At 65.6% G+C, this 56880-nt stretch carries 59 protein-coding genes and 1 pseudogene (2 of these 60 only partly in view); 34 read left to right on the top strand and 26 right to left on the bottom strand.

Annotated elements, in window-relative coordinates; genetic code table 11:
• A protein-coding gene (locus tag QSK35_RS15255; RefSeq protein WP_285746489.1) for a hypothetical protein crosses the window boundary here: on the bottom strand, positions 1 to 452 show its beginning. Its footprint begins 1192 nt before the window's first position; only the first 452 of its 1644 coding nucleotides appear in the window; it begins with the start codon at positions 450 to 452; the stop codon falls past the left edge of the window.
• A 217-nt stretch (positions 453 to 669) separates the two neighbouring features.
• The gene (locus tag QSK35_RS15250) at positions 670 to 3432 is read right to left on the bottom strand and encodes a DEAD/DEAH box helicase (protein WP_285746488.1); all 2763 of its coding nucleotides are present in this window, start codon (positions 3430 to 3432) and stop codon (positions 670 to 672) included.
• Between the two features lie 1138 nt (positions 3433 to 4570).
• Here QSK35_RS15250 and QSK35_RS15245 point away from each other — a divergent pair.
• Positions 4571 to 6313, top strand: a complete 1743-nt coding sequence (locus tag QSK35_RS15245) for a hypothetical protein (RefSeq protein WP_285746487.1) — start codon at positions 4571 to 4573, stop codon at positions 6311 to 6313.
• Positions 6314 to 6441: 128 nt separating this feature from the next.
• Here QSK35_RS15245 and QSK35_RS15240 read toward each other — a convergent pair whose 3' ends face one another.
• The 3 genes from QSK35_RS15240 to QSK35_RS15230 form a co-directional block, all read right to left on the bottom strand.
• Entirely contained in the window at positions 6442 to 6675 is a 234-nt protein-coding gene (locus QSK35_RS15240; protein ID WP_285746485.1) for a CHC2 zinc finger domain-containing protein, read from the bottom strand.
• 91 nt (positions 6676 to 6766) lie between these two features.
• Positions 6767 to 7009, bottom strand: a complete 243-nt coding sequence (locus tag QSK35_RS15235) for a hypothetical protein (protein WP_285746483.1) — start codon at positions 7007 to 7009, stop codon at positions 6767 to 6769.
• A complete protein-coding gene (locus tag QSK35_RS15230) occupies positions 7006 to 7434 on the bottom strand; it encodes a hypothetical protein (RefSeq protein WP_285746481.1) in 429 nt (142 codons plus the stop codon). Before QSK35_RS15230 ends, QSK35_RS15235 begins: the two co-directional genes overlap by 4 nt.
• 347 nt (positions 7435 to 7781) lie before the next feature.
• On the opposite strand from QSK35_RS15230, the gene QSK35_RS15225 reads away from it, so the two are divergent.
• The 3 genes from QSK35_RS15225 to QSK35_RS15215 all read left to right on the top strand — a co-directional run bounded on the left by QSK35_RS15225 (position 7782) and on the right by QSK35_RS15215 (position 11028).
• The gene (locus QSK35_RS15225; protein ID WP_285746480.1) at positions 7782 to 8087 is read left to right on the top strand and encodes a hypothetical protein; all 306 of its coding nucleotides are present in this window, start codon (positions 7782 to 7784) and stop codon (positions 8085 to 8087) included.
• Between the two features lie 129 nt (positions 8088 to 8216).
• Positions 8217 to 9458 (top strand): HEPN-associated N-terminal domain-containing protein, encoded by a 1242-nt coding sequence (locus QSK35_RS15220; protein ID WP_285746478.1) that lies wholly within the window; start codon positions 8217 to 8219, stop codon positions 9456 to 9458.
• A 307-nt stretch (positions 9459 to 9765) separates the two neighbouring features.
• Positions 9766 to 11028 (top strand): sigma-70 family RNA polymerase sigma factor, encoded by a 1263-nt coding sequence (locus QSK35_RS15215; RefSeq protein WP_285746476.1) that lies wholly within the window; start codon positions 9766 to 9768, stop codon positions 11026 to 11028.
• 117 nt (positions 11029 to 11145) lie between these two features.
• Here QSK35_RS15215 and QSK35_RS15210 read toward each other — a convergent pair whose 3' ends face one another.
• The 10 genes and pseudogenes from QSK35_RS15210 to QSK35_RS15165 form a co-directional block, all read right to left on the bottom strand.
• Complete coding sequence (locus tag QSK35_RS15210) at positions 11146 to 12207, bottom strand: hypothetical protein (RefSeq protein WP_285746475.1); 1062 nt, start codon at positions 12205 to 12207, stop codon at positions 11146 to 11148.
• Between the two features lie 84 nt (positions 12208 to 12291).
• Positions 12292 to 13299 carry a thiopeptide-type bacteriocin biosynthesis protein gene (locus QSK35_RS15205; RefSeq protein WP_285746473.1) on the bottom strand — a complete coding sequence of 336 codons (1008 nt, stop codon included), beginning with the start codon at positions 13297 to 13299 and terminating at the stop codon, positions 12292 to 12294.
• 59 nt (positions 13300 to 13358) lie between these two features.
• On the bottom strand, positions 13359 to 14600 hold the full coding sequence (locus QSK35_RS15200) for a lanthionine synthetase C family protein (protein ID WP_285746471.1): 1242 nt from the start codon (positions 14598 to 14600) through the stop codon (positions 13359 to 13361).
• A gap of 1 nt (position 14601) precedes the next feature.
• Positions 14602 to 17691, bottom strand: a complete 3090-nt coding sequence (locus tag QSK35_RS15195; protein WP_285746469.1) for a lantibiotic dehydratase — start codon at positions 17689 to 17691, stop codon at positions 14602 to 14604.
• A gap of 74 nt (positions 17692 to 17765) precedes the next feature.
• Complete coding sequence (locus QSK35_RS15190; RefSeq protein WP_285746467.1) at positions 17766 to 17966, bottom strand: FxLD family lanthipeptide; 201 nt, start codon at positions 17964 to 17966, stop codon at positions 17766 to 17768.
• 14 nt (positions 17967 to 17980) lie between these two features.
• On the bottom strand, positions 17981 to 19381 hold the full coding sequence (gene fxlM, locus QSK35_RS15185) for a methyltransferase, FxLD system (protein ID WP_285746465.1): 1401 nt from the start codon (positions 19379 to 19381) through the stop codon (positions 17981 to 17983).
• Between the two features lie 345 nt (positions 19382 to 19726).
• Positions 19727 to 20083, bottom strand: coding sequence for a hypothetical protein (locus tag QSK35_RS15180; protein WP_285746463.1), 357 nt, complete (start codon positions 20081 to 20083; stop codon positions 19727 to 19729).
• Positions 20084 to 20138: 55 nt separating this feature from the next.
• Positions 20139 to 20561: a hypothetical protein gene (locus QSK35_RS15175; protein WP_285746461.1), complete on the bottom strand. Its 423-nt coding sequence runs from the start codon at positions 20559 to 20561 to the stop codon at positions 20139 to 20141.
• Positions 20562 to 20598: 37 nt separating this feature from the next.
• Entirely contained in the window at positions 20599 to 21192 is a 594-nt protein-coding gene (locus QSK35_RS15170) for a hypothetical protein (RefSeq protein WP_285746459.1), read from the bottom strand.
• Between the two features lie 25 nt (positions 21193 to 21217).
• Positions 21218 to 22119, bottom strand: a pseudogene (locus QSK35_RS15165) (helix-turn-helix domain-containing protein).
• Between the two features lie 258 nt (positions 22120 to 22377).
• Between QSK35_RS15165 and QSK35_RS15160 the strand changes: the two are divergent.
• Positions 22378 to 23079: an HAD family hydrolase gene (locus tag QSK35_RS15160; protein ID WP_285746456.1), complete on the top strand. Its 702-nt coding sequence runs from the start codon at positions 22378 to 22380 to the stop codon at positions 23077 to 23079.
• 1 nt (position 23080) lies between these two features.
• Here the strand turns inward: QSK35_RS15160 and QSK35_RS15155 are convergent, their stop codons facing one another.
• The 4 genes from QSK35_RS15155 to QSK35_RS15140 form a co-directional block, all read right to left on the bottom strand.
• Positions 23081 to 24490, bottom strand: a complete 1410-nt coding sequence (locus QSK35_RS15155; protein WP_502881657.1) for a helix-turn-helix domain-containing protein — start codon at positions 24488 to 24490, stop codon at positions 23081 to 23083.
• 253 nt (positions 24491 to 24743) lie between these two features.
• Complete coding sequence (locus QSK35_RS15150) at positions 24744 to 24983, bottom strand: DUF397 domain-containing protein (RefSeq protein ID WP_285746453.1); 240 nt, start codon at positions 24981 to 24983, stop codon at positions 24744 to 24746.
• A gap of 40 nt (positions 24984 to 25023) precedes the next feature.
• Positions 25024 to 25908, bottom strand: coding sequence for a helix-turn-helix domain-containing protein (locus tag QSK35_RS15145; RefSeq protein WP_285746429.1), 885 nt, complete (start codon positions 25906 to 25908; stop codon positions 25024 to 25026).
• Positions 25909 to 26359: 451 nt separating this feature from the next.
• On the bottom strand, positions 26360 to 26692 hold the full coding sequence (locus QSK35_RS15140) for a hypothetical protein (protein WP_285746427.1): 333 nt from the start codon (positions 26690 to 26692) through the stop codon (positions 26360 to 26362).
• Between the two features lie 711 nt (positions 26693 to 27403).
• Between QSK35_RS15140 and QSK35_RS15135 the strand changes: the two genes are divergently transcribed.
• Positions 27404 to 27721, top strand: a complete 318-nt coding sequence (locus tag QSK35_RS15135) for a helix-turn-helix domain-containing protein (protein WP_352243901.1) — start codon at positions 27404 to 27406, stop codon at positions 27719 to 27721.
• On the opposite strand, the gene QSK35_RS15130 is transcribed toward QSK35_RS15135, so the two are convergent.
• Positions 27628 to 27882 (bottom strand): hypothetical protein, encoded by a 255-nt coding sequence (locus QSK35_RS15130; protein ID WP_285746974.1) that lies wholly within the window; start codon positions 27880 to 27882, stop codon positions 27628 to 27630. The two genes, QSK35_RS15135 and QSK35_RS15130, sit on opposite strands and share 94 nt — an antisense overlap.
• Between QSK35_RS15130 and QSK35_RS15125 the strand changes: the two genes are divergently transcribed.
• The 3 genes from QSK35_RS15125 (at position 27780) to QSK35_RS15115 (ending at position 30175) form a co-directional block, all read left to right on the top strand.
• A complete protein-coding gene (locus tag QSK35_RS15125) occupies positions 27780 to 28607 on the top strand; it encodes a helix-turn-helix domain-containing protein (protein ID WP_352243899.1) in 828 nt (275 codons plus the stop codon). The two genes, QSK35_RS15130 and QSK35_RS15125, sit on opposite strands and share 103 nt — an antisense overlap.
• A 50-nt stretch (positions 28608 to 28657) precedes the next feature.
• Positions 28658 to 29149, top strand: coding sequence for a hypothetical protein (locus QSK35_RS15120; RefSeq protein WP_285746425.1), 492 nt, complete (start codon positions 28658 to 28660; stop codon positions 29147 to 29149).
• 129 nt (positions 29150 to 29278) lie between these two features.
• Positions 29279 to 30175, top strand: coding sequence for a sigma-70 family RNA polymerase sigma factor (locus tag QSK35_RS15115; RefSeq protein WP_285746423.1), 897 nt, complete (start codon positions 29279 to 29281; stop codon positions 30173 to 30175).
• A gap of 209 nt (positions 30176 to 30384) precedes the next feature.
• Here the strand turns inward: QSK35_RS15115 and QSK35_RS15110 are convergent, their stop codons facing one another.
• The 3 genes from QSK35_RS15110 to QSK35_RS15100 all read right to left on the bottom strand — a co-directional run bounded on the left by QSK35_RS15110 (position 30385) and on the right by QSK35_RS15100 (position 32674).
• Positions 30385 to 31050: a hypothetical protein gene (locus tag QSK35_RS15110; RefSeq protein WP_285746421.1), complete on the bottom strand. Its 666-nt coding sequence runs from the start codon at positions 31048 to 31050 to the stop codon at positions 30385 to 30387.
• A gap of 440 nt (positions 31051 to 31490) precedes the next feature.
• Positions 31491 to 31931, bottom strand: coding sequence for a hypothetical protein (locus QSK35_RS15105; protein WP_285746419.1), 441 nt, complete (start codon positions 31929 to 31931; stop codon positions 31491 to 31493).
• Positions 31932 to 32083: 152 nt separating this feature from the next.
• Positions 32084 to 32674, bottom strand: coding sequence for a prepilin peptidase (locus tag QSK35_RS15100; protein WP_285746417.1), 591 nt, complete (start codon positions 32672 to 32674; stop codon positions 32084 to 32086).
• 559 nt (positions 32675 to 33233) lie between these two features.
• Here QSK35_RS15100 and QSK35_RS15095 point away from each other — a divergent pair.
• The 13 genes from QSK35_RS15095 to QSK35_RS15035 all read left to right on the top strand — a co-directional run bounded on the left by QSK35_RS15095 (position 33234) and on the right by QSK35_RS15035 (position 44789).
• Positions 33234 to 33590 carry a hypothetical protein gene (locus QSK35_RS15095; RefSeq protein WP_285746415.1) on the top strand — a complete coding sequence of 119 codons (357 nt, stop codon included), beginning with the start codon at positions 33234 to 33236 and terminating at the stop codon, positions 33588 to 33590.
• Complete coding sequence (locus QSK35_RS15090; protein ID WP_285746413.1) at positions 33584 to 34618, top strand: hypothetical protein; 1035 nt, start codon at positions 33584 to 33586, stop codon at positions 34616 to 34618. The genes QSK35_RS15095 and QSK35_RS15090 overlap by 7 nt, the downstream gene beginning before the upstream one ends.
• A gap of 309 nt (positions 34619 to 34927) precedes the next feature.
• On the top strand, positions 34928 to 35446 hold the full coding sequence (locus QSK35_RS15085) for an SAF domain-containing protein (RefSeq protein ID WP_285746411.1): 519 nt from the start codon (positions 34928 to 34930) through the stop codon (positions 35444 to 35446).
• Positions 35446 to 36288, top strand: a complete 843-nt coding sequence (locus QSK35_RS15080) for a CpaE/TadZ family protein (RefSeq protein WP_285746409.1) — start codon at positions 35446 to 35448, stop codon at positions 36286 to 36288. The genes QSK35_RS15085 and QSK35_RS15080 overlap by 1 nt, the downstream gene beginning before the upstream one ends.
• Positions 36285 to 37736: a TadA family conjugal transfer-associated ATPase gene (locus tag QSK35_RS15075; RefSeq protein WP_285746408.1), complete on the top strand. Its 1452-nt coding sequence runs from the start codon at positions 36285 to 36287 to the stop codon at positions 37734 to 37736. The genes QSK35_RS15080 and QSK35_RS15075 overlap by 4 nt, the downstream gene beginning before the upstream one ends.
• Positions 37733 to 38650 (top strand): type II secretion system F family protein, encoded by a 918-nt coding sequence (locus QSK35_RS15070; protein ID WP_285746406.1) that lies wholly within the window; start codon positions 37733 to 37735, stop codon positions 38648 to 38650. The genes QSK35_RS15075 and QSK35_RS15070 overlap by 4 nt, the downstream gene beginning before the upstream one ends.
• Positions 38647 to 39540: a type II secretion system F family protein gene (locus QSK35_RS15065; RefSeq protein WP_285746404.1), complete on the top strand. Its 894-nt coding sequence runs from the start codon at positions 38647 to 38649 to the stop codon at positions 39538 to 39540. Before QSK35_RS15070 ends, QSK35_RS15065 begins: the two co-directional genes overlap by 4 nt.
• A 50-nt stretch (positions 39541 to 39590) precedes the next feature.
• Positions 39591 to 39776: a hypothetical protein gene (locus tag QSK35_RS15060; RefSeq protein ID WP_285746402.1), complete on the top strand. Its 186-nt coding sequence runs from the start codon at positions 39591 to 39593 to the stop codon at positions 39774 to 39776.
• A gap of 75 nt (positions 39777 to 39851) precedes the next feature.
• Positions 39852 to 40271 carry a TadE/TadG family type IV pilus assembly protein gene (locus tag QSK35_RS15055; protein WP_285746400.1) on the top strand — a complete coding sequence of 140 codons (420 nt, stop codon included), beginning with the start codon at positions 39852 to 39854 and terminating at the stop codon, positions 40269 to 40271.
• Positions 40268 to 40765 carry a TadE/TadG family type IV pilus assembly protein gene (locus tag QSK35_RS15050; RefSeq protein WP_285746398.1) on the top strand — a complete coding sequence of 166 codons (498 nt, stop codon included), beginning with the start codon at positions 40268 to 40270 and terminating at the stop codon, positions 40763 to 40765. Before QSK35_RS15055 ends, QSK35_RS15050 begins: the two co-directional genes overlap by 4 nt.
• Positions 40762 to 41214, top strand: coding sequence for a pilus assembly protein TadG-related protein (locus QSK35_RS15045; RefSeq protein ID WP_285746396.1), 453 nt, complete (start codon positions 40762 to 40764; stop codon positions 41212 to 41214). The genes QSK35_RS15050 and QSK35_RS15045 overlap by 4 nt, the downstream gene beginning before the upstream one ends.
• Before the next feature lie 49 nt (positions 41215 to 41263).
• On the top strand, positions 41264 to 41695 hold the full coding sequence (locus QSK35_RS15040) for an SPX domain-containing protein (protein ID WP_285746394.1): 432 nt from the start codon (positions 41264 to 41266) through the stop codon (positions 41693 to 41695).
• Positions 41696 to 41864: 169 nt separating this feature from the next.
• Positions 41865 to 44789 (top strand): AfsR/SARP family transcriptional regulator, encoded by a 2925-nt coding sequence (locus QSK35_RS15035; protein WP_285746392.1) that lies wholly within the window; start codon positions 41865 to 41867, stop codon positions 44787 to 44789.
• 23 nt (positions 44790 to 44812) lie between these two features.
• Here the strand turns inward: QSK35_RS15035 and QSK35_RS15030 are convergent, their stop codons facing one another.
• Complete coding sequence (locus tag QSK35_RS15030) at positions 44813 to 45094, bottom strand: winged helix-turn-helix transcriptional regulator (RefSeq protein WP_285746952.1); 282 nt, start codon at positions 45092 to 45094, stop codon at positions 44813 to 44815.
• Between the two features lie 571 nt (positions 45095 to 45665).
• Positions 45666 to 45854: a helix-turn-helix domain-containing protein gene (locus QSK35_RS42730; RefSeq protein ID WP_352243984.1), complete on the bottom strand. Its 189-nt coding sequence runs from the start codon at positions 45852 to 45854 to the stop codon at positions 45666 to 45668.
• Positions 45855 to 46121: 267 nt separating this feature from the next.
• Here QSK35_RS42730 and QSK35_RS15025 point away from each other — a divergent pair, with 267 nt between their 5' ends.
• Both QSK35_RS15025 and QSK35_RS15020 read left to right on the top strand, forming a co-directional pair.
• The gene (locus tag QSK35_RS15025; RefSeq protein WP_285746390.1) at positions 46122 to 46997 is read left to right on the top strand and encodes a PIN domain-containing protein; all 876 of its coding nucleotides are present in this window, start codon (positions 46122 to 46124) and stop codon (positions 46995 to 46997) included.
• Between the two features lie 233 nt (positions 46998 to 47230).
• Positions 47231 to 47419, top strand: a complete 189-nt coding sequence (locus QSK35_RS15020) for a hypothetical protein (protein WP_285746388.1) — start codon at positions 47231 to 47233, stop codon at positions 47417 to 47419.
• 114 nt (positions 47420 to 47533) lie between these two features.
• Here the strand turns inward: QSK35_RS15020 and QSK35_RS15015 are convergent, their stop codons facing one another.
• Positions 47534 to 48355: a hypothetical protein gene (locus tag QSK35_RS15015; protein WP_285746386.1), complete on the bottom strand. Its 822-nt coding sequence runs from the start codon at positions 48353 to 48355 to the stop codon at positions 47534 to 47536.
• A 1806-nt stretch (positions 48356 to 50161) separates the two neighbouring features.
• On the opposite strand from QSK35_RS15015, the gene QSK35_RS15010 reads away from it, so the two are divergent.
• The 10 genes from QSK35_RS15010 to QSK35_RS14965 all read left to right on the top strand — a co-directional run.
• On the top strand, positions 50162 to 50551 hold the full coding sequence (locus QSK35_RS15010; RefSeq protein ID WP_285746384.1) for a hypothetical protein: 390 nt from the start codon (positions 50162 to 50164) through the stop codon (positions 50549 to 50551).
• A gap of 17 nt (positions 50552 to 50568) precedes the next feature.
• Positions 50569 to 50856: a hypothetical protein gene (locus tag QSK35_RS15005; protein WP_285746382.1), complete on the top strand. Its 288-nt coding sequence runs from the start codon at positions 50569 to 50571 to the stop codon at positions 50854 to 50856.
• Positions 50857 to 50911: 55 nt separating this feature from the next.
• Positions 50912 to 51685, top strand: coding sequence for a DUF7178 family protein (locus QSK35_RS15000; protein WP_285746380.1), 774 nt, complete (start codon positions 50912 to 50914; stop codon positions 51683 to 51685).
• Positions 51686 to 52375: 690 nt separating this feature from the next.
• Positions 52376 to 52690 carry a hypothetical protein gene (locus QSK35_RS14995; protein ID WP_285746378.1) on the top strand — a complete coding sequence of 105 codons (315 nt, stop codon included), beginning with the start codon at positions 52376 to 52378 and terminating at the stop codon, positions 52688 to 52690.
• A 194-nt stretch (positions 52691 to 52884) separates the two neighbouring features.
• Positions 52885 to 53445: a hypothetical protein gene (locus QSK35_RS14990; RefSeq protein ID WP_285746376.1), complete on the top strand. Its 561-nt coding sequence runs from the start codon at positions 52885 to 52887 to the stop codon at positions 53443 to 53445.
• A gap of 59 nt (positions 53446 to 53504) precedes the next feature.
• Complete coding sequence (locus QSK35_RS14985; RefSeq protein ID WP_285746375.1) at positions 53505 to 54377, top strand: hypothetical protein; 873 nt, start codon at positions 53505 to 53507, stop codon at positions 54375 to 54377.
• Between the two features lie 58 nt (positions 54378 to 54435).
• The gene (locus tag QSK35_RS14980; protein WP_285746374.1) at positions 54436 to 54852 is read left to right on the top strand and encodes a hypothetical protein; all 417 of its coding nucleotides are present in this window, start codon (positions 54436 to 54438) and stop codon (positions 54850 to 54852) included.
• Positions 54853 to 54992: 140 nt separating this feature from the next.
• Complete coding sequence (locus QSK35_RS14975; protein ID WP_285746372.1) at positions 54993 to 55580, top strand: hypothetical protein; 588 nt, start codon at positions 54993 to 54995, stop codon at positions 55578 to 55580.
• Positions 55581 to 55798: 218 nt separating this feature from the next.
• The gene (locus QSK35_RS14970; protein ID WP_285746371.1) at positions 55799 to 55954 is read left to right on the top strand and encodes a hypothetical protein; all 156 of its coding nucleotides are present in this window, start codon (positions 55799 to 55801) and stop codon (positions 55952 to 55954) included.
• A gap of 169 nt (positions 55955 to 56123) precedes the next feature.
• Positions 56124 to 56880, top strand: the 5' portion of a protein-coding gene (locus QSK35_RS14965; RefSeq protein ID WP_285746369.1) for a hypothetical protein. 50 nt of this gene lie beyond the right edge of the window; the window shows 757 of its 807 coding nt (coding positions 1-757); the start codon lies at positions 56124 to 56126; its stop codon lies beyond the right edge, outside the window.

Genomic DNA, 56880 nt, shown 5'->3' with positions numbered 1-56880 from the left:
CAATCCGTGCACGCGCGGATAGAGACCTTGTCTGCGATGCGTGCCCGCCAGTCGGCGAGCTTCTCGCACAGCCGCCAATGTGGCGTGTACCGATCAGCGTCTTTGGCGATGTCGTAGGTAGCGCGGGCCAGCCAGTACCGGATCGGAACCCTGAACTCATGCTTCACGGGCACGAATTCGCCGCGGGGATGCTTGTCGACGAGGACCGGTCGGTTGGATACCAGCTCCCCGCGCAGGCACGATGCCGCGCACAGCGGGCAGCGCTCCGCGTAGAGCCGCAACCCGATCTCGGTCTCCTCACCGACCGCGCACTTGTGCCGACGCAGGCACTGGAGAGGGAGCTGACCTGGAACGATGCTGAGGTTCACCAGCCCACGCCGCTTGCTAATGGCATAGCGGTCCGATTCAGGCACGGCCTCTGTGGTGAACGGCGTGACGTCCAGCACGACCATGCGCTGATTGCGGCCGGTTGTGCCCTTGAAAACCGGCTTGCGGCACCCGCTGCAGTTGCCTCGAACCCACATCGTGCTTCCGCACCTCCCGCTGATCGCGCAGTGCCCGCAATGTTTGTCGCCCAACACGATCTTGCGGCGCTCAGTGCGGGGAAGTATCCCACCGGGCCGGCTTGCGACACGTGGGCCATCCCAATACCGCGGCGCGAGCCCAGTATCAGGGTGTAGCTCGGCCGAGACCTCGTCGTCGAACCGGCGGCGGGTCCTGCGGATCCTCGCTTTTCTCGGTGACCTGCCCATATTCGGCAAGCCATCCGGTAGCGCTGTAGTCGCCGCGCCGGGTGAAGACCGCTGCGCCGGATGGCGCGCCCACATCAGGATCATCGTCGTCATCGACCGTCGGAAGGTCGATCTCGGTGATGGCCCTGGTGATCGTCATCGGTGTCTGGGTTCGGCCGGTCCATGCAACCGCAGCCGCACCCGAGATTCCGCTGATCGCCACGTCGTGACTTCGCACGGTCAGCACTGCTGAGGTGGTCCGCTCGCGCAGCAGGGCGGTGTACGCGGCTTGGTCGAGCTCGCAGCTCGCCGGCGGTCGACCAGGAGCCCAGTCCGGGGCTCGCACACCGCGGCTCACGGCCGAGCGCCACATGCCGGGTACGAGTTCCTTCGCCCGTGCGCGGGTAGCCATCTGTTCGCACATCCAGAGCAGGCGGCCCGCTCCCCTGCCCGGCGCGCAGCCGCGCCACCGCACTCGCCGGTCCAGGTCGGCGGACACGATCGCGACCCACGGGTGGACAGTGCCCAGGCACCCCTGGGACGCGAGCCATGCCAGGTAACGCGGAGCCTGTTCCAGCACGGGGTACAGCGTGCCCATCGGAATGCCCGCGATCGCCCGCCGGTCTCGGCCGGTCCCTGCGAACAACTGTGGTGAGCGCGCGACGAGGAGCAGCGCCGCCCAAGCCAAGTCGCCGCGCTGGACACTCCCCGACGAACCCAGCCCCTGGATAGCGGTGGTGTCGGTGAGTCGCGAGCTGCGACCGCGCGCTCTGATCGCGGTGGCCACAGCAGGCCGGTTGGCCTCGGCGACCGGGGCGTCGGCCAGTTCCGGAACACTCACCCCCAGGACGCAGGTCAGCGCTTCCTCGGCAGTGTCGGCGTCCTCGGGGACCGGCAGCATGTCGAGCACCTGTCGCAGGCGTGCGCCGGTGTAGGTAGAGACCATGAGCTGAGCGGTCAGCCGTCCGAGTTCGGTGACCGCGAGCATGGTGTCGCCGTCGCGTTCGCGCTGGGTGAGGTAGTCCTTGTCGACGAGGAATCGGATGGCGCCCTGCACGGGCTCCACGTCCTCGTCACCCTGAGCGAAGGCGAGGGTCTGCCGCCACCAGGCTTCGGCCTCGACCACCGTCGTGATGCGTCCCTGTAGTACTTCGGCGAGCACATGGTCGGGCAGGCTGTCGTAGATCTGCGAGTAGACGGAGTAGCCCGCCATCAGGCGTGTCTGCCAGGCTGCGCGTTCGGTCTCGTCGGTGATCAGATAGGCCCAGCCCTCGGTCTCGCCGGCACCCACTCGCCCGGCCCTGCCGAACATCTGCATCACCGTCGCGGTGTCCATCGGCTCGGTGCCGATCCTGGTGTCGCGCACAATGACAGCTCGGGCTGGGAGGTTCACCCCGGCGGCCACGGTGGTCGTAGCGACCAGCACGTCGGCTTGTCTGTTGCGGAATGCCTTCTCGGCGGCGTGCTTGCCGTCCCAGTCCGCGTAGTGCAGCCGCACGCCGACCTCGGCGCATACCGTTTCCAGCTTGTCGAAGTCGGTCGGCCCTACCAGATGTACGGGAGCGCCGCGTTCGGCGGCGATCGTCAGAGCGGTCGACCGCACCTTGGGCTTGGAGCCGCAGAACACCAGCACGCTGCCCTTCTCGGTGGTGTGCCGCTGCACGAGGTCCGTGACGACCTGCTCACGCATCCGGGATGCCTCGGTGTGGCGGGAGCTGGCCGGCAGCATCGGCAGTTGCCAGGTCAGGCGGGATGGCCGCCAGGTGGTGGTCACCAGTTCGCCTTCCAGCCAGTCCGCGACTTCCGACGCGTTGGACACGGTGGCGGACAGTCCGACGATCCGCACTGGCGAGTCGGCTCCGCGTACCCGCGCGAGCAGAGCCTCCAGCAGAGCACCTCGGCCGGTGCTGCCGAGCAGGTGGATCTCGTCCACCACCATGCAACCCACTTCGGCGAGCGCCGTCTGCAAGGACGAGGCACGGCAGATCGCCTCGAACTTCTCCGTGGTGGCGACCCAGAGGTCCGCCGCGCGGACTTTCTCCACGTCCACCGCGTACTCGCCGGACAGTCGCTCGACACGCAGGCCTTGCTCGCGCCAGGTTTCGAGCTCGCGGTCCAACTCGTCGGTCAGCGTGCGCTGGGGCACCAGCCAGGCGGCCTTGCGTCCCTCCTCCAAGATGCTGCGCAACGTCGCGAGCATCCCGATCACCGTCTTGCCCGCACCTGTCGGCGCCGTGATCACCACGTGCCCGTCGCCGTCCACAATGGAAGGACATGCTTGGGCCTGCGCAGGATTCAGCGTCGGGTACGGCAGAAACCGCAACCAGTCTCGCGGTACGAGTTCCTCGGCAGGGACAGGCTGAGGCACCGTCGCCGGGTCGATCGGCTCGTACAGGTCCCACAGCAATGCGAACGCGTCTCGTGCCGCTCGCGCACCCGCGTCGGTCAGCGGCTCCGTCGGCTCCGCGACCAGACCAGCCATCCCAGACAACGACGGCGTCACCTGCAGCGGAGTCAGTGCACCGTGGGTGAGGTCGACCGAGGTGATCCGCTCCTCCTCAACCCAGTGTGGCACCGCACGAAAGGGGATACCGGCGTCGCGCAGTCGACTGCGCAGCCCCTCGAATTCTGGGGCGTCCGGAAATACGACCCGCACGTCAGCGCCGACAGGCAACGGCGGCACGACCAGCTGCAGATCCACCGTCTTGCACCAGTACAGCAACCGATGCTCATCAGCGCCCCCCGTCGAGGTGAGTGGCGCCGCGGTCTGGCCGCCGTCTCGTGCCTCGGTGTCGTCGGAAGCAGCCAGGATTCGGCGGATCTTTGCCGCCGTGACCGTTGTCGATGTTCGGCGAGCTGGCGGTCGGGTAGGTGTCGCGGTTGAGACCTGCTGAGGTGAGTCCGACGTGGGCTGTTGCGGCGCAACGGCGGGCATCGAGATCGCGGTGGAGGCCGTCGCCGGGGACGGCTTTCGGTCTCGGACGTCTCGTGGTTCCGTGTGCTCAGCGGTCTCGGCGTCAGCTTGCCGCGGAGGTCTGGGGGGCGCGAGCGCCGATCGAGTTTGTTGCTCTGCGGCCAGTCGAGCAAGGCGTTCGTCATCAGCGAGACGCCGGGCGACCGCCTCTGGCCGCAAGTCGCCGAGTACGGCTCGCTGTGACAACTCAAGGTCGCTGAGCTTGAACGAAGCCGGACAGGTCGGACATACCACGGCTGCCTGAAGACGTGGCTTGCCGAGATTGCCCGTGACCCGGTAGAGGCCGTGCAGGTTGCCCGCGCAGGTTGGGCACCGGCGATCGATCGGCTGAGGCGAAGGCTGCCAGCCAGGCTCGGCGTAGCGCGGGATCGCAGGCGAAGGCTCGACACCCCATAGGCGGCGAGCGACACCGGCGACGCTCGTGTCGGCCACGGCTCGATCATCCGGGTGAGTCATGCACCAGTACCTGTACCGAGTTGGGAAACGTGACCATACAGCCACTACCCAACACTCGGGTGGCACGTGGTCGGTACACCTGGGCGTACAGCAGGACAGGCACCGTCCGCATGCTGCAGACGACGATCAACCGCACCTCGCCGACATCACCAGCAGAGGCCAGCGATGGTTCCGCTCCGCACTGCGGCAACAGGTAACCGGGCCCTGAGACGTGGGGTGGCAAATCTGCAGACCGACTGTGACGGGAGGTGGTGCGAGTCCCTGCAGAGCCACGGCCGGTGTCTCGTCGCCGCGCACTTCGCATGAACCTCATGGAGCCCATCACCCGATCGTGGTGCCGCACCCGCCTGGGTTACCGTCCGACGACGTACTCATTGCTGTCGGGGATGTGGCCGAACCGAGGGAGAAAGTGGAACCAACCGCGAACTACAAGTTCGACGTCGAGCCCATCGCCGGTGTGGACGCCGAGCTTGTGGAGATCGGCCTGCAGTACTGGTCACTGACCGGTGTCGATCAATACGGCAGGCTCATGTGGACAGTACCGGCCAAGAGCATCGACACGCGGGGCCGCGGCCCGGCCAACGTTGTCGCAGCAGCAGCGGTGCGCGCTGTCCTACCCGACCTGCGGTGTTCGAAGTGCCAGCAGGAACTGCGGCTGCGCTCACGATCCACCCTTGAGACGGTGATGACCGGCGGTGAGGCGCAGTGCGTGGACTGCGATGCAAACCTGGTGCGACGAGCAGCGGCGTTGCTCGAACCCGAGGGTGAGGCGGCTCGGCAGCTCCGCGAAGATCAGCAGCGGCGCAAGCGACAAGAGCAGGATCAACAGGCCGCCCTCATCCAAGCCCGCACGAACTGGCGTAGCAGCCAACTACAAGTGCTGGCTTCCGCGTTCTCCCCTGGCCAACTGAGCAATGATCCAGTTCCGCACGCCTCGGTCGAGGCGGAACTGACCGTGCTGACGCTGCTGCGCTTCGCCGCTGCGACGAGCCCGGTGCCTCCACTGCACGAGTGGCACCACCCTTTTCCTTTCCATGCCAATCAGGATCGCATCCACCATCTGATCAATGACGCGCGCAGCGCGAGCCTCATCCGGCCCGATACGGGAACGCCCCCCGAAGCATTCGTCTGGGATCCCCCAACCTTGCAGGTAGCGTGGGATCTCGCCGAAGGCGATCCCTCCCGCCTGCAGGCCCCGACACTCACCGGCAGCTACTACCCGCTCAAAGTGCGCTGGCAGATTCCGTTCGGGCCGAGCCCGGACACTGGCCGAGAGCGCCTGGACGCTCATCTGTGTGATCGACTGACGTTGGCGAGCCTCACCGCGCAGCGGCAGGAAGATCTGCTGCGGATTGTGCATGAGGTCCTTGCAGCGGAAGCAGTGCGATTCTTTAACCGCGAGTTGGAACGGCACAACCTGCCTGAGGTTGCGGAGAACCATGCACCACGCCTGTCTGACGCCGTGGACAGGGTTGTCGCCGAATACTCGCTCGGGTTCGCGTACTACCTCGCGTGGAAAGCGGCGAGAACCGCTGCTGCCTCCGCTCAGGCCAACCCACGGGCACCGCTGCGCAACATGACGACGCACGGGGTCAACGTGTTCGAGCGCGACGCACAGCGCGCTCTCGATGAAGCCGGTCCAGCGGCTCGGGAGTTCGACGAGAACTCGAAGTTTCCGCTCGCAGCGACAACGAAGACACTGTTCTACACGGTCCTTGAGATGGACCCCATGCGGACCAGTCTGGCGGCAGCACGAGTCGCACTGCCGCCTCCCGCCCCGACTGTGGCGACCCCCGCAAACCGCTCCACATCAACGACAGAGGAGACCAGTCCAGGTTTCCGCAAGGGGTCCGGCACGTGGGTCGAATTCACCGGGGACTCGCAGTCCGAAGTCGTGATGAGAGCCGGCCTGTACCTGCGCCAACTCGAAGAGCAGGTCAACCTTCATGCGCTGGTACTGGCGATGAATTGGGAAGCGTTTCCGCTGGAATACGCCGACGGATACCTTCTCCGACTTGAGCTTGACGGCGTTACCGCCGAACAACTGCCGCCCGAGGCAAGCCCTACCCCGGATGTCACCTCGGCTACAGCAGCCAGCGACGAGGACTGCCCTTCAGCGGGGAGTGAAGGAGACAGAGACATGCCGTCCTGAGTTTGCCGTCAGGGCCGTAGGTATCGAGACCAGCACGGCAACCCGATGACCTCCTCGACCGTACTGCGGCACCTACCAGCCTGGGGGCTGTGTGCAGCCGTTCCGGATGGTCAATCACGGGCGTAGTCCTACGAGTTTTCGATCATGGCCGCGAATCGGGTGGTGCCGCCGCCCACGCCACAGCGGAAGCAGTGGAACGTCCCGTGCAGCGGCCGCACATGGAACGCCGTGGACCGGCAGAACGGACACAGCCCTCGCCATGAGTCGTCGCATTCGGGCACTAGCAGAGTGTGCTGGCGTACAAGCGCAAGCAGGTGATCAGGGTCGTTCGGTCCAGGATCAGCCGCGCTCACGGTCGCCATAGCCGGGACGGTACTCATGCCGAGGCGTGTCGCCCTGCATGACCGGCGTGTGCATTTGACTGCAGCAACTAGTGATCGATTTCAGCCTAGATCAGTCATCAGTCTCGAACCCAGGTTGGTGAGCGTGCTCGACAGTCAACTCGTCTAGGCGGTCGGCAAGGTGGCCGTCGAGGTCGGCAAGTTTCGCGCGGGCGGTACGCAGGGCACGATGTTCGCCGATCGGATCGGAGTCCCAGCCCGCTTCGCGGGCCTGGTCGACCAGATGCGTGATCTCCCGCAGCGCCTGGTCGAGGTCGGTACGGCTGATCGCGCCGACACAGGTGCCAGTCCTCACGGCGCCACCGCCAGGCCTGGGCCAGTCGGGCTGTGAACTGCGGCGCGAACCTGGCGGGGCACGCGAACCTCGACGGCGTGCGGCTCGGCCCCGTGGTGCCGAAGGTAGGCGCCGTAGGTCTGCGGAGTGCACCCGGCCTTCTCGGGCAGGTACGGCGGTTGCTGCCATCCCGCCCAGTCGCAGGCGTTGGCGTGGTCCCACACGGTGACCCGGAACCACAGCTCTTCCCAGTCCCAGTCGCGTTCACCACGCAGGGCCGTGAACTGGCGGGCAAGCACCCGCTCGGCGACCTCTTCCGCGCTCACGGCCCATTCCATGCCGCCGCTGTCCTGGTCACGATGGACCGGATGAGTCGCTGTCCACCAGTCGCTGCCGTCGTCGCTGGTCTCGACCAGCCACGTGTACTCCACGCCAGGATCGCGCAACAGCGCACCAGTAACGTCGGAGTCGACGGCGGGGACAGAGCCAGGTCATGGCCCCAGTCTGGCTGCGGCGAGCCAGGTCGAGACGCAGCCCGCGCCGGGAGGTCCCACCAACGTGTGAGACCACGTCCCGCCGCCACAGTGGTCAGGATTCGGGTCGTGGGCCTGAACTTCGGGCGCGTCCTCTCGCGCTGCGACCCGCACATCGCAGCTACACCGGCATGGTCGGGGTGCACCCCACCGGACACCACCTCCTCGGTCGCTGGTCGAGGACGTGATGCCGCACTCGGACGAGTTGCGTTGGCCATGACAGGCGACGCAGAATCGAACCCATGTTCGAGGAGGTGCGGGTGAACAGGGAGTTGGGCGAAGTTCGCGAGCAGGGTGTCGAGGTCGTGCTCGACCGGAACGCCGTGTTCCCGGACTGGTTCACGCGGACGGCAAAGACCCCGACGTTCCTCATGCAGACGCAGGGGTTGTTCCTACCGCCAGAGATCCCGGCGACGCTCTACGCGTGGCTATACACGAAGACAGCGCGTCGCCTCGGCTACGTCGTCTACGAACGGCCGACGGTGTTCGGGCCGTTGGCGATGGCCCACTTCGTGCCGCAGGCGATGATGCGGAAGTCCTATCCGAACGGCGAGGAGCCGTACTGACCTCATTGACGATCGCGGTGAATCTCGCGTAGGCGGACGGAACTCCGCCGTACGGCGTCGCCCCTGGGGCAGGTTGTTCGACGACACGGGCCCACAGCTTCATCGGCGGCTGAGTGCTTTCATAGACACGTGGGACTCGCGAAGAGGTACATGGAGGAGATCGAGGCGCGTGGCTTCGGTGAGACCGGTGACAAGACTGTGTGTCTGGAGTGCATCCACGACGACACTCTGCGTGAGGAGACCCGCCGGCACCTCACCGAGACGACGTGCTCGTTTTGCGGCACCACGGTCGATGACGCAGCCGAGCCGATCGCGGCCTCCTTCGAGGACTTCATGTACATCGTCGTCGAGGCCGTGTGGTTCCTCTACATGTCAGTCGACGACGCAGGTCTTGTCTATGACGAGGGTGAGTGGTACGGCGGCGAAGTCCTCGATTCCGCCGAAGTCGCCTACGCCGTATGCGAGGGCGACGTCACCTATGACGTCCTCGATGCCATCGGCGACGTGATCACGCAACAACTGTGGACCGAGTCCCACATCTCCGAGTCGCCGCCCGACAAAGCTCTAACCTGGGGGTGGGAGGCGTTCTGCCAGAAGGTCAAGCACGAATCACGGTTCGTGTTTCTGTCGACCGCTGAGGAATCCTCGGGGCACCCGGATGACTTCACGGCCGCCAACCTCCTGAGCAGGTTGGAGAAGATCATCATCCACAACGGGATCTTGCTGGCGGTACCGGCTGGACGGGTGTTCTGGCGCGGCCGGCTAGCGGATGACACTGGCAAGGTTGTCGAGTTCAAGACCGCTGCGGCGTTGGGCTCCCCGCCGAAGGAACGCGCATCGAACAGCCGAATGAGTCCCGCTGGCATCTCCATGTTCTACGGCAGCGAGGACATCGACACAGTGGTCGCCGAGATCGGAGCGCACAGCACTCAGCGTTACGCCGTTGTCGGGGCGTTCGAGACAGTACGGGATCTGACGCTGCTCAACCTCGCCGACCTGCCACCGGTGCCGAGCTTGTACCGCGACAGCGGACGGGGGCCGCACTACTACGAGCTCAAGTTCCTGCACTCCTTCGCCGCTGACCTTGGCAAGCCCATCACCATCGATGGCAGGGAACACATCGAGTACGTGCCCACCCAGGTCGTGACCGAGTACCTGCGGTACGTCCCCGACTTCAACGTCGACGGCATCCTCTTTCGCAGTGCGCAGAACGACGGCGTGAACTGCGTGCTGTTCTGCAACTCAGACGGCTGTGTCGACTCAGACGCTCCGCCCAGCAAGCCGTACCTCAGCCCCGAAGATCTCTACCTGCGCCTTCAACCCGACACTGTCCAGTGCGTCCGGATCGTCACGAAGGTTGCATGTGTCTAGCAGGCATTACCCTTTGACTCCAACGAGAATCGTTTGGTTGCGCTAGTAGCCGGGCAGGGTGCCGCCAACTAAGTCGCCTGACCAGGGGGCATGCGGCGCTCGTCCAAAGTGGCCCCAACTTCGAGCCGGCTAGAGGACCGCGGACCTCTCGACAGCCCGCCAAGTGGCCATGCGTCGGTGGGCGTTCGAACGACATGACGCCCAGCAACGGGGTCTCTCCGGTCAGATCGGAGGCGAGGAGTATTCGCGTCCCAGATCGGTCCTGGCGGGTCGGAACGAATTCAGTGACGACTGTCGTGGAGTAGGTGTGACTCAGATCGACAACCGGACACCGGAGCGGACGACCGAGGGCAAGATGAGCGAGGAGCGCGAGCCAACCGCAGCCAAGATGCTGGAGTGGCGCCGCGACAGCGTGTTTCTCCCTGAGGCTAAGGCGACCGCGGAGGAGTTCCCCCACCTGCAGAACATCTCGACGGCCTTCATATTCGGCGGGATGGTTCGCCCTATCGAACCGGCTCCGCCGGAGTACGTCACGATCTCGATGCCGTACCCCTCGTCGAATCGGGAGTTCCTCGCGCTGGTCAAGTGGAACATGCTGTGGGAGGCGGCCCAGCTCCGACGCCGCTTCTTCGACTTGAACGACCTGCCGAAGCCGATGGCGAAGATCGCGGAACTCGGCGACGTCAACGTCACGTTCGTCTCGCGGACACGGACGCGGTACTTCGAGTACGCACCGCTGTTTCACCTTCTGCCCAAGCGCGTCCTCGACATGTTCGGCCTGCCGCTGCTGCGCGGCGGTCAGTGGCCGTTCATGGCCGATCACGTAGGAATCGACGACTTCCTGGTGGTGCCCGACTTCGAAGCCAGGCTTGCCCGCGCTTGGGCGTGGACAGTGTGGCCGCACCTGGTGTCGGGGTCGAAGATGAAGGTGTTCTCGGCCGACGACCCGATCCGGCTGCTGGCTCACAACCTGGACTTCTGGGTGCCCGCCGTCACCGCCGCCATCCAGGATCGGCTGCTAGCCTTTCCGGAGGTCGACAAGGGCAAGACTCCCGGCCCGGTTACCCTTGAGGACGGCAGCATGCTCGTAGGCGCCGTGGCCGGCAACCCGCGGATGGGCGGACCCGTGTGGTTCGGCGAGGACGACGCACGCGACGCCGTGGCCGAGACCGTGGAGGCCGCCGACCGGACAGGCCGACTTCGCGGCATCCTCGACGCGGTCCGTTCCCATCGGGTTGAGGACGACTTCTCCAGCCACTGGTCGTACGCACGCGAAGACTTCGAACGCAAGCTGCACGGCAAACGACGCAAAGTCACCGTGAAGTTCGTCGAACTGGCCGACACCACTCCGGTCCAAGGGCCCGAAAGCGAAGTTGTGGGCAACCTGGTCACCAACGACTTCCTGACGATGCTGGACGCTCGAAACCAGCAGATCGTCGTGCTGCTCAACAGCGGCGTGACCAGTAAGACCGAAATCGCAGACATGCTCGGGTACGCCAACCACAGCGCTGTCTCAAAGCGCCTGGCGCGGATCCGTCGGGCCGCCGAGGCATACTTCGACGAGAGCTAGACGTGCGGAAGGCGGTAGGAGCGCCCAACTTCGGCGTCTGAAGTCCTTCGAGCACAGACCGCGGGGCCGCACCGTGAGCCCACACAACGGCTTCTTGGTGACTCTGGGCTGGCGGTGTCATGCGTCGTCCATGGGGCGATTAACGCCAAGGGTCTCCGTCAGGACGGCTTCGGCGGTCTGGACGGCGGCCATGAGGTCGTCCATCAGCGCTTCAGGGACATGTCCAGCACCAAAGCCTGCTCGACTGATTAGCAGGGCCAAGGCTTCGGTCTGCTTTGAGGTTGCCCGCTTTCGACATCCTGGATGTGCCAACACTTCCCGCGCAACAAACGCATCTGCCGATCGTTCGGCTTCCTCGATCAGTTCCGTGCAGAGAAGTCCTGTGTCCACCTCTGCTGCGATCGCGAGATCTGCGCCGACCAGCCCGAGACGAATCCAGGATAGCCTCGTGGGCCGGTCTGACGCCCCGCAGACGCGACGAACGTCGTTGACCATGTCGATGACATCACCGGCAACCAGGCTGTGCTCGTTGAGGAGTATGTAGTTGCGAAGGCAGTTCGCCACCGCCCGCTCCCAGTCGTCACTCGTCACGGTGTCGTCGAGAACGTCGAGTGCGGAACCGGTTTGCCCGTTGACGGCAAGAGCGATGATTCGTGTCTGACGAGCTTCGCGGAGCCGATCCTCTGCATCATCGTACTTCGCGGCATGCACCGCAGCGTTCATCCACTGGCGGCTCGCAACGAGCGCGCGGGTTCCGTCCTCACGCAATACCTGCCGAAACCATGTGTCTACAGTGGACATACGTCCTGCGATGAGACCGTTGAAGTCAAATAGTTCACCGTGGATCAGGGCGTTGCCGCCACCGCGGACGGCGTGATTGATAGCTTCGAGCTCACGGTATGAGCCTTCAGGGTTACCCGCTCGCCGGGTCAGCCGGGCGAGATTCACCAATGGCTGGAGCGACGCGATCGCTGCACCGCCGTGCAGAGGTGCCGCCGCTCGAAACAGCTGGAACTGTCGACAGCACAGATTGATCGCGACGTCGACCAGGCCGCAGTCAGCCATGAGTAGCGCGGACAGGTTCCACACGGTGCAGGCGCGGCTGATCCGCTCGCCTGTGGTGGTTTGCCTGCCACAGGAGTTGACGCAGTCACACAGGTTTCGCACCTGGGTTTCCAAGTCAGGACAGCGAAAGCGCCGCTGTGACACAAGAGGCAAGCGGGCCAGCGCTCGTTCGGCGGCACTTTCGTTCGCGTGGGCCATCTACCTTGATCCAGGAGTCCTGAAGTTCGGTCCGTCCGCTGCCAGGTTCGGCGACATGTGTTCCGGTAGGCCCAGGATGGCGGTGCGCGTTGCCCATGCGAGAACGCTCTGAGTTCGAGTGGGCAGCCCAAGTCGGTTCCAGTGGAAGATCACCAGGTAACTCAGAACTTCACGAAGACCGCGCTGCAACGTCCCCGCGCGGGACGCGGAACCCAGGGTTCGCCCAGCCTCTCTGAAGGCGTTGGCCCAGTCCGCGGACGAGGCCAGGGGACCATCCGCACGCAGCAACGGACCGTCGGAGGCCGTGTTCGCCAGCGTCAACTGTTTGAGATCGCTGGCCATGGCAGTCAGCTTTGCCGTCGGGACGTCCCCGGGCAGAGGCCGCTCTTGACCGACCCGGTGCCAGACATCGCCCTGTTCGTACCACTCCAGTCCGGCTGCACGCATCAGGACGTTGCACAGTAACAGTGACAGTTCGCGTCGACCCAGCGCGACACCATCCTTGCGGGCGAGGCAAAGGACGGCACGACTATCCTCATAGAACAGTTCATGGGCGACCTCCATGCCTGCCCATCCACCGAAGGCTGCTGTCTCCGCTTCGTAGATGCCGGGCCACCATCTGGCGATTCGGCTGTCTGCCGCCACGAGGCCATCGAGTGCAGCAGCGAGATGATTACGGGTCGCGGGACCATCCGGGCCCGGATGGATCCGCAGCCGCCAGCACGGGTGTTTCCTCATGAACCACCACCTGGTGACAAGACCGCCGGCTTCAGCGCGGTGCAGCAGCGGCAGGATGTTGTCAGCTATCGTCTGTTCCGCAACCTTCCAATCGTTGAACTCGACGTAGATCTGCCACCAACCCGAGGCGGCCTGCCGTTCGAGGGCATTCCGTCCGGCTCGTCGATAGACGTCGACGGCTTCGGCCAGATCTGTGGGATCGACGTGCGCGGCAGCGGCGGCCTCATCCAGCGATGTTCCGCCCAGTACGCGCAGAACGGCTTGCTCCACACACCGCGCGCCCGCGCCCTTGTCTGCGCCGCTGGTTCGTACTTCTGCCTCGCGTCGTACTAGTCGATGAGTAGACATGCGTCCCATCCGGAGATTGGCGCGGTGTTGTGCGCGGCCGTCAGCAAGGCAAGAGCTGTGCCCGCAGTGCCATCGAGGAAGCCGTGCTTCGTCGACGGACCGAGCTTGGCGTGCTGCCCCAAGTTCGTTGCCAGGCGCGGGAGATGCTCGGCCAGTGCAGGGGTTTCGGCATCCTGAGCAGATCGCCAGACGATTTGGTACAGGCCTGCCCAGCCGTGGCACAGGCCGCCGTCGGCAATTCGAGCTTGCTGTGCAGGGTCGTCCAGGCAGCGGACCAGTGCTTGCTCGTACATCTGTTGCCTACGGGCGTCGCCAATCGCGATGCCGGCGAGCTGCCCGGCTCGGGCGATACCTGGAGTGCCGTAGCACCAACTGGGGCGAGCCGGACCGGCGTGGTCGGGCCGCCCGGTGCGCAGCTCTGCCAGTGTGATCCATTCTGGCCACCAGGGACCGGCCGCGCCGTCCTGCTGCCAGGAGTCGAGCCACTCGCAAATGGTTATGATCGCCTCGTACTGGCCGTCCACTGCGATCCCGCGCCGCATGGCCTGGCCGAGTAGAGCAAGAGGGCCCGCGATCCCATGAGCCATACCGAAATTGCTGTGACCGTCCTTGTAGGCGGCAGAGACCCGACGGTGGGGATCGTGGCCAACCCACCAGCCAGGCAATGCGTCACCGTCGACGCAACGGGATCTGGCCAAGGCAACAAGGTAGTCCAGGACTCTCTCCATCGCGCTGCTGCCGGGGGCGCGACGCAGGAGCAGAGCTCCAATGCCGCTCAGTCCGAAGAACACGTCGTACTCGCGGAATCCGGGCGGCGCGCCGGTCGTCATACGTGCCAGCGCTGCGTCGGCACGGCGGTGGGCAAGCATCTTGATGTGCCCGTCGACATCGGCAAGAGCTTCTTGATAACGGCCTGTTGCACCGGCCGCAGCAACGTCCAGCATGAACGTGACCGCCGGAGCCCCGAGGTAGAGACCGGCGGTGTCCGTGGCACTGACTTGACCGGTGACTGCCCTTGTGATCCAGAGGTGCGCCTGCCGCCAGGTCCCGCGACCGGTGAGGGCTCGTTCGATGTGCAGGAGAGCGATTCCGGCAGCTCCCTTGGTGAGAGATTGATCAGCCCAGGGCTCGTCCTCCGGAGGTGGTTCGGGCAGCGCCACGTTGGTGGCGTGACAATCGGCGAGATCGGCAAGATCGGCCGGAAGGATCGTCGCGGTTTCCAACCTATTGCTCCCTGCGGCGAGCAGCGGCGCGTAGCACAGATGTCCGTGCAAGCCTGCCTGTGAGGCGCTCCAGGGCCGGATCGACTCCGACGGCACGGATGTGGTGCAGGTGCACGAGCGACGGCAGAACCGTCAGTGGATCACGTTGCTCGACCAAGGCCTCTCGGTAGGCAATGAGTGCGATGGCGCGCTGCCGCCAGGTATGTACGACATCCTCCCCGTACGGGAGGGAACGCAATGTCATCCAAGTACCCTCGGGGTCAGCCAGCTCAAGCGCTCGGTCGCGGAGCGCTGGTTCCAGGTGCCCGCGTTCTTGACGAAGTTCGCGGAGCAGCCAGTCCACGCCGGCCGTCAGCGAGCCGGTGAAGCTCACGACGAGGTCGACGAAGCTGGCAGCTGCCACGGCTTGCAGGGGAATCCCGCTGCGGAAGGCCAAGGTGATCTGCGCGAGCGCGGCAGCGGAGTCGGCCGCAAACACGTCGTAAACGCGCTCCAGGGCAACACCGTGACCGTAGCGCCCGGTCTGAGGTTCATAGGTGGTCAGTGCGAAGTGCGACAGCAACCGTTCGCCGCGCAGCATGCTCGCCCACTCGGCGAGGCGTTCACCGGCCGAGCCATAGGCCGATGACTTGGGCAGACGCAGGTACAGGGCGAGGTACTGGTCGGCATCAGGACGGCTCATCTGGCGATGGCGGCGGAACCACCAGCTTGGTGCGACATCACCGAAAGCGCCGAGCAGGCTGGACAGGCGCTCGGTGAGAACCTCATCGAAGCGACCTGGGTGTCCGAAGATCTGAGCGCATAGGATGGGTGAATCTCCTGGCAGATGACCAGCACCCCTCGCCACAACGTGCTCCGGGATGGTGATCGACGACGATCGGCCTGCAGTAGCAGGGGAATCCAGGACCAGCGGGATGAGAACCTCGTGAGCGCGGCCAAGCCAGGCGAGGTCTTCTGGCCCTGAGGTTTCGCGAAGTTCAAGTCGGCCGCCACGGTCCAGACGAGTGCGCAGCAGTAGTCGGTGGAACGGGTGATCCAAGTCCACTGGCTGCCTCCGGTCGAGTTCGACCAAGGCGACGCGATCGGGGACATGCCATTGCTGTCGCCAGGCATCCAGCCCGGCCTCCCATTCAGCGAACGAAACGTCGCGGCCAGGTAGATCGTCGGCCGCCAGCAGCCAGCGCGCCGGAGAAAGAACGGTTCGCCGGTAGCGAACTCGGGGAAGGTACGGAAGCCTTGCTGCGGCCCCGAAGTGGAACGCCTTGTACACAACAGTTCGGGCGGTTGTGATCTCGGCGAGGAATCGGGCCAGCGGCGGGGTATGAATCCCAGCCTCCAGGGCATGGAGCACACGCGGCTCAACGCGTCGACCGGTGGACATCTGGACGAGGTAGAACCGACGGTCGTCCGCCGTGATGCCGAGGTCGGCCAAGTCGATCAGGTTATCGCCGTCCTCGTGATGTTCAGCAACGGGAATCACGTACGGCAGTAGTTGCTCGGTACGCACGACGTTCTCGTTGCGTCGCTTCCGCGGCGCGAACGACAACTGGGCGGCTATGGCGCCAGGCGCGGCCGCGGCGAAGGAGGTGGCGACCGCGTCACGGCCATCTTCGGGCAGCAGGTGTGCGTGTCGGCCGGCCATGCTGCTGCCGGGCCTCGGCGTCCCGGTCACCGCCAACGTAAAACGGCCTCGCGACAACGCTTCTACGCCAGCTGAGCGGATCTCGAAGGCTACCTCCACACGTGCGGGCAGGTGCAGGTCGGCCGGATCACTGGGCGCGAGGTCCTCGATCGCCTGATCGGTCAGGACGATCTCGCCAGTGCCGTCGAGCGTCGCCCGCTGGATCATCGCCAACAGCTTCTCGTCGCGTTCGCTCATCTGACGGGCGGCGCGACCACGCGATGAACCCAGGAAGTCGGCTGGTAACCCAAGTCCGCTGTCAGCGACCAACTCCAGGACAGGCACGAGCGCACCGACTCCGTAGCGCGCCCGGAACCGCGAGTGGTAGTCGCGCCAGGCCGGATACCCCAACGGATAAGGGGAAAGGCGATACAGGGCACGGACAGCGTCTCGCGCCTCCTGCGCCACTTGCTCAGGTATTTCGATGTCGCAGTCCAGGATGGTGTCGGCGATGAGCGGCATGTCCGCGACCGGACTCAACGCCCGCATTCGGCTGGTAACAACAGCCGTGTCGCTCAACGCAGCGAGCGCGTCTTCGACCAGCTGCCGGTGAATCGCGCTGAGCTCGTGCACCATGTCCGCGATCTCCGGGATTGTGCGGGCCTCGATGGCCTCCAGCTCCGCGCAGACGTGGTCGAGTGCGTCCAAACAGGTCATCGGCGCGCACAAGCTGCTGATCAGGATCCTCTGGTCGAGCAAACCCGCCAGCATGCTGTCGACCTGCTGGACGTTCGCTGCTGGAAACTGGGAAAGGAGCAGGTCACGGAGAGCACTGAAACGCAAAGGTTTCCGTGCCGCTTCAACCGCAACCCGGACTGGTCGTCCAAGACGCACCGACACCTCGACTGGCGCCAGTCCCTGGCCAGCTCCGTCTGGAGCAGGCCCCGGTGCGACGAGCCGATCCCCCCTCACGCTGCTGGCGTTGTTGACCACCACGGACAGTCGCTCCAGCAAGGGCATGCACCGATGCAGACGTGCGGTAACGTCGCCAAGCCACGCCGCATCGGCGCGAACGGCAACTCGATGCTCGACGCCCCAACGCACTTTGGCCGAGGTTCCGATCCGCGTCGAGCCGACCCCGGCGAAGAGCCCGAAGGGGGTGGGGCGATGCTGCCATCGAAGGATGTACGACGCCAGGGAGATGACGACCCGCCGAACCGTTCGGGGATTATGACTTCCGTCGGCCACCATCTCATCGATCTGGTGGGACAGGGCCGGACTCGCGTACGCCACGGCGGCACGAACATCAGCCCGTCGCCACTGCGCTTTCAACCAGGCGACACCGCTCACGATGACGTCATCGCCGAGCAAGTTCAAGGCGTCGGGCAGATCCAACTCGCCGGGGTTGGTAGTAGCGCGTAGCACGGCCGCACCGCCGAGCGTGTATGCCGCAAATGATCTGGGTGCCATTTCTCGCCTCCTGCGACAGTGCGACCGCGGGGTGCTGCTGGTGGGCCGCGGCCCACCAGCAGCACCCCGCGAGGTCAGGACGGGTCGTCCGCGAACGAGTTGCAGGCACTGTCGTTGCCCACGCATGTGTTGCCGCATCCATCGTCTGTCGGGCAATCGCCCATCACGGGGCCGTAGGCCACGACAACCCGCACATCCAGCGTGAACTCGTCGTCATCCGCGACAGGCCGTTCGGCCAGCGCCGTGACGCCACCTGGGAACATGACCTCCGACATGTGAGTCACTCTCCTCACTTGGTGTTTTCCTGCAGGGCATCCCGGCCGGCCGCAGCGTTGGCCACATCTGGCCAGGAGATCGTGATCCGGCTGTGCTTCTTGTCGACGATGCGGCCTTCGGGCATCAGATCGTCGGCGGTGCCAGCCGGGTGGACACGGAACTGCGGGCCGGGCCCGTTGCGGTAATCGCGCTCCCAGACGCGAAGCTGCTCAGCCACTTCCTCGGCGACCTTCATCGCATCGGGTCCGAAGGCGTGCACACCGAACTCAACCTCTTGCTCGTTGGGCGTGCTGCGCGTCGTGACGTACGCCAGATTTCCGCCGTCGACGACAGCCATCGCGGCGGAGTGGCTTCCCGGTGGCGAAATCAGACCACTGTCCCGCTTCTTGTCCAACACCACCCGACAGAAGCCCGGAAGTGCCGTTGCGAGCCACATCTGCGTGCCTGCCCACAGCTCGAACCGGCCGATGTTCGCGCCGCTCCAGACCTCCACCCGCGGCGTGTCGAGCACACCTTCCAGTGCGGTCGAGTCGACTGGGAAGTCATCGTCGAAACGCAGGGTGACCTCACCATCGCGCATGATCAGGAGCTTGCCCTGGTGCGCTCCGGCGCCCTGCATCGACACGAACCCGAACAGGCGGGCTGACCGGCTGACCAGGCACTGGTCGGTCTTCTCGAACGCGATCGTCCGCGACAGTCCCCTGACCTGCAACGGAACTACGAGGAGCCCAGTCGGTGCCAGCTGCTCCACCCAGGCCGGCGGCACGTCCCACGCACCGACGGTGACCAGGATCCGGTCGTACGGAGCGTGCTCGGCAACCCCTCCTTCAGCGTCGGCGAGCACGACGTTCACTCGCGAATACCCTGTCTCATCAAGGAAACGGCTGGCTCGATCGGTGATGTCCTCGTCGATGTCGACCGTGGTGACCTGACCAGACGGGCCGACGAGTTCGGCGATCAGTGCGGCGTTGTACCCGCCGGACCCGATCTCCAGGACCCTCATGCCCTCGGTGATCTCCGCCTGTTCCAGCATGTGTGCTTGCACTTGCGGCGCGGAGACCGAGCTGACCGAGGTCCCAGCCTCGTCACGCTTGGTCACCACGCCGTTGTACAGCTGGTAGACCTCCTCCAGGTCCACGCCAGGAGCGAACTGCTCGCGGGGCACCTTGCGCATCGCTGCCTCGACCCGCGCCGAGACGATCGTGCCTTCGGAGATGAGCTCGTCAACCATCTTTGTGCGCAGTTGGGCAGCGAGCTCAGAGCGGGCAGCCTCGTCGTTGTTCTCCGCGGCGGGTTTGACCTTGTCGTTCAACTGGCTTCCTTGTCGTAGTGCAGCGTGGGCGGTGGAGAGGGTCGTCCTTGTGATCAACCAAAGACGCCGAGCAGTATCGGTGACGTTACTCTCGGCAACCATTCGTGTGTCGGTTCGATAGCGGTCCGTCCGTCATCCATCGTGGCGATCCTGGTCGTACCAGTCGCCCCGGCTCCGAGGAGGCGGTTGGCGGGACAAATGCCAGAGACGTTCATGCAGGTCGGCCGGAACAAGATCGTCAAGGTGCAGCCCGGCCGCCCGCAGGTGGTGCGCTGCTTCATCAAACCGAGCGCAGGGCCAAGACTGAACTGAGCAGAGCGGGCAGGTGTGGGGCGTCTCCGGTGCTGGTAGATGCGCGGCGACATCGTCGACCGCTCGGACGGCTCGTCCTAGTCGACTGTCGGCCGCGACGATCACGGCGATCGTTTCCCGGATCCTGCCCACGCGTTACACCGCCGCGTCCGGGTCACGTAGCCACTGCACACGCCCGTCGACCAACACCGCGTCCACATCTACGCCGGCATTCTCGCTTGCCAGCCAAACCGTGTTGGTGCCGTCGGGTCCGGAAACGTATGAGCCAGCTTGGATCGAACCGAGCAGGAACGCGCCCGCCGAGCCGAAGGGTCGGTGCATCACCCAGTCAGGGAACGGCGTCTTCGGGAGCGTCTGCTCGATCCAGAGTCGTGCTTCGTTGGCCGTGTCGAACCGACCGTCGACGATCGTGTCCACCGTGTCGTCGTCGCCGATCCCTACGCCGATGGTTGCGCAGAAGGCCGCAGTGCCAATCAGATCGTCTGAGCTCATCCTGGGGCACCAGGCCAGCAGTCACACTCGGCAGTGTTGGTTGTTGGCCTGTCTCTCACGATGCACCTTCCTGTGGAGCGTGCGGGCCAGGATCATGTGCTGCATCGTCACCTTGTGCGGCGTCCAGTTTGTCCGCCAGTCGGTGAATCTCGGCGGCGCCTTCCAACGCCGCGCGTAGCTGCTGGACCATTTGGTCCGTACGCAAACTGAGGTTCGTCAGCACGGCCTCAAGGCGCACGTCGTTCGTGGACTCGACTTCTTCCAGCGCGCACGCGAGCCCTTTCCACGTAGGTTGGTAGCGGCGACTTATGGCCTCCGCCTTGGGGTTGACGTCCACGCGCTTGATCATTTGCTGGTGCAGTAGTGCGGCAATGCTGTCGAGGACGTCGACTTCGGACATTGCGCCCGGCACCAACTCCTTGACGATGTCCTCGGTCGCCACCTCCATGTGCCACCTCAGTGCGATCACCAGGATCACGAGAAGTTGACCAATGTGGGGCCGCCGTAGTCCGTGCTCACTCATGATCACCGCCAATGATCGCGCGGCACTCCGGGGCACCCTCGCCCGATATCGTGACGGTCACCAGTGCACGACCTTTGGCCGTGAGCCAGTACTCGACCGGCGGCTTCGGCTTGCCGCTACGCACACTCCAGTGGGGTTTCCAGTAGTCGACCAGTCCGGTGCGGATCAGCTCGTCGAGCACAACGGTTCGATCCTCGTCCGGTGCGCAGCACACCTTCCTCAGCACGTCCTCATTCACATGCTTGTCGAGGTTCGTGTCCCGCAACACATCGAGGATCGATGCTCGGTACTCGGCAACCAATCTCCCACGCACGTGCCCGCATTCCGAGAGCAGCTGACCAACCAACTGGAGAGCTTCCCCGAGCTGGTCCTCACTCTCAGGACTGAACCCGGTGCGTCGATCACCCCGTTGCGCTCGCGCAAGACGACGCGTGAGGTACTGACCGAAGCCACTGCAGACTCTCGACAGTTTGAGGAGCAGGGCCTCGATCTCCCTGTCCGTCTCGATCTGCTTCCAGTCGATCAACTTCATCCAGTCGACCTCGCCGAGATCGACGTCGTTCCAGTCGATTCCTTCGTCCGACATCAGGCCACCGCCCTCGCGCCGACCGTCATGGGCACGGCTCTGACGCGCTTGTGATCACTGAACTGCTTACGTTGCTGGAGTTCTCCCCGGATGCCGACAGCTGGCTCGCAACCTCGGCGATGAGGTCCACCGATTCGCCAGGGGACAGCGCTACCTGTTGCAGGGAAACGAACTTCTGCGCGCAGCGCCGACAGTCGTGCTGGTCCTCGATGTACTCGCCTCTGCGGAGACTCTCGACGTACACGACGTCATCGTGCAGTTGGTGTGGGAACGACAGCACGGCGAAGGGAAACCCATAGCCGGGTAGGCGCCCGCATCATGAGGGAGAACCTGGATGGTGACGTTGGGGAGCTCGCTGTTCTCGATCAGGTGCACCAGTTGCGCGCTCATCGTCCTGGGGCCGCCGACGACCTGTTTGAGGGCGGCCTCGCTGACGACGGTCTCGACGACCAGAGGTTCTCTTTCGTAAAGACGCGCCTGCCAGGCCCCGCGTGCTTGGTTCCGTTGCTCCGCGATCACTGCCGCACGCAACGGATCATCGGCTTTCAGGATGGCGAGGGTGTAGTCGCTTGTTCGGAAGATGGCGGGGATCAGCTCGCCCTGAAATGCGCGGAGGTGCGACACGTGCGCGTGGATCTGCGAGGCGTCCTGGGCCGGGTCGAACCGCACTCGATCCTCACCCAGCAGTGATTGCCGTCGCTGCGCCGCCCACATCGCTGTCTCGCCGAGCAGCTGCCATTCCGGTGTTGGCACGCCGCAGGCGTATCCCACGGCCATGATGTCGACCTGCGCGGAGGGCTGCAGGGCGTTCTCCATCATGCTCAGCTTGGCGGTGGAGAAACCCACACGCCTGCCCGCTTCCGCCAGGCTCAGGCCTCGTTCGCGGCGCCACCCGGCCAGCGTGCGCCCGATGGCCCGTTCGAGCATGGTCGGGTGAAATCGGTTCAGCACTGCGTTCTTCTCTTGCCTCGAATCGTGACCAGGCATGACAGCGCACTGGGGGCTCGGCACATTCACACCTTCTGTCACGGCACGTGCTTGGTTCGGGACAGACAGTCAACATCCCAAGATCGCGACGAGGTACCGCCCACGCCCCATCCATTCGCCGTCCGGCACCATGACAAGCAATCCGTACATGCCGTTGGTCGGGCCTTCCGACCAGCCGAGCGCCGACGTCCGGCACCATTGGCTGTCGACGGCACATCGTGCAGGGAGGAACTCCAGGTGGCGAGGATTGAAGCGGTCTTCTTCGACGTCGGCGAGATTCTGATCGATGAGACCCGCGAGTACGGGACCTGGGCCGATTGGCTCGGTGTGCCGCGCCACACCTTCTCGGCCGTCTTCGGCGCCGTGATTGCCCAGGGCAAGGACTACCGTGAGACCTTCCAGGTGTTCAGGCCAGGGTTCGATCTCGCTGTCGAACGCGAGCGCCGCGCTGCCGCGGGACAGCCCGAGAGCTTCTCCGAAGAGAACCTGTACACCGATGCACGGCCCTGCTTCCAGGCGCTGAAGTCGTCCGGACTCCGAGTCGGCCTGGCGGGCAACCAGACCGCACGGGCCGAGCAGATCCTCAAGGCGCTGGAGCTACCGGTCGACGTCATCGGCACGTCCGACGGCTGGGGTGTGGAAAAGCCGTCGCAGGGATTCTTTGAACGAGTGATCGAGGAAGCCGGCGTACCTGCGAGCTCGGTGCTGTACGTCGGCGACCGGCTGGACAACGACATCAGACCAGCCCAGGAGGCTGGCATCGCGACCGCTCTCATCCGTCGCGGTCCGTGGGGCCACATCCTCCACCGTCCTGAGGTCGAGGAGCGGTGTCTGTTCCAACTGGACGGTTTGGCGGAACTTCCTGATCGGGTGGCAGCGCACAACGCCGGGGAAAGCTGACCTACACCTCACCGCTGGCACTGGTCAGCGCCCGGACTCGGTCGTCCAGTTCCTGGACGTGCGGCGTCGTGCTCAGGGCAGCTCGCACCTCGGGCACCCGCTGAAGTGCGGTTGCGTACGGGACGCGCCCAACCACGTCACACGCCTGCTGGGCAGTGGCCAGCGCCTGGGCGGCGTCGACCCGCGCCTGTGCTGCGGCGAGGTCGAAGAGCAGGACGGCCCGCTGCTTGGTGCCGGTCGCAGCAAGACCGCTGATTGCCTGTTCCAACCGGGCTGCGGCTTTGCGGTGCTGGCCAGCCAGAAGCAACGTGTTGCCTGCGAACCCGTCGAGGCGAGACGCGTCGAAGTAGTCGAGCCAGACCGGATTGGTTCCAGCCGCTGTCAGCGCATCCTCGGCCGAACGGATGTGGGCAAGGCTTGCCTTCAGCTGCCCAGTGCGAGCAGATATCTCCGCGTCGACACAATGCAGCCACGAGCGCAACACCGGCCCGGCGCCATAGCGCGCGTGCGCGTGCGCGGCCTTGAGGAAGTCGCGCGCTGGCTGCTCCTGCCCGGCGAAGCCGGGTACGAAGGCTCGGTGGGCCAGTACAGCAACCGCGAGTGGGTGGTTCTGTGACGCGACCACCGCGTCCTCCGCGAGTTGGAAGAATAGGCCCGCCGCGTCAACTCGATTCAGGTCGAAGAAGTTGACGCGCGCGGCAAGAAGTGCGGACTCCGCGACCGCAGCAGCCAGTTGCCGTGGCAACGGTCCCTCAGCATCCGATGTCGACCGAAGCATGCCTGCGCCGAGTTGTACATGCGCAGAGAGGGACGGCAGGAGGGTGTCGGCGGGGCTGGACCAGTAGAGCTCGCGGTGCGAGGTTGTGATCGCCGAGTACGCCTCGATCGACCGTGGATCCAGTCGAGTTCGTTGTTCGTTGGCGAGAGCATCAACGCTGTCGGGTGCCGCGACTCCGTTCGAGAGCAACGCGGTGAGGCTCACGCCGAGCATGCCCTTCAGGAACACGTTTCGACCGAACTCGGCATCGCCGCCCAGCATCACCAGCATCACCTTCTTCACCACGGCGTCGACGAGTTGCTCGTTCGCGAACAGGTTGGCCACAGCGGGAGAGTCAGCCAACCGCGCCGGGCACAACGCCAACTCCTCGGCAGACAGCAAACCGAGTTCGCCGGCAGGCATTCCGAAGACCAGCACAAGGTGCTTCCTGTACCGCGGCTCAGGCTTGCGGTCCCCGGTCTCCCATCGTCGGACGATGTCCGCGTTCAGGCCCGACTCAGCTTCGTCGGCCTGCTTCATGCTCCGCTTGATCTGCTCCACCAGCTCCTCGCGGCTCCACCCGCGCTGGAGCCGCTGCCAGGTCAGCTGAGAGTTCGGTGGGTGCTTTGGCGCTGACGCCCTACGTGATCCCACCCCATCCTCCTGCCTTCGACTGACCTGGTGGTGCCTCGCTTTGCCCGAGAGTAGGAGCTGACGCGGTCGTTCGCGACGCTGGAAGGTGCATGGACGGGCGATGGACGGGCCCTGGACGGTGGTCACCCACTGGCTTTGGAGCTTCGATCAACAGTGGACAGCCACCAGCCCAAACCCAGGGACGCGGACGACAGTGAGCAACGAGCAGCACGTGCTGGCGTGTGGGCGGCGAGTGCGTCACCGCCCGACAGCCCTACTGGGACTTCGACAGCCGGAAGCTCCCTCCCGCTACTCCGCCTACGAATGCCTCCCACTCGCCGTGGTCGAAGACCAGCACGTAGCCGTCTGGATTTCGGCTGTCTCGCAACCCGACCGCGTTGCTGGTGAACGACACCTCGACGCATTGGTTGTCCGGCGGGCCGCTCAGGGGCGACTTGTGCCATTCAGAGAAGTTGGTGTCGAGGTGGCGCTTATGGGCGTCTTGGATGTTCATCGGCTCCCTCGTACCCTTCCGATCTCAAGCCGTAGGCCGACTACAACGACGAGGCGATGTCGAGCAAGGTGCGCCGGGTTTGCTCGGGTCCGCTGGCTGCGGCTTTCTGGTGCTCCCAAAGCGTCAGGTATCGCTCCGTCCGCTTGCTGTTGTCGACGTACTCCCCGCCGTCATGCTGTTCCAGGTAGATGATGTCAACTGCGGGCTTCGTGTCATAGCCGAAGATCGTGTAGTCGTGCCCCTGGCCCATGTAGTAGCCGACACTGAACGGCACGATCTGCAGCTCGACGTTCGGTCGATCGATGATCTCCACGAGCTTCATGATCTGGGCCTTCATGACCGGTTCGCCCTTTGCCCTGCGGAGCGCAGCCTCTGCCCTGCGGAGCGCAGCCTCGTCGATGATGAACCAGAACTGCTGGTCTGTGTTGTCCAGCACGACCTGTCGGCCCAACCGGTCCGCCGCGTACTTGTCGATCTCTTCAGCCGATAGCGAGGGCCTCCACGCGCGTGCGGTCATGCGCATGTAGTCCTCCGTCTGCAGGAGCCCTGGCACGAGGAGCGCTTGGTAGGAGGAGTACCTGTTGCAGCTCGGTTCCATGTCGACCAGCAGTCGCAGGTACTGGCGGAACCTGGTGCTGAAGGCGCCGCGCTTCGTTCGGCGGTTGCTCTCAGCCTGAAGGTCCCGCGTGTATGCCCGGTCAGGCTCGTTAGCAGCGTAGTGATCGAGTAGGGCGTTCAGCTCGATCAGCTTGATCCCGCTGCCGGCTTCGATATGAGCGATCTTCTGCTGAGTGCACCCGAGAACCGCGGCGGCATCGTCCTGGGTCACACCGGCAGCTTCGCGAAGCCGGCCCAGCTGGTTGCCGAGGACAACCTTCATCACGGGTGGCGGCAACTGCAGGTGCTGCGTCACGGAGTCCTTCACCTCCACAGGGTGTCCGGTTGCGGAACGTATCCACAATTCACCCGATCGGTCGGGACATTAATCGGAGTACACAAGTTACGGTCTAGGTGCGACACCAACAAACCACGAGGTCTTGAAGGAGCGTGAAGCGATGAGTACACAAGTTAGCATCGCCGCTGCGGTGACCTCAGTCGCCCCAGTGCCGCAGAAGCCCCCGCCCAGTCGTCCGGGGGTCTGGGTTGGCGATCGCAGCGACGCTCCTCCTCATGGTGGGCTGCGTGGTCGGAGCCGGTGTCGGCTGGTGGTACTTCGGCGAGCGGCGTCACCCCCATGCGCTGCCGCAAGCAGCTGCCACCGAGCCCGCGCCAACGGCACCGCAGACGACGGATGCCGACCCTTGCCTCCCAGGAGGTCGACACTCCGTCGCCCGACCGCGCAGCCCCCGGCACGTCCAGCGCTCAATGCACGGGCGTCACATCTTGCCGACTTCAAACCACGCCACAGCACCAACACACAGCGCAATCCGCGCTGCCTGACCTTGCCAATTCAGAGGAGGTGGCCCGTCGTGAAAACTTCGGCCACTGGCGGTCCAGCTACACGCTCGGATTCGACTCCCGAGGAACAGTGCGAGCTCTACCGCAGCCAGCACGGGCTTCAGGCCATCGTCGATTCGGCCACGGGGCAGATCCTTCTGCCGGTTGGCGGACTCGTGGGCGCGATCACCATGCCCGCAGAACTCGGTCGTCGAGTACTTGCGGGCCTGCGGATACGAATGCTCGCCGGGCCGGTTGTCGAGCGTCCTCATACCCAGCTGTGGACCTTCATCACGGGACCCGGTCACACACTTGATGAGGTTGTCTCCGCCGACTTACTCCGACTCGGAGTGTCAGTTGCCCCACAAGGAGATCTTGTAGTTCTACCTTCCTCGGAAGACGAACGGCTCGACCTGCGACGGTGGGAGCACACGCCGAAAACATCTGGCGACTGCCCGCCCCAGTCGGCAGTAATCGCCACGACCAGAGCTATGGCCATTCGAACCGCGTGGTGAGTGATTCGCTCCGATTCCCGGAGTAACCCAGAACGCCGGTGGCCCGACCCCGCCCCGACCTGGATCGGGTCCACCGGCTCCCGGCTCGCTTCCCTGCATACGTCAGGCAACGGAAGGACATGGCGATGAGGTCGGCAGCCCTACACGAACTATCCACAGTGGATGAACTGAAGTTCGCCTCACCGAGCCGCTTGGTCGACACCGCGAGCCTCCGTGTCCTGCCCCTTGCGACACCGTGCTGGTTGCACGGTGCCGCGCAACCAAACATCGCTCACCTCAGGGAGGACGAGGACGGCCAGCCAAGAGAAGTTCACTCCTGCTGCCGTCCTGCTCATGTGGCGCCTGCGCCCTTGTTGCTGCAGATCGCCGCGAGTTCGGCTCTCGGCCCTCGGCTTACCTCGACGGGTATCCCGCCGGAGCAGGAAATGTCCGCCGCGGTAGTGCCCCTACTCGTTGAAGGGACAGGTGATGATGGGCAACAGCGGTAGCCCAACGAAGTCGCCGGGACGGCGCTTCACCACGGCCTCGCGGAAGGCGATCCTCGCACGGCTCAAGAAGGGATATGCGGAAGGTGCGAGCATTCGGGCTCTTGCTGAGCGCGAGGGGCTTAGCTACGGCACCGTTCGTTCATGGCTGATCGACGCCGGGGTCGCGTTGCGCCCGAAGAGCGTACCGGGCCGTCCATGGTCCGGTCAGCAGAGCACGACGTCGACCACCGGTGAGGCCAGCGAGTTGAAGCCGATGGACTCGTTGGCACCAACGACGGAATCTGGATCGCCCTCATGACGAACGGCGTCCTGGAATCCGTCCTGCGGGAGGAACTGGCCCGCGAACTGGAAACGGTATGCACCGTCGCGGAGGAAGGCGACGAGGCGGCGTTGCTGTCCATCGCACGGCAGGATGCGCCTCGGCTGGTTGCGGCGCTGACAGCCGTCCTCGAACAACATCAGCCGGACGCAGACGGACGCTGCACGGAGTGCAGGCGCGGAGCGTGGTGGCATCCCCGGTGGACGCCGTGCCGGATGGTCATCGCCGTTCGCCTGGCGATGACGTTGAGCGCGGGCCGAGCCACAAAGGTACGCGCATGCCCGGCCGCTTCGCGGGGACGCCAGCCGGGGCGGAGTCGCTAGTGGACGATCAGAATCGGGGACGTAGGCACGACCTCAGCTCGCTCGCTCAGGATGAGCGCGTAGCACTCCATCGCACTGTCGGCGCCGAACTTCGCCGCCTTCGGCTGAATTCCGGACGTAGTCGCCGGGACGTGTCGCGGACGGTACACATCGACCAAACCTACCTGCGTCAGCTGGAACTCGGCCAGGCTCCTCGCCCTGAGGCAGGAGACGTCCTGATACTCAGTGAGTTCTACGGCGTGGACTGGCTGGACGTGTTCGTACCGATGTATGAGGAAGCGTTGCAGCAGCTGGGCAAAGACGTGCCGCGCAAGTTCCGGGAGAAGTCCGACTGGATCGCGATCGCGGCTATCTACCTCTTTGTCGGCATGGCCGTGACGAGCTTGCCGTTCGCACGCTGGTGCTGCTCCAAGCCTCTCGAATGCAAGTGCGCGAAGGACTGCCGGTGCAAGTGCGCCGGATGTCACCTGGAACCCGAGCAGCACAGCGAACTACTCCGCTCCTTCACCGCGTTATCTCATGCCGACGATTGCGCACCATAAGAAGTGCCACTCCTTCATCCACCACGACCAATGCTGTCGGGAAACTCCTCATGGACGACGACTCGAACACCACCGAACGCGCGCTCTACGCCCAAGCACTCGGCGACACCCTGCGACAGATCCGCGACCATGCCGAAATCACGGCCGCCGAAGCGGTGTTGACCACTCCGATCGCTGCGGAGGAGTTGCTGGCGTACGAGGCCGGTGAGCTTCAGCCGTCATTGATTTCACTCAGCATCATGTGTGAGCGCTACGTGATCAGTCTATACGGAACACTGGCTCGCACCTACGAGACATTCCTTGCCGCTCAAGGGAAGTTGGTCCCGTCGTGCTTCCAACAGACCGGTGAGCGCTTGGAGCTTGCCGCACTGTTCGCCTTCCTAGGGCAGCCGGCAGCCGTGTTGCCCTTTGCGCGCTGGTGTTGTCACACGGCGCTCGGCTGCCGGTGCGCCAAGCACTGCGGCTGCCGGTGCGCCGGATGTCATCTCACCCCATACGAGCAGAAGCTCCTCCTTGAGAACTTCGGGCTGTCTCGGTCCTGAGAACACAGTGGTCGGCACGGGGGCATCAACATGGATCCACGAAACGACTTCGAAGCCACTACTGCACCACGCCCACCTCGCGCTCACCAAGTGCGACAACCACCGGCCAGCCGAGGCGCGCACTGGGACATGACGCCGCACGACCAGGTGGACCGACAGTTGATCAAAGCGACCCGGAGCGGGGACGTAGCCGCCTACGGTGAACTCTACAAGCGCCATGTCGGCGCGGCGCACAACCTTGCGCGCCAGCTCGCTCACTCGACAGCGGAGCGAGACGATCTGGTTTCAGAGGCATTCAGCGATGTCCTCCAGATACTTCGCACGGGCCGCGGCCCAGACTCGGCCTTCCGCGCATACTTGCTGACGGCCTTGCGTCACGCGGCATACGACAGGATCCGGAAGGGCCGCAAAGTCGAGCTGCACGATGACATCACGACCGCAGTCGATCCCGCACTCGTCAGTGTTTCGTTCCCAGACACCGTGATGGCCGAGGCAGAGCAGTCCCTTGTGGTCAACGCCTTCGCGCAGTTGCCCGATCGATGGCGCATGGTGCTGTGGCTCACCGAGGTCGAGGGAAGGACACCATCCGACGTCGGACCGAGCATCGGCCTCACAGCCAACGGGGTTTCGGCCCTGGCTTACAGAGCTCGCGAAGGACTACGGCAGGCGTACCTGCAGGCGCACTTGGCTGCGGCTCACACGAAGCAATGCGAACCGACGATCAATGTGCTTGGGGCCTGGACGAGAGGCGGCCTGCCAACCCAGCGAACGCGCGAAGTCGAGGAACACCTGGATCGCTGCGACTCGTGCCACGGGCTGTCGCTTGAACTTGGCGAAATCGACGGCAGCTTCCGCACCAGTACTCGAAGGACTCAGGTGAGCGGTCAGCGTGCTACAAGACATCGGCCTCACACTCGTCGTCTCTCATTGACCATGGAGACCGGGCACTACGTGATCAACACGAAGCTAGACGCAAACCCACGCCAGCCGATGCCGATCAGCGCCTGTTTCCAAGGCTCGTGTTGATCGTCCGGAGTGGATTGTCAACGACTCGGTCGACTATCCAGCAAGGACAGGTCGCAGGTGAGGTGTCTCGCCAGGTTGTCCCGGTGCAGGATGGGCCTTCGGCGAGTCTGGCCAACCCACAGCCCCGCGCACTGAGGTCCTAAGCCAGGCGAAACCCTGGCCTGCGCGGATGCCCGTGCACGTGTCGCAGCCGGGGCGTCCGCGGACCTTCACCGCTCGTCGTGGTTGCCACAGGTGCAGTGCCACGGCGTCGGCTTCATCACCGGCGAGCGCCGTCCCTCCAACTCATGACCGGGTGATCCCGGCCAGCGCTGCGGCATGTCCCTGGCCCGATCGAACGGGGCCAGGAAGCCTTCCTGCCGCGCTTCGCGGACCCACCTTGTCACCGTGGTGCTGAACTTGTCGATGTCTCCGGTTGTGTCGACCCGGTGTCCATACACCCTGGACAACACCTTGTAGGGGCACAAGCCCTGGCTCAGCGCGATGCCGTAGACCATCGCGACCGTCTCGGCCCGTTCCCGCTTGTTGTGCCGGCCGCGTGGGTACGGCCGCGACGCCACGACGAAGTCGACCGCGTCGAACCCGGTGGCTGCGGGCAGCCGTTCACGCACCAGGCGCTTCTGCTGCTCGGCGGCCTCCGCGGCGGTCGGGTCGAACACGCCCAACCCCCAGGAGGCCCCCACGGCGCGCATGATCCGGCGGGCCTCACCGTCCGCCAGTCGGCGACGAGATCTCTTCGGCCGGTTGGGCGACCGAAGGTGGACCCGGTTGCGGCGGAGGTCGACGTCGACCTCGAAAACCCAGTCCTCATAGCCAGGCCAGCCGCGCACGATCTCGCCGGTTGGCGTGGTTTCCATCTCCAGTCGTTTGATCACGACGCCATGTCAGCACGCAGCGACGACTGGCGCAGGGTGAACCCGCCAACTCCCCGTTTTTGGAGGGGACGTCGCGCTCATCATCGGCGACAGCCTGCTCCATGTGGAAACCAACGCCGACAGGAGGATCTGTCCCGACTGCGGTGGCTCCGGCCTCCGCGACGACGAGCAGTGCGAGATGTGCCAGGGCGCTGGCTGGATCTGGCGCTAGTCCTTGTTGATCACGTTCTGCGGCCGGCGGCCGACGGTCGCAGACCCGAGTCTCATGCAACCTGGGCGCTCGCAGGCTGTGCCGGTCGCCGAACGAGCCCAGGCGGGCCCGTCAGCGTGATAGCGGCCAAGGAGGGGTGTTCAGAGTGCTGGACGAGCCGTTCGTTCCCGGAGTACGAAGTTGATCATGTTCCATGTTGTCGTGCCCGGATTTCGAGCACACGGAGATCTCAGTCGGGTGCCGGTTCGCCCGGCGCGGGCCGGAACTCGACGCGCACCGTACCGGCGAGGTTCTCGGCCAGCACCAGATCGCACGTGACATCGTCGGGATCCATCAGCACCGCCCGGCCATGCACGTCGTAGAACAGCACCGGCTGCTCACGCCCGTCGGAGAACACCGCTACCAAGCCCACCGGCGCAGGGGTAAACGGCCCTGCCAACGGCGGACCGTGCGGCGTGTGGATACCGACGTAGGACATCTTGGTCTGGGCCACCTCCGGCCGCACCAACCTGTCGTCGAGCCCGAGCACCAGCGGATACCCATCTTCGCTGAATGCGTAGATCCGCAACGTCCCGTAGGCCCCGGCCTCGGTCTCGTACCTGGCATGCAGGTCAGGCGGGGCAGCCACCGCAGGCCGCTCATCCCGCGGCACCTCATAGTTGTCGCTCATCGATGCAAGCCTTCCACGACGATGGCTCGGTCACCGACGTTGCATCCATCAGCCGCCTGCACGCAGGCCAGCGAGGCGCAACAAGACGTGGCCACCACGGCCATCGGCAGTGTCCGGGGGGCCGGTGCTGGGTCGACCAGCACCCGGTGCAATCAGATCGCAGGACTGGCCAGAACGATCGCGAGGGCACCGATGATCAGGAACGGTCCGAGCGGTAGTACGCCGTCGTGGTCGGACTGCCGAGGAACGCGCAGCACGAGCAGTGCGACGGCTGCCGCTACCAAGCCGAGCAGCGTACCCGTTATGACAGCCGACCAGTTGAGCCAGCCCAGAGCGAGGCCGAGCAAGCCACCGAGCCGTAGATCACCTCCACCGAGTTGGCCAGGCCGAAGGAAGTAGAGCGTTCCGTAGAACGCAAGGAGCGCAACCATGCCCGCTCCTGCGCGGATGAGCGAGTACACGTCGCGGTCGAGAGCGCTGGCCAGAGTAAGGAGCGCAGCGAGGACGACTCCGCTTGGCCAGATCAACTTGGTTGGCAGCGTGCGGGTCTTCCAGTCCAGAGCGGCGAGCTGGACACCTGCAGCGGCAAGCCAGGAGTAGGCGAACAGATCAGGTTCCGCGCCGACACGCCAGGCCAATGCCGAGAACAGGACTCCGGTAGCACCTTCGAGCAGGGCTGGTGGCGCCAGCCGCCCGCACTCCACTGCGAGGATCGAGCTTCGCCGGATCGCGACACGCAGCACGCCACCGAGTACGAACCCGACCAGGCCCCAGCCGGCGATACCAATTGCGGTCACCGCAGATCTCGCGCCGTTCGTCTGCGCGTGAGAGTGACAGAACTGGTCACGCTGTACTCCGTGTAGCCGACGGTTACGTCTTTCTGGTGCAAACAACCTACTACTCGGCGACATTTGGACACATGGCCGTTAACTCATCCGGGTGAATCTTGCCCGAATTTCACTGTTCCGACACCCGTGTCCCTTCATGGGGACCTTGCAGTCTCCTAGGGGACGCAAGGTAGACGTGGGGTGTACCACAGTAGATCGAAAGGAATGCTTCGCAGATCCGAGGGGGTTGCACGTGGCCGGGGACAACGTACACGGCCGACGTCCGGCAGGCCTGGCCGCTGTTGGACTCGTAGCACTGATGTTGGTGGCCTGTAGTTCGAACTCGTCGTCGACGCCTGGGGGCGCGACTGGAGTGACACCTTCGTCGCCGACAACCGGTGCTCCGTCGTCGGTCTCTCCAGCGGACGGCGCGCGCCAGCAGGCGACTGCCGCCTACACCGGTATGTGGCGGCAGATGGCCAAAGCCGGTGAGACCGCAGACTGGCAGTCGCCGGAGCTCGCGAAGTACGCGACCGGAGACGCACTCGGGGTGATCAACCGCAGTCTGTACACAGACCATGCCAACGGTGTCGTGACGAAGGGCGAGCCGAAGACGAACCCCCAGGTGTCCAAAGTGGACCCGACGGACAACCCGACCACCGCCATGATCTCGGACTGCGGAGACGACAGCGGCTGGCTGAAGTACAAGAACGGCCAGCTTCTCAACGACACACCGGGCGGGCGACGCTCGATCACCGCTGAAGTCAAGAAGCAGCAGGACGGCACGTGGAGGGTCACCCGTTTCGCGGTAGAGGCGGTGGGCACGTGTTGAAGCGATTGGGCGTCGTAGTGGGTCTGTCCACGGCCGTGGTCATGGCGACCGCGCTCCCAGCCTTCGCGGACCCTGGGTGGGGCTTCACCGACTGCAGCCAGTACCCCAACCCTGGTTGCGAACTCGGCGCAGGCAAGTACCCCCGCCCTGGAGACGGTAACCAGGGCTACGGGAACAAGCCCGGCAATCCTGGACAGAACAACCCCGGTACAGGACAGGCCAACGGAGACACGATCGTCGGTGGTAACACCAACCTGGCCCAGTGCGGCTACGAACGCAGCGACTACCAGGGCCCGCCACCGGGAAGCGCGCAGCCAGCGGCTTTCCGTGTTCCGCCGAAATCGGATGTGGTCACGGCGGTGCCCGCGGTGTATCGGCCGCAGCGTGAGCCAGCCACGGTTCGGTTCGCGGTCGCGCAGCCGCGGTTCGCGCAGGCCCAGCCGCCGCCGGGTGCCTGGTACGTCTACAAGTGCACGGGACCTGGCTTCCGGGACGCGTTGTACCGGCCGCCAGTCTGGATCGCGGACGGCCAGCCCGGTCCGGTGCCACTGCCCTCGCCTGCTGAGCTCGCGGCGCAGGCACGGAACCAACTGCGACTACCGGCTCCGAAGATCAAGGCGAACCCGGCTGGTGACCAGCTTGTCAGCCTGCCGACCTGGTTGTGGCTGGACCGCAGCAGTTGGGGCGACGTCTCAGCGACCGCGTCGGTGCCGGGTGTCTCGGTAACTGCGTTCGCGAGGCCGACCTCGGTGACTTGGTCAATGGGTGATGGCGGCTCGGTGACCTGTACCAGCCCTGGCTCGCCGTTCCCTGCCGGTGGTGATCCGAAGAGCGCCTCGCCTGACTGTGGCTACACGTACAAGACGTCCTCAGCCGGGCAGCGGGCCGATGCGTTCCCTGTGACCGCAACGGTGAACTGGACGGTGACCTGGTCGGGCGCGGGCCAGAGCGGCACGTTCCCGAACATGACGACCTCGGCCTCGGTGGCGTTCCGCGTGGCGGAGAGCCAGGGAATCGCGACCGGCTGAGCCGAAGCCTCCCGCCTCACGAGGGCGGGCGTGCACAACGAAACACCTGACGGGTCAGGGCACGTCGACACCCGAGTCGACGCGTCGCGATGGCGTCATGCCTGAAGGAGGTCGGTGGTGACAACTACCGCAGGTTCGACCAGTACGGACACGACGACGCGGATACAACCGTCGCCGAGCGCGTGGGCTGGCCGTGACGGCAAGACTCCTTCGCGCTTGAGCGGCGGCGGTCGGCGCCGCAGCGTGCCCTACCTGTTGCTCGGAGTTCTGCTTGTTCTGGTGTGTGCGGCCGGAGGTGTGTTCGCTGGGATGCAGTTGGGAGACAGGGAAAGTGTTCTCGCGCTGGCCCGCCCCGTCGCGGTGGGTCAAGTCCTGACTGCGCAGGATCTCAAACAGGTCAGCATGGCGACGGACTCCGGTATGGACGTGATGCCTGCATCTGCAACGTCCACAGTGGTTGGACAACCGGTCGCGTTCAGCCTGCCCGCAGGCGCGCTGGTGACCCGGTCAGTGCTGGGGGCACCGCAGATTCCTAAGCAAGGCAAGGCGGTCGCCGCTGTAGGGCTCAAGCCGGGACAGTTCCCGCCCGATCTGTCGCCTGGGACCACGGTCGCGGTCCTCACCACATCAGGGCAGGGAACGACAGGAACGTCAACGGGATCCGGGCAGACGTCGTCGTGGACCGCGGTGGTGACAGGTATTGCCATGCGCGACACCGAGCAGATCACCGTGGTGTCCCTGCAGCTGTCCGAGTCGGATGCTCGGGCGTTGGCCTCAGCCCCTTCAGGACAACTCAGCCTGGTCGCGATCGCGGGAGGGGGTCGCTGATGCTCATCGCCGTCTGCTCACTCAAAGGGTCGCCCGGTGTGACCACCCTCGCGACCGCGCTCGGTGCCCGGTGGCCGGCGCAGGAGAACCCGATCGTGGTCGAAGTCGACCCCGCTGGCGGCGATCTCATGGCCCGCTTCCGGCTTCCCGATACACCAGGCCTGGTCAGCTTGGCCGCGGCGGCACGAGGCCGCGGCAGCGCCGACCCTGACTTGCTCGCCCAGCACAGCCAGCTCCTGTCTGGTGGCCTGCGGGTGGTGCTCGGTCCGGTCGGTGCCGAGCAAGCTCGCGCGGCCCTGGCAGTACTGGCCTCAGGGCCGTCGTCGCCGCTGCGGCGGGCCGCCGACCATCCGGGAACCACGGTCATCGCTGACTGCGGCAGGGTCGATCCTGACTCGCCTGCGCTCGCGATCATCCGGAGCGCGGACGCGATGCTGCTGATCGCCCGCCCACACGATGACGAACTCGCGCACATCGCGCTCAAGCTGCTGACCGCCCAGCAATGGTCGCGCCGCCCGTGCTTCGTGCTGGTCGGCGACGGATACCCGACAGCAGAGGTCTCCCAGGCCCTGCGCATCCCGGTGATGGGTCGCGTACCTCGCGATACCAAGGGCGCCGCCGTGCTGTGTGGCCTGGGCACCGGCAGGCGCGGGCCAGACAAGTCCGCGCTCGGCCGGGCCGCAGCCAAGATCGCGCTCAACATCTATGCGCACGGGCACGCGCCGGCCACGCCGAACGGCAGTCGCGCACAGCACCTGCGGCTGGCCGTTCCGGGTGAGCCGGTCTCCGGTGTGGCCCTGCAGCCGCTCGGACCGCAGACCCGTAACGGGGCGACACCATGACCCGGCCCGGACTCGGCGACCCTCGCGTGACCACCTCGAACAATGGCACTGGCACGAACCCGGTCGCCGCCGAGCACATGCCTGGACCGGCGGAGCTTCCGCACCGGCACTCGGGAGAGGCCGCTGCGGTGGACCGGCTGCGGCAGCACCTGCGCGACCAGCTGTCCACCCAGCTCAGCCAACGCATCCGTGCCGACGAGACCGCCGGCCGTCCGCCCATGGACGCCCCGCAACGCCGCCGGTTGGCCGAGACCATCCTGACCGACGCCGCCGAGGCGCACGCCCAGGCCGAGCTCCGCAACTCCGCCACAGGCGGGATGCTCGTGGCGCCCGAGGTTGAGCAGCGGCTGATCCGCCAGGTCCTCGATGAGGTCTTCGGCCTGGCTGGCCTGGAACCGCTGCTGGCAGACACCGATATCGAGAACATCAACATCAATGGTGACCGTGTCTTCGTCAAGTTCGCCGACGGCCGCCGCAAGCGGTTGCCGCCGATTGTCGGTTCGGACACCGAGCTGATCGAGCTCATCCGTGACCTCGCCACCCGCAGCGGCGTGGAAGAGCGGCGCTTCGACCGCGGCAGTCCGATCGTGAACTTCCAGCTGCCCGGTGGCGAGCGCGTCTCGGCGGTCATGGCGGTGACCGTGCGGCCGTCCGTGAGCATCCGCCGTCACCGGTTCGCCAAGGTCACGTTGGCCGAGCTGCGGGAGAACGGCACCATCGACCTCGCCCTGGAGAACTTCCTGAAAGCTCTGGTGCGGGCCAAGCGCAACATCCTGGTCACCGGCGGCACGGCGATCGGCAAGACCACGCTGCTGCGGGGTCTGGCCTCGGCCATTCCACAGTGGGAGCGCTTGGTGACGATCGAGGACGTCTTCGAGCTCGGACTCGGCGAGGACGCCGACGCACACCCGGACGTGGTCGCACTGCAGGCCCGCGAGCCGAACATCGAGGGCCAGGGCGAGATCTCGCTGTCGGACCTCGTGTGGCAGTCGCTGCGGATGTCGCCGGACCGGGTCATCGTCGGCGAGGTGCGCGGCCCCGAGGTCATCCCGCTCACCAACGCCATGAGCATGGGCAACGACGGCAGCATGGGCACCCTGCACAGCAGCTCAAGCCAGGGCGCGTTCACCAAGCTCGCCGCCTACGCCGTGCAGGGCCCCGAGCGGCTTCCGATGGAGGCAACCAACCTGCTGGTCGCCGCCGCATTGCATTTCGTGGTGCACCTGGAAAAGCCCCGCGACGATCCCAGCAAGCGCGTGGTGTCCTCCATCCGCGAAGTCGTCGGTGCCGATGGCGCTCAGATCATCAGCAACGAGGTCTGGCGGCCCAGCCCGGACCTGCGCGCGGTACCCGGTGCGCCGCTGCGCACCGACACCGTCGACCTGCTCGTCGAGGCGGGGTACGACCCGGACTTGTTCGAGCGGCGCGAAGGCTGGTGGACGCCATGACCACCACGGCCGCCTTGTTCGGTCTGCTCGGCGCCGGTGTGGCCGTGGGCGTCGTGCTCATCGTGGCAGGGCTGCGTGGCCGCGCTGTTCGCCCTGCGGCGCCGTCGCGAGTGAACGTCTGGCTGGCAGCGCGCCACGACCGCAAGCAGATCGGCCGGCTCGTCGTGGCGGTGCTCGTCGGTCTGGTCGTCGGCACGGTCACAGGCTGGGTGGTCGGTGCCGTCCTGAGCATGGTCGCGGTCACCGGTCTGCCGCGGATCCTCGGCGCGAACGTCGACCACAAGCGCCACCTCGAACGCATCGAGGCGATCGCCGGCTGGACAGAGATGCTCCGCGACACCCTCGTGGCCGCGGCCGGCCTGGAACAGGCCATCCTTGCCACCGCCTCAGCCTGTCCCGAGGCGATCCGCGAGGAGATCACCGAGCTCGCCGTTCGGCTGGAACGCGGCGAACGCCTCGCGCCCTCCCTGCGCCACCTCGCCGACCAGCTACACGATCCAACTGCCGACCTGGTGATCTCCGCGCTGGTGCTGGCCGCCGAGCACCAGGCCCGACAACTGGCCGACCTTCTCGGCGAACTCGCCAACGAAGCCCGCGAACAGGCCTCGATGCGGATGCGCGTCGAGGCAGGCCGCGCTCGCACCCGAACCAGCGTGCGCGTCATCGTGATCACCACGCTGTCCTTCGCCATCGGCCTGGTACTGCTTAACCGTGGCTACCTCGCCCCATACGACTCGGCGTTCGGCCAGTTCATGCTGCTGCTCGTCGGCGTCCTCTTCGCTGCAGCTTTTGCTTGGCTGGCAAGGATTGCGCGGATATGCGAATCCGAAAGGTTCCTTACTGAGCTCGGCGCGATCCGGCCACACGACGCGGACGTGGACGACCTGCTCTCCGGGAAGGGGGCGTCGTCATGATCAGCGCGTTGCTGTGGGGCGCCGGGCTCGGCGTCGGCTTGTGGGCACTGGTGGTCTACGTGTTCCCGCCGCGACCGCCGCTGCGAACACTGGTCGACCGTCTGCACGCCACCTCCGCGCCACCGCCGATCCTCACCGCGGACTCCGACGGCTGGGCCCTGCTCGTCGGCCGACCGTTCATCAAGCCCTTGGCCTCGCTCGGTTTGCCCAACCGCAAGCTACGCAACGACCTCGCGGTCACAGGCAAGAGCATTGAGCACCACCTGGCAGAGAAGGCCACGTTGACGCTGACAGGGCTGCTGCTGCCAAACCTGATGCAACTGCTGCTCGTCGTGGCCGATGTTGATCTCGGATGGGAGATCCCGGCAGTCGCGAGCCTCCTGTTCGCGCTCGGCGGGTTCCTGCTCCCCGACATCAGCGTCCGACAGGAAGCCGAGCGACGCCGCTCCACCTTCCGACACGCATTGTCGGCCTACCTCAACCTGATCCGGGTCCTGCTGGCCGGTGGCGCCGGAGTCGACGGCGCCCTGTCGGACGCGGTCGGCATCGGCAAAGGCTGGGCCTTCCAACAACTTCGCCGCGCACTGGTCACCGCCAAGTTGACTCGCACCACCCCGTGGTCCACCCTCGGTCAGCTCGGTACCGAACTCGATGTGCACCAGCTGTCCGAGCTCGCCGCGTCGGTCAGCCTCGCCGGCACCGAAGGCGCCCGCGTCCGCGCCAGCCTCGCGGCCAAGGCCGCCGCGCTGCGCACCCGCGAACTCACCGACGCCGAAGCCGACGCCCAAGCAGCCACCGAACGGATGAGCCTGCCCGTAGTCATGCTGTTCGGCGGGTTCCTGATCTTTATCGGGTTCCCGGCACTCGCGAGCGTGTTAGGAGGGCTCTAAGAAGTTCCTCAAACATCCATTTAGGACTCCAAATTGCACTGGAGAAGCTGATGTTCACCGAAGTCCAGATCCTCATCGCCCGCCTTCACGCCGAGTTGGATCGACTGCGCCACGACGAGGCAGGGTACTCGACCGAGGCGGTTGTGGTTACCGCACTGCTGGTGACGCTCGCCCTCAGTGTCATCGCGGTCATCGCCGTCAAGGTCGCTCAGAAAGCCAGCGGCATCAACCTGTAGGCCGGTACCATCATGCCTCGACGTCTCAGCCGAATCGGGACAACGAACACGCACAAGCGTCCACACCGGACGCGCGTGAGGGCCGCGCTGCACCGGCTGCGGACCGATCAGCGTGGCACTGGCACGGTCGAACTCGTCATCGCCACGCCGCTGCTGTTGCTGCTGATCCTGCTGATCACTCAGTTCGCGCTGTACATGCACGCCACCCACATCGCCCAGGCCGCCGCGTCCGAAGCACTGTCCGCAGCACGGGTGTCCGGCGGCACTGCCTCCGCAGGCAACACCGAAGGGAAACGCGTCCTCACCCAACTGGGAAGTGGTCCCCTGCAAGAAACTTCGATGAACGTCCAACGAGGACCGACCCAAGCATCCGTGACGGTCACCGGAACCGTGATCAACGTGATCCCATTCGTGACCTTCACGGTCCACGCCGAAGCCGTTGGGCCCGTGGAGAAATTCACTCCACCGAACGGCACCGGGGCAGTGGCACCATGACCGCGATCCATCGGCTTCCCGTGTTCGCACGACAGACGCGTGCCCGCATGCGTGCACTGCGTCGCGACGAAACAGGCTCCGCCGCAGCCGAACTCACTCTACTGACTCCGCTACTGATCCTGCTGTTGCTGTTCGTCGTGTTCTGCGGTCGCCTGGCTGACACCAAGCTGCGGATGAACGACGTCGCTCACCAAGCCGCCCGTGCCGCAACCCTGGCCCGGACCCCATCGCAGGCGACCGCCAACGCCCAGGCCACCGCCAGCGCAGCCCTGGCCTCGGCCGGGATCACCTGCCAGTCCCTGTCGGTCTCCACCGACACCCAGGGCCTCAAACCCGGCTCCACAGTGACAGTCACCATCTCGTGCAACGTCGGCCTTGCAGACATGACCTCGCTCGGCGTGCCCGGCAGCCGGACGCTCGAATCAAGCTTCTCCTCACCGGTCGATGTCTGGCGCGGCACCTCCGTGTCTGTCCCGGCGGGAGGTACGGAATGACGTTCACCGCATCGCTGCGCAGCCGTACACGCCAACTACGCAAGGACGAGGACGGGCGAGTGACCGCGTTCGTCGTCATCATCGCCCTCGCCGCGCTGCTGTTCGCAGGGCTCGTGCTCGATGGCGGGCTCGCCCTGGCGGCCAAGGTCCGCGCGATGGGCGAGGCGCAGGAAGCCGCTCGGGCCGGCGCCCAGGAAATCGACCTGACCGCCTACCGCGCCGACGGCACCCTGCGCCTGGTCCCGCACCAGGCCAGCGCCGCGGCCCACAGCTACCTGGCGGCTGCAGGCCACACCGGCTCCGTGTCGGTCACCGGCAACACGGTCAACGTGACCGTCAGCATCAACCAGCCCACCCAGCTGCTTGGCCTGGCTGGCGTCGGATCGATCCGTGTCACAGGAGCCGGGCAAGCCCAACCGCAGCGCGGAATCTCTGGAGTACTCCCGTGACACCACCGCGCATGCTCAAGGCCTCGCATCAATGGGGAAGGAGACCACAATGGTGACGACTGAAGAGATCGAACGTCGCGTCGAGCAAGCCGATGCTGCTCGCAGCGCAAGGAGGGCCGCTGCGGCAAAGCGCGTCGGCGAACTCGCGCAGGCGCGAGCAGAGGCAGCCGAGAAACTCGCCGACATCGAGCGTGAGCTCGGCGATGTGCTAGCCGAATCCAGTGAGGTGATTGGCGTCGACGAACTCGCCAAGTTCACCGACGTGCGGGCATCCGACCTCAACCAGTTGCTCAACGGCCGCAAGACAACCCGCCCCAAGCGCAAGCGGACTACCGCCCCGCCCGTGGCGAAAAACGATACGAGCCAAGCACCTTCCGCGACGACGCCGCCGGCAGCAGTCCAGACACCAGCGCCACCAGACGTTGCGGTGCCTCGCACCGCTGCGGACCAAGCCGAGCGCATCCCAGAGCCGGTGACATGACATCGCCACCACGACTCAACCACCACTCGCCAGCTCGGGTGGCGGCTGCTGAGTCCTGACTCTGTACGTCCAAGGAATCGAGCACGCCGTGACCGCACAACCGCATTTCTCTCGCCGAAAGCTGACTCGGACGAGCATCGACCATCCTGTCTGGTCAGTGCTGTCCACCATGGTCCGGTTCGTTCGCGGTCTGATCGCGCTCGTCGTCCTGCTCGTGCTCGTGGCCGGCTTGCCCTGGGCCCTGGTGCACTTCGTGGGGTGGCCGCTGCCCGATCACATGCCGACCTGGGATGAGATCCACGCGACCCTGCTCAATCCCATGAGCGCCCAGTTCTTGCTCGACACCTTGGCCGTGCTGTGCTGGATCGTCTGGTTCTTCTTCGCCATGGACGTTGTGCGCTGCACCGTCGACACGGCGCGCGGGATCACTTGGTCGCAGGTCCACCCGCCCGGCCCGTTGCAGGGGCTCGCCGCGGTGCTGATCGGCACCGTCGTGCTGACCTTGCTCGGCAGCCGAACCTCTTACACGGCAACCACTCCCGCTGCCACGCTGGCCGGCGAGCTCGCGCCGGTCGCCATCGTCGCGCCGCTGACCCCAGAACCAGTCACGCAGACGACTGCAACGCTGGCTGCAGACGCCCAACCCGCGAGCACGTTGGTCATCGATCGGACAGCACCCGCCCCGCCGGGCACGATCCAGGTCACCGAGGAAGTCCGGCTCCCGCACGACGGGATCTACGACAGCCTGTGGCGGATCGCCGAACGCATCCACGGTCCCGGCGGTGGCAGCCGCTGGCCCGAGCTGTTCCAGCTCAACCGCGGCGTCGAGCAACCCGACGGCCGCGCGCTCACCAACCCCAACCTCGTGCGGCCTGGCTGGAAGATCACCGCCTACATCGCCGCACCACCCGACGAACGCCCGCCCAGCGAACAGCCGCCCCAGGTTCCACCCCAGCAACCCCCACGTCCGACAAGCACCGTGCCGACGACGCCACCGACGACGCAGCCCGCGCCGAATACAACGTCGCCGGACACGACGGGCAAGGCCGACGATCACAGCAACGACACCAACGACCAAACCGGATCGGGCCTGGACCTGCGGACGGGTGTGTTCGTCAGCCTCGGCCTCGCCGCCGCGATCACTGCGGCCATGGTGTCCGCCCGGATCTGGCAGCGGCGCCGCTATCGCATCGGCAGCGGCGACCGCGCCGACCTGCACCGCCCGATCGCGCCCGTCGTCCGCGCCCTGCGCGCCGCGCACGACCACAACGACAGCAATGAGCAGCCGGGTGACGACGCGGAGCTCGTTGACCTCGCTTCGGCTCCTCCGCGGGTCCACATCACAGCGGCCAATGTTCTTGCGGCCGACGACGAAGCCGTTCCCGTACCGGCAAAGGTCGGCGTGCGGGGTGGGCGCGAGCTCGCCCTCAACCTTGCCAGCACCCGCGGCCTCGGCGTAGCCGGCCCCGGAGCCACCGCCGCCGCTCGTGCACTCCTGCTGCACCTGCTGACCGAACAACAGCCCGGCGGCGGCATCCGCGTGCTCATTCCCACCGACGACCTGCACCTCGCCTTCGACGGCACGGACGTCGAGCACCTGCCGTCGACTGTTCATGTCGTTGCCTCGCTTGACGCCGCACTCGATGAGATGGAGTCGGCCCTGCTCACCCGGACGCGCCACGTCATCGAGGACGGCGAACCTCAGGCCACCCCGGCCTCGCTCGTGCTGCTCGCGAGCGCCGCGCCTCACGCCGAACGTCGCCTACAAGCCGTCCTCGACAACGGCTCCACCCTCGGCCTGGCGGGCGTGCTCCTCGGCCAGTGGCGCCCCGGCGCCACCGTGCTCGTCCGCCATGACGGCACCGTCAGTGCGACCAGCCCCGGCCTCGGCGACACCCTCTCCGGCACACGGCTGTTCAACCTGCCCGCCACCGACACCACCGAATTACTCGCTCTGCTCCGTGACGCCGAAGGCCCCGCCGACGTCATCGCGGCCGAGCACGCCGACCTGAGCGGCGAACAGCAGGTACCTCTCCCGGACAACCGCCAGAACGACATGGTGCCCGAGCAGCGCTCGGTTGAGGAGATGACGCAGCTCGAATCGATCCGTCCGCCCACGCTGGCAGACACCCCGCATGCCGCACGGGCCGCGAGTCCGCAACAGCTGGACGTCCAACCCATCCTCGTGAACGTCCAGTCCAACAACGTCGCACCGACCTCGATCAGGGATGTCGAGCACGCCAGCGACCAGTCGCCGCAGCACATGCAACCGCCGGTGCAGGTCAGCGCTGACCAGTCCACGACGGCACGCCCGCTGCGTGTGTGCGTGCTGGGACGCCTCCTGCTCAACCTGCAGGACGACACCAACGGCCGTGAACTCAACGGCACACTCACGGCGAAGCAGCGGGAACTACTCGTCTACCTCGCTCTTCAGCCCCAGGGCGTTCGCCGCGAGGTCGTCAATGAGGCCGTATGGCCCGACAGCCAACCGCCGCGGCCGTACAACTCGTTCCACAACACCCTGTCGATGCTGCGCCGCGCACTCAGCGACGCCACCGACGGCCTGATCAGCAATGCCGTCCTCAACGACGATGGCCGCTACCTGCTCAACGGCGACCTCGTGAGCGTCGACTACTGGCAGCTTCAGCATGCCCTGCAGGCGCCCCGCCCAGGCGACCTCGACGCCCAGGCACGCCTGTGTGACGCCATTGAGCTCTATCGGGGCGATCTGGCCGAGGACCTGCTCGTGCCCTGGATCGAACCACTCCGCGAGGCCACTCGACGCGATGTCCTGGACGCGCTCGGCGGGCTTATCCGCGCGCAGGGCGAGAGCAACCCGGAAACAATGCTCTCGCTGCTGGAACGCACTCGAAAGCTCGACCGGTACAACGAAGGTGTCTACCGCGACATCATCCGTACCCAGGCCCGCCTCGGCCAGTACGAGGCCATACCGCGCACTCTCGCGCTGCTGACCACTACGCTCGGCGAGATCGACCAATGCCCCAGCGCCGACACGCTCCACCTCGCCGACTTCCTCCAACGCCGAGGCGGTACTCGGCGGACGGTCTCTCCTGACAACGCCGCGGCCAGCTGACCGACCTGGGCCGCAGCCGTGCCTCAGTCTGGCTGCTCGTCGTCCTGCGACTGCTCGTCGTCCGCTTGCGCCTTTTGCAGGCGCTCGATCAGGTCGAGATTCTCTTCCGCCCAGTCGACGAGTGTCTGCGACCGAGCCAGCAGGTCCGCGGCAGCCGGAGTTAGCGAGTACACCACCGACCGCGGAAACGTCCGTTCCTCGAACCGGTCCACTAGGCCCGCGGTCTCCATCCGCCGCAAGGTACGCCCCAACGCCCGGCTTTGGATCCTCCGCTCGGTTCCTGTCCAGGGATCGAACGTGGTCATTTCCTGGATGGCGGCGTACAGCTCGGTGTAATGCAGTGGACCGGCACTCAACGCCACCAAGATGTGCGCGATCCACTCCCCATTCAGCAGGTGGCGGAGATCCCGCGACCGCTGCAGAAACCTAGCTTCCCCCGTTACCATGAACACACTCCCCGCTCATTCTTTTCGCCCCGTCTGCACCCCGCCCCCGCAGCACTAGACGAGCCGGAATCGAAGTCTCATCGCCTCCTTCCAACCAGAGGGCGCATTATCTCGGTCGACATCAACCGTTCGGTTTGGCCAGTGTCAGGGTTGCCGACGCTACGCCAAACGGGGTACCCAGCGCAGCGTATTTCTACTTAGTACGAACCGGTGTCACCACATCGAGTGGCTGACTAGTAGATCAACAACACGTTCGGTGAGCACTTGTAGGTTCTCGCCGCGCGTGACATGTGGATCTTGTTTGGCCTGCGGGTTCAGACCGCGTCTCACAGCGATGACATCATGATCAGTCTCAATCGACGTGTCATTTCCTCCGGTGCTGCCGCACGATGTGTTGGTGAACGAGCAACTCGCGGCGGCACTCACGGGGTTAAGGCGCCGTTTCGGACCCTCGTCGACGACGAGGACTGGGCGCACAAGAACGTGGAGGGCCTAGTGCTCGACGGCCGTGTTCGGTGAGTCCAGCGATCAGGTTCGGCGGTGTGTTGCGGTGTACGAGCTGTTGACCGAGTTCGCGTTCGAGTCGTCGGATGTCGCGGGCGAGGTTCTTGGGGTCAATGCGGAGCGCGGCCCGCAGTGGCGCGCATGGTCGGGTAGCCGCGGAGGTGGAACGTGGCCAGGCGTTTCCATGGGCGGGAGCCGGGTCAGGACCGGGCGCAGCTCGGGGCTCCGTGCTCCAGTTGCCGAGCCCGGCAGCAGGTGTGCGACGCCTGGTGGATCGGCTCCTGCGGCCCGGACTGATTGCGGCAGCAGCTCGACGGCTTGTAGCTCACCGCCGTGAGATCCGCCCGGACAGGTCCTTGCGGCAGCGGTGGAGAATGCGCTGATGATGGTGAACCTGGCTCCCGGGGCCAACCGCAACGCCGTGCGGCAAATCCTCCAAGAGACCTCCGCCGCGGCCCTGAACCTTGCCAGCCCCGGACACGTCTCCACCGGTGAGTGGGTCACGCGCTACGTCGAGTTCGTGACCACCACTGGGAACGTTCTGCGCAACCAGATCACGCCGGCCGACATCCACCGTCTGCTGTGGACGAACCGATACCAGGTCCTCGTCACCAAGACCGGTCTTCTCGCCACCGACGAGCAGCACCCCGGTATCAACGGACTGCTCAGCGCCGAACTGCAGGATCTGCGCGACGCGTTCGACGTCGCGCACAAGGAGCTCAACGACAAGATCATGAGCTGGCGAGCGACGTACGCGTACGTCGCCCTCGACAGCAGCGCCTACATCAACGGGCCGAAGCTGGAGGAGTTCCAGTTCGCCAAGATCCTCGACCGCATCCCGGACAAGCAGTTCCGGCTGCTCGTTCCGATGGCGGTCGTCGACGAGCTCGACAACCTCAAGCAGCACAGCAAGCAGCATCACCGGTGGCGTGCCAGCTATACCACCGCGGTGCTGGCGCGCGTACTGAGCGGCGACCCCACCTGGCCCGGACAGCTGCACGACGACGACCCGAGGGTCACCGTGGAACTGCTGCTCGACCCGCCCGGCCACACCCGGCTCCCCATTACCGACGACGAGATCGTCGACCGCCTCGTCCACGCGCAGGCCCTCGCCGGCGAACCCATCACCCTGATCACCTACGACACCGGCCAGGACCTCCGAGCCCGCGCGGCCGGCCTGAAGTCACACCGGCTCCGCAACGCCGTCGAAGACGAGGACGAGCCCGAGCAGCAGGACAGGCGCAAGGCTCGGGCCTGACAGAGGCCGCCTGCAGCTCCTGCAACGGGTCGTGGCAGCGGACGGGGTGAGGACGGAGGACGCGGGCCGCGCTTACCGCCAGGCTGACCCCGCCGACAACGCGCGGGTATCAGCTGCACGAGCGACTTCGTGAACTCGCCGCTGACCTGCATCCGGCGTTGGCACAGAGGATCCACCCGAGCATCCATCCGATCCCGCCGCTGTTCCGAGGCATTGTCACGAGCGCGAGAGACGTGTGGGACATCGTCGGCACTACTCGCAATCGTCTCGCGCACGGCAGCACGAACCTTCCGAGCGCGGAACAGCTTCTCGCGCTCGCCCGGCTCGCCCACACGCTCGTGGTCGCCCAGACCGTGCAGCATCTCGGCCAACCCGGTTTGCTCGCCGACGCCATCGCCGACGACTCCTGGCCCGTGTTCTAACCCCTGTGAGGCCTGGTCGCGCCCAGCGTAGTCAGTGCCAACCGGCGGTGTCATCGGCGCAGCTGGCGGCGGACTCCAGCGGCGCCTGAGGTGCATGCAGGGTGGGTCGCGAGCTCAGGACGCGAGCAAGTCAAGTCCGACTCCGATGATGAAGAGGACAAACGCGAGCCAGCGGAGCGGGTGGCCAGGTTCGTTTCGGTCCAGAGCCCACGCGAGTCCGTCGGCGAGCGGGATCAGGAGTCCACGGGTGATCGCGATCCACAGCAACATCGGGATTCCGCCCACGATGAGGAAGGGCCAGTACCTCGCGAAAGAAAAATCTCGCTCCTCCGTCCGGGCATGCTTCAGCGCCCTCAAGAACAGAAAACCCAGCAGCAGAACACACACCAGCACCCCCAAAGAGGCGATGGCCCAAAGCTGGATGACGACTCGGGGTAGCTTGATCACGCTGCCAACAACCGGCACCACGAGCAAGGCCGCGATGTAGCACGACCCTCCTAGCAGGGCCGGTAGTTCCAGCTTGTCGGCGAGCTTCCGCCACGACTGGTCGCGCAGCCTGGTGCCGAATTTGCGAAGGCGTCCCGGCTTGATCAGGTCGAGGACGCCCGTGAGCCCGGCCGCGAACTGGAGCAGCTTGCCCGTTCGCCCCCACGCCAGCATCGACCAGCCCCACAACTGGGCGTCGTCAACCTTCTCGCCGGAAGCCCAACGGCTCCACAAGCGCAGAGGTTCACCCACGACGGTCCCGACATGCCCGCCGACAATCACGAAGACGATCGCCGCCGCGCACGCACCGAACAACATCCACCCGAGAACTCTCTTGGGCACCTGGGGTTCGCCTCCTGCGTCGGTGCCCGTGTGCGGCACGTTCGAGCCTGAGACGTGTGCGACGCACACCTCGTTGCGACGACGATGGCGTTCCTGCTCGCGTGGCATGATTCAGGGGTCGGTGAAACACCGTTTGACAGAACAAGGTCGCCTTGAGTCGCCGGCCAGCAACTCCCCGAGTAGGGACGCTGTCCTGCGTCGAAGAATGATCAATCCCAGTTTTCGTGGCACTAGCGCCATTCGGTGCCAAGATCTTTGGGAAAGTGTCATCGAATTTGGGACCCTACAGCACTGTAGGGTCTCACGGCCGATGACATGTCGATCTTGCGTGACCTGCGGTTTCTCGACTTGTCTCACCGCGATGTCACCAAGATCAGTCTCAAACCCGTGGCATTTCCACGGCATCGTCAGCCTGACCGCACTGCACCGCGTGCGCCTGACCTGCGGAGTCTCACACCGATGGCACGAGTGCCATCCAGGTGCCAAGATCATTGAGAATGTGCCATCGGATTTGAGACCCTACAAGCACTTCGCAGTGTCCTGGTGACATGCCAGGCGACGGTCCCGTCCAGCTGCCCGTTAGAGCGGTAACCCCTCAACTCGCGAAAGCGCCTGGCCACCCGGCCCACAGGGGCTACCGATGTGACGCCCGACTCGGTGGCCGGCAGGCATATGAACAGTCGATTTGGGTGGGTGGTCACCCGCCGCACCTTGGCACTCCGTGGTCACCTTGGATGCGACGGTCGCCACGTCCTCGTCCCCCACCCCTCCGGCGGTCGAGCTTTCGTTCTCCACCCGCACCTCTGCCTGCACTATGGCCGCGCCATCCGCTTGGCGCACATGACCACCCGGACACGGATTCGCCAATCACGTTCACCAAACCGTCAATGGGTCACATTTTCTCTGGAAATCTCTCAGTGAAATCAGATGGCCCGAGATTCGACACCGAATAGCATTGCTATTCCCAATCTAGGCAACTCCGCCACCCTGAAGTCCGGAGTCGGCGCGCTAGCGAGCTGCCACGCCCGGCCGCCGGCCGCAAACCGTTGAGCTGCCCGTCGCGCCAATGCCCTGTCTCCGGCACTCGGTCCAGAGGGGTCACACAAGGCGCAACCCCTCTCGCGCGCCCGTTGAGCCCGCACTGACCCAAGATCAAGTCACGGCGAGGTCACGACGGGGGCACCCCTCTTGCGAAGTGTCCTACTTAGGTGTCTAATAGACATGTCAGCAGGACAGCTACCGGGGAGGCGACGAGGACCAGGGCACGGCGCCCCTGCGAGTCGATCACCACGGTGACTTCCCAACGGCAACAACCTTAAGTCCCGTATAGCGCGGGCAGCGGCTTGGGCCGTGCGGTCAGCAGCGAATCCGTGCAGAGCGGAATGGTGAACGACGCGTAGCCAAACGCTCATTTCCAAGAGGGAATGTGTAGTAACTGCGCTTGCAGCACCATTTGCATAGCTCTTGCTATAGAGCGGAGTAGCGCGCATAAATGGCATGCCTGCCACAGGTGTGTCCCCAAGATAAGCCAATGGTGGTCTAGCACCGACAAACGTCGCAATGTGTAGGCGTTCGGGGTTGTTTTAGGCGGTTGCCGACATTGGGTTTCTCTGGCTTGAGAGCATCGCTCTCGCCTGCCCATAGCACGCCAAACCCTTACGGGCATGGTTCCTTGCGTTGCGCGCTAGACATAACGGCTGATCCAAACAGTGTTCTAAGAGATTCAGGGAATGTGCCATCGAAACGCGCAACCCTCACCCGTGAGAAGTGCCGTATTGCCCGGATACAGGATGTGTCCCCTTTGCGGAGATCTCGCAACGGTGAGGGTTGCGCGTTTCGGTGCCAGTTCACAACTGGCCTGAGTCGCTGCCAGTCAACGAACTTTCCCACACGAAATGGAGTACCGCCATGACTATGACTCTGATCGATTGGTCCGCCCGGATTAGCGCCATGGCGGACGCTCTGTCAGTTCCGGATGGCGGATTTTCTGTCAACCCGAAAGACGGCTCTGACGTCGGCGCGGGCTACGCAGTTGCCGTACACCCGGAACACGAACGCGTTTTCGACGGTCCCGTGACCAGTAACCATCTTCACGAATACATCGCGCACGCGAAAGATGCTCTTTCGCTGCCCGGTCGCGTTCTCGGCGGATGGCGCGACCCTGCGACCGGTCGCGTCTACCTGGACGTCTCCGTTGTGACCGCGGACCTGTCCGAAGCCATGACGCTTGCGCGGGAAACCGCTCAGCTCGCCATTTTCGACTTTCTCGCCATGGAATCCATTCCGGTCGCGGTCGCGGCGTGAACCAAGGAGTGAGACCGATGAGTGCAGTCATCGTCATGATCAGTAACGGGCAAGCGCGGCGTATCGCGTCGGTGTGGCACGGCGGTATGTCGTCCGCGCTGTATTCCCTCGCGTCATCGGGCGCGATTGACCTTGACCGTGTGCGGAGCGAGATCTCCCGTGAACTGTGGCAATTGGACGTCGGGGAAGTGCGACGCGAATTGCTCGCCCTGGACAAGTACGTGAGAAGGGCCGGCGCGCGTCCCGTGCAATCGGGATGGTCCCGCTTGTGGGACGACTCTCCGGTCACCGTGAATCACACGTAAGGACTGAATCGTCATGCCTGCCCCCAGTGATCACCTATGGTTCCGGACGCACCCCGTGAGCCACGAAAACATTGTGTGGCACTGGGAACGGGCCACGCCCGACGAAATCGCGCAAGGAATGCGCTGGTATGCCGACGCGCACCACGTAGCAACCGCCATCGCGAACGGTGACGCTCATCTCGGCGCCGGAATGCTCGCGATCTACTCACCCCAGCAAGGATGGATCGGCAATGTTCATAATGCCGCTCGCGTCTTGCGCGAGGGTAAGGGAATCGGTGGGCCCGGTTCCGGAATGTTCGCCACGACCGGGCAGAAACGCGCGGCTGACCGGTTGCTCGCCGGTGAGCGGTATGACGACATCCTCAATGGTCCCAAGATCCGCGACTTTGCCCACCTGATCGAGTTCGGCGGAGATCAAGACCCGGACGACCCGCGCGTGGTGATCGATCGGCACGCGCTGTCGGTGGCGCACGGTCGCGCGCTCACCTCCGAGGAGTACGACTCCGCACCGGTCAACGGCTTCCGTCGCAAGGACGGCTCGATTTCCCGTCGGCAGTACGAACACGTGGTCAGCCTGTACCGCCGTGCCGCGGAAATGATCTCTGACGTTTCTGGTGACCAGGTTTCGGCACATCAGGTACAGGCCGTGACGTGGCTTGTCCGCCAACGGCTGAACCAGCAAGCCGAAAACCAGCGCGGCCCCAACCGCCTTGACAAGGGCCGCAACCGGGCACGCGCAAATTCGGAACAAGCCTGGCAAGCCTTCCGAACCAACCACTTTCCCGAACTGGCGACGTGCCCCGGCACCGGCTACCAGACGGCCGCCTAATGGCTTGCCTCACAGTGAAAGGCGCAATCATGGAAACCGTTGTTAAACACACGTGCGGCGGACCCGTCTTCGGACGCAAGACGCCCGGCTGCCCACGCTGCGAACAGCTTCTCGCCGGTGCCCCGCCCGTCGAATGGGCAGGAATGCGCAGCAGGAAAGGGGACGCGCAATACGAACAGCATGACCAACTCGCGCGCCGCGCGCATTTCGCACCCAGTGGACCCCACTCCAGCGCCAAATGCGGGCCTGTCTGCACCTTCGGCGACTGGTGACCAGTCGGATCCGCCGATTGTCGCCAACCGGTCAGCTAACTACACACACGCACACAAAATGAGGGCCTGAGAAATGAGCGCAACGCAGACCAGTCACGTCCACATGACGGTAGTTCACCCCGGTGACCTCGTCTTTATTGACTGCTTCCTGGGTCTCATACCGGCGAAACTGACCGGCTACACAACGTGGGGGTACATCAAGGTGCGGGTCACAGCGCAGCGTCGCGGCTATCGGCGTGGCGAACACACCACCGTCACACCGTCGCATTGCATCCCGCGTGCGCACGTCCGCGTGCGCTCCGGACACGAACGCATCTTCGGCGCGTGGATGTTCGACGGACTATCGGACGAATTTCAACCCCGCTGGGCTTGGGACTAACCCGCCACGTCAATTCCGGTCAACTAGCAGGGAGTGGACATGTCAACCATGAAACGGGCAGTCAGCGTCATCGAGCTTCATTTTCAGTACGCGCAAGACGGCTGGATCATGAGTGACGATACATACGGCGAACGGGACGCCGATAGCGCGGTCGCGTTCACCCGTGACGGGTGCGCGTTCGTCGCGTGCGAACGCGCACCGCGCGGACGCTGGCGCATCGATTCCACCGACGGGTCACCAGGTCCGGTGCCATTGTCCGCCTACCGCTACCGATTTTCGAACCTGGCGGACGCTGCGACCTATGTCGCCAAGAAACACGGCGCCACTGTCCACCGCGTCGATTCCTGGATCTAGCAAGAACAGTCCGTCTCGCCCGACATCTCACCCGATAGTCAGCAGCGTGTCTCGGCGCCCGTTCATGACGGGCGCCGCGCAGTCCTAACCCGCGCGCAACGGTTGCAACGGTTCGGCTTTCCGTTGCGGATTGTTCGACTCATCCGCGCGCACGTCATCACCACCGTTTCCCTGATAGGCAAAGGAGTTCAACCATGTTTGTGTACGGCGTGACCCTCACCGATATTCACCGCGTCGTACGCGACGTGTCCAGCGCGCTCTACGACGGAAACATCACCGTGCGCACGGGCGAGGATCGCAGCAACCGCGCCGGCCCCCGCGCCACGTTCACCCTCCGCGCCACCGACACGACGGGGTGCGGTGCCAAGGGCAGCGCATCCGCGTTCGGCAAGGGCACCGGTCCGAATGGCAGGCGCCGCACCATTTCCGCGTGCTGGCACGCCCACTACGACGTGCTCGCCGAGTTGTTCGCCCGGTTCCCAGCCACCCGCGTGGTTACCGCGATCGCCACCTACACCGCACCCACGTTCCGGGACCGCGCGCTGGCCACCGCGTGCCGGAATGTCGGGAACCAGCTGTACCCGGTGACCGCGCCGGAGTGCTGCGAGTGCGACCACGCGGACCACCTCGACGACTTCGACCGCACCGGCTACGTCGACGACTCCGACTGGATGCCCTCCGGCGACGCGATGCGCCCGAACACGAACGTCGACTACTTCCTTGATCACCTCGACCACGTGCTCGCCGAACAGTGACCCCTTTTCCACCGCCCCCGCAACTTCGCGCAATTCGACCGACGAAAGCGAGCGCCACGATGACCACCGACCACTCGACCACCCTGGACGCTCTGCGCGCGGAACTCGATCGGGAACGCGCACGGGCCGATTCGCTGGAGACGGTGAACCGTATGCAGGCCGCGAGCCTCACCAGCCTGGCCCGGCTCGCGGAGAAACTCCGGTGCCAGGTTGCCGACCTACACGACGACACGCTGAGCTCGAACCCCATGCGGGTCCAGGGCCTGCGCAATGTCACCGGCCGCATGGACGGCTTGGCGGAGACCTTGAGCCGCGCGGCACGCGGCTACTCCGGCGCCCGCACCACGGACATGATCTACCCGGCCGTGGACGACGACCTTCGCGCACACGGGTGGACACCCCGACCGGACCGGGGCCTGGACGGCGTGTTGCCGCCGATCCCAGTCACCGAACTGGGCGACCGGCGCGGCTATGTGCGCGGCTGGCACCGGGGCCCGCAGTGGATCACGTTGTGGTTCACCGGACCGTGCGCACTGGCCTACGCGGACAGCAGCGATCACGGCCAGCTCACCGACGTCGACGCCACACGCGCCGTGATCACCTCCCGCCGGCCGTTGTCCGCGGACGCGCTGGCCAAGTGGGTCGCGGCCCGGCAGAAGGCGCACACCGTGCCGTTCGACGCCCCGTACGTCCGGGTGTTCGAGCACCTGCGGGCTTCCTGGGGTGGCCCGCTCGATGGTTGCCTGTGCGACGAAAGTGGCGCCCCCGCGCCGGACGGGTCTGGCAAGCGGTCCGTGTGGGCCTGCCCGCGCGACCCCGATTGCCGGCTCTATGTCTGGGGCATCGGCAACGAACCGGCCCACGTCCGCTACTGGGCCGGGCCCGTAGTCGACATGGCCCACCTGGTCCAGATCACCGGCCACTGCCGCTGACAGGTAACCCCGCCAACGCAAGGACACGCTGATCCCGTCCCGAAGGAAGCGCCTTCCCATGTCCGACACCACGAACACCCACACCACCGCCGTCGTGACGCTGTGGGTCAACGGACGAGACTCCCGCGACGGCATGGCGACCCTGACTCAGATCGTGGACGCGACCGGTGGCCACACCGTCCACATCGTCACGATCGACGAGCGCTACGGCATTCGCCAGCCCGCCAGCATCATCGGTGGCCTCGTCCGAATTCGCGGCCGATGGTCGCCCACCGCCTACCGCGACCGTGCGCACCTCCTCGACGGTGAGGGACTTGTGTACTTCCTGCCGATCGCCACAAGCCGTGCCCGCGCGGTCCGCGCGTTGCTGCGCTGGTGGTTCGTGGTCGCCCGTCGTGTTCGTGATTGCGCCGATCCGCGCCATCTCGACCCGTGCCAGGAGACGGCTGCATCTCGCCGATGGCTGCTGGCCTAACCACCTCGCCCGTCCTATCTCGACCACCGCGACGGTCGACCTCGTCTTGATTCCGCCCGGCATGTCCACCGGCCCCACCGGCGAGGCGACCTCTCGGGCTTTGCCGCGCACATCTCCGGCTGGAAAGGACCGACACCGCCATGACCACCTCCTCATCCGCCGCCATCGCGGACGTCCTCGACTGCGGCCACACCGCCACGCCGGACCCCACCGGCATCGGGACCGGCCGCGCGCTCAACCCGACCACCAGCGCCACAAGCTGCTACTCGTGTTCGAACGACCGTGAACGCGAGGCCATGACCCGCGCGAACACGTTCGTCGCCTACGTGTCCTCGGCCGGTGACGCGCTGACCACCTGGCCCGGCGGGCACCTGGCCACGATCGACCCCGCCGACGCCCGCCAGGTCGGCAGGCGCGCCTACACACCGTCCGGCGGGATGTGGACCCGCTACGTCTGGCACGCCACCGACGTTGACGGAGGCCGCTGGACCGGCGTCAACGGCGGCCCTGGCCTCGTTGTCCGCGTGCACCGGCTGCGTGTGTGCACCTGGCAAACCGAATTCGGCAACGGCCGCGCCCCGCGCTACTGCCACCGTCGCGCTACCCACGCCGGCCAAGGCGGCGCCTTCGACCTCTACTGCCGCACCCACGCCCGCCAGGTCTTCGACCTCTACGGCTGGACCACCACCGCCCTGCCACCTCGCACGCTCGCCCGGACCCGCACGTGACACCGCGCCACCACAAAGGAAAGGAGCCCCTCGCGTTCGTGAAGTTCTACGACCGCCTCGACCAATCACGGGCGCGTCTGGACGACGTGAGCTCACCATGCCGGCGAACCGCGCCAAAGCGCTCGACATGGCACGGGAACGCCACCTACCGCACCAGTCACTGACCCACGCGACCAACCGCATGGGCTGCTGGGCCTACGTCTCCCAACTCACCGCCGATGTCCCAGATCGACAGGGTCACCCTGTCCTGCGCCAAACCCGGACCCGAGAACGTGGTCGAGCTGCCGGTCCGCCAGCTCGACCACTACACCACCCCCGGCATGCCGCTGACCGCGCTGCTGGCCGACAGCCTCACCAAGGTCCTCGACCTGTAGGCCGACGCCCAACGCAACGGCCGAACCGCAATCGACACCCGCGACCTCGACCGCTCCATCACCAGCGAATTCGCCCCAGCCATCCGCGCCTGGCGCACCGGCGACGCGTTCCCACGCCCCCCGCCTGGCCGACACGGCCTGGCCCGAACCCATTCCGAGGTGAACCACCATGCCCATCGACGCCCCCGCCACCGCAACCCCGTCCGAGATCGACGAAGAGCTCGCCCGGCTCGGCATCAACCACGCCAAGGCCCAGGACGCCCTCAACAAGCTCACCGCCCGCGTCCGGCGCTTGGTAAACGACGGCATGGCCCAGTACACGACCGAGTTGCAGCCACGGATCGAACAGGCCCGCCAGACCATCGCCGAGTGCGAAGCCGCAGCGCGTCCCCTCGATGCGGAGTTCGAACGCCGAGGCGGCTGGACCCGCGCCTGGCTGGTCCTCAACACCGGTGGCCATGTGCACCGCACCATGGCGTGCCGTACCTGCTTCCCGTCCACCCGGTTCGCCTGGCTCACCCAGCTCTCAGGGCACGACGAGACCGAGATCGTCGAGCAGGCCGGCAAGGCCGCGTGCACCGAGTGCTACCCCAGCGCGCCGGTCGACGTCCGTAACCGGCCCAGCCGGATCAAGACCCCCGAACAACTCGCGCGGGAAGCGGAGAAGGCCGAGCGCGCGAAGACCAAGGCCGCGAAAGCGATTACCGCACCGGACGGAACGCCCTTGCGCACCAAGGGGTATGGGCAGATCGACACCGAGTTTACGGCCCGCCGCTCCTACGCGGACGCCGTGGCCTACGCCCGGCACCTGGCCAGGGCAAGCATCGCCCGCCACCGAGACACCATCGCCGAGTACCAGGAGGACGCCCGGCTCATCCTGGCCGCACTGGCCGCGAAGCACGGCCGCACCGAGGACGACCTGCGCG

The sequence above is a fragment of the Lentzea sp. NBRC 105346 genome (genome assembly GCF_030269605.1).
GTDB lineage: Bacteria > Actinomycetota > Actinomycetes > Mycobacteriales > Pseudonocardiaceae > Lentzea.
This window is presented reverse-complemented; position numbering and strand designations above follow the sequence as displayed.

What these genes read in the sequence shown, in the direction of transcription:
- QSK35_RS15240 (WP_285746485.1), bottom strand. Translation starts at nt 6,675, where the DNA reads ATGGCGACCGTGAGCGCGGCTGATCCTGGACCGAACGACCCTGATCAC.
- QSK35_RS15195 (WP_285746469.1), bottom strand. Translation starts at nt 17,691, where the DNA reads ATGGCACCCAGATCATTTGCGGCATACACGCTCGGCGGTGCGGCCGTG.
- QSK35_RS15190 (WP_285746467.1), bottom strand. Translation starts at nt 17,966, where the DNA reads ATGTCGGAGGTCATGTTCCCAGGTGGCGTCACGGCGCTGGCCGAACGG.
- fxlM (WP_285746465.1), bottom strand. Translation starts at nt 19,381, where the DNA reads ATGGTTGCCGAGAGTAACGTCACCGATACTGCTCGGCGTCTTTGGTTG.
- QSK35_RS15180 (WP_285746463.1), bottom strand. Translation starts at nt 20,083, where the DNA reads ATGAGCTCAGACGATCTGATTGGCACTGCGGCCTTCTGCGCAACCATC.
- QSK35_RS15170 (WP_285746459.1), bottom strand. Translation starts at nt 21,192, where the DNA reads ATGTCGGACGAAGGAATCGACTGGAACGACGTCGATCTCGGCGAGGTC.
- QSK35_RS15150 (WP_285746453.1), bottom strand. Translation starts at nt 24,983, where the DNA reads ATGAACATCCAAGACGCCCATAAGCGCCACCTCGACACCAACTTCTCT.
- QSK35_RS15140 (WP_285746427.1), bottom strand. Translation starts at nt 26,692, where the DNA reads ATGAGGACGCTCGACAACCGGCCCGGCGAGCATTCGTATCCGCAGGCC.
- QSK35_RS15135 (WP_352243901.1), top strand. Translation starts at nt 27,404, where the DNA reads ATGATGGGCAACAGCGGTAGCCCAACGAAGTCGCCGGGACGGCGCTTC.
- QSK35_RS15125 (WP_352243899.1), top strand. Translation starts at nt 27,780, where the DNA reads ATGCACCGTCGCGGAGGAAGGCGACGAGGCGGCGTTGCTGTCCATCGC.
- QSK35_RS15130 (WP_285746974.1), bottom strand. Translation starts at nt 27,882, where the DNA reads ATGTTGTTCGAGGACGGCTGTCAGCGCCGCAACCAGCCGAGGCGCATC.
- QSK35_RS15120 (WP_285746425.1), top strand. Translation starts at nt 28,658, where the DNA reads ATGGACGACGACTCGAACACCACCGAACGCGCGCTCTACGCCCAAGCA.
- QSK35_RS15115 (WP_285746423.1), top strand. Translation starts at nt 29,279, where the DNA reads ATGACGCCGCACGACCAGGTGGACCGACAGTTGATCAAAGCGACCCGG.
- QSK35_RS15105 (WP_285746419.1), bottom strand. Translation starts at nt 31,931, where the DNA reads ATGAGCGACAACTATGAGGTGCCGCGGGATGAGCGGCCTGCGGTGGCT.
- QSK35_RS15095 (WP_285746415.1), top strand. Translation starts at nt 33,234, where the DNA reads ATGGCCAAAGCCGGTGAGACCGCAGACTGGCAGTCGCCGGAGCTCGCG.
- QSK35_RS15085 (WP_285746411.1), top strand. Translation starts at nt 34,928, where the DNA reads ATGCAGTTGGGAGACAGGGAAAGTGTTCTCGCGCTGGCCCGCCCCGTC.
- QSK35_RS15080 (WP_285746409.1), top strand. Translation starts at nt 35,446, where the DNA reads ATGCTCATCGCCGTCTGCTCACTCAAAGGGTCGCCCGGTGTGACCACC.
- QSK35_RS15075 (WP_285746408.1), top strand. Translation starts at nt 36,285, where the DNA reads ATGACCCGGCCCGGACTCGGCGACCCTCGCGTGACCACCTCGAACAAT.
- QSK35_RS15070 (WP_285746406.1), top strand. Translation starts at nt 37,733, where the DNA reads ATGACCACCACGGCCGCCTTGTTCGGTCTGCTCGGCGCCGGTGTGGCC.
- QSK35_RS15065 (WP_285746404.1), top strand. Translation starts at nt 38,647, where the DNA reads ATGATCAGCGCGTTGCTGTGGGGCGCCGGGCTCGGCGTCGGCTTGTGG.
- QSK35_RS15060 (WP_285746402.1), top strand. Translation starts at nt 39,591, where the DNA reads ATGTTCACCGAAGTCCAGATCCTCATCGCCCGCCTTCACGCCGAGTTG.
- QSK35_RS15050 (WP_285746398.1), top strand. Translation starts at nt 40,268, where the DNA reads ATGACCGCGATCCATCGGCTTCCCGTGTTCGCACGACAGACGCGTGCC.
- QSK35_RS15045 (WP_285746396.1), top strand. Translation starts at nt 40,762, where the DNA reads ATGACGTTCACCGCATCGCTGCGCAGCCGTACACGCCAACTACGCAAG.
- QSK35_RS15040 (WP_285746394.1), top strand. Translation starts at nt 41,264, where the DNA reads ATGGTGACGACTGAAGAGATCGAACGTCGCGTCGAGCAAGCCGATGCT.
- QSK35_RS15035 (WP_285746392.1), top strand. Translation starts at nt 41,865, where the DNA reads ATGGTCCGGTTCGTTCGCGGTCTGATCGCGCTCGTCGTCCTGCTCGTG.
- QSK35_RS15030 (WP_285746952.1), bottom strand. Translation starts at nt 45,094, where the DNA reads ATGACCACGTTCGATCCCTGGACAGGAACCGAGCGGAGGATCCAAAGC.
- QSK35_RS15025 (WP_285746390.1), top strand. Translation starts at nt 46,122, where the DNA reads ATGATGGTGAACCTGGCTCCCGGGGCCAACCGCAACGCCGTGCGGCAA.
- QSK35_RS15015 (WP_285746386.1), bottom strand. Translation starts at nt 48,355, where the DNA reads ATGCCACGCGAGCAGGAACGCCATCGTCGTCGCAACGAGGTGTGCGTC.
- QSK35_RS15010 (WP_285746384.1), top strand. Translation starts at nt 50,162, where the DNA reads ATGACTCTGATCGATTGGTCCGCCCGGATTAGCGCCATGGCGGACGCT.
- QSK35_RS15005 (WP_285746382.1), top strand. Translation starts at nt 50,569, where the DNA reads ATGAGTGCAGTCATCGTCATGATCAGTAACGGGCAAGCGCGGCGTATC.
- QSK35_RS14995 (WP_285746378.1), top strand. Translation starts at nt 52,376, where the DNA reads ATGTCAACCATGAAACGGGCAGTCAGCGTCATCGAGCTTCATTTTCAG.
- QSK35_RS14990 (WP_285746376.1), top strand. Translation starts at nt 52,885, where the DNA reads ATGTTTGTGTACGGCGTGACCCTCACCGATATTCACCGCGTCGTACGC.
- QSK35_RS14985 (WP_285746375.1), top strand. Translation starts at nt 53,505, where the DNA reads ATGACCACCGACCACTCGACCACCCTGGACGCTCTGCGCGCGGAACTC.
- QSK35_RS14980 (WP_285746374.1), top strand. Translation starts at nt 54,436, where the DNA reads ATGTCCGACACCACGAACACCCACACCACCGCCGTCGTGACGCTGTGG.
- QSK35_RS14975 (WP_285746372.1), top strand. Translation starts at nt 54,993, where the DNA reads ATGACCACCTCCTCATCCGCCGCCATCGCGGACGTCCTCGACTGCGGC.
- QSK35_RS14970 (WP_285746371.1), top strand. Translation starts at nt 55,799, where the DNA reads ATGTCCCAGATCGACAGGGTCACCCTGTCCTGCGCCAAACCCGGACCC.